The sequence below is a fragment of the Ferrovum sp. genome (assembly GCF_027317285.1).
Classification (GTDB): domain Bacteria; phylum Pseudomonadota; class Gammaproteobacteria; order Burkholderiales; family Ferrovaceae; genus Ferrovum.
Genome location: NZ_DAHVHV010000002.1, coordinates 55908 through 112398, shown reverse-complemented (window position 1 = coordinate 112398; position 56491 = coordinate 55908). Strand labels below are relative to the sequence as shown.

Annotated in this window: 54 protein-coding genes and 1 pseudogene (2 of these 55 only partly in view); 38 read left to right on the top strand and 17 right to left on the bottom strand. The window is 58.7% G+C overall.

The window, feature by feature from the left end:
* Positions 1 to 126 carry the beginning of a BolA family protein gene (locus M6F29_RS01460; protein ID WP_297454528.1) on the bottom strand. Its footprint begins 132 nt before the window's first position, so only the first 126 of its 258 coding nucleotides appear in the window; it begins with the start codon at positions 124 to 126; the stop codon falls past the left edge of the window.
* Positions 123 to 680, bottom strand: a complete 558-nt coding sequence (locus M6F29_RS01455) for a septation protein A (RefSeq protein ID WP_297497915.1) — start codon at positions 678 to 680, stop codon at positions 123 to 125. The genes M6F29_RS01460 and M6F29_RS01455 overlap by 4 nt, the downstream gene beginning before the upstream one ends.
* A 144-nt stretch (positions 681 to 824) precedes the next feature.
* Between M6F29_RS01455 and M6F29_RS01450 the strand changes: the two genes are divergently transcribed.
* The 5 genes and pseudogenes from M6F29_RS01450 (at position 825) to M6F29_RS01430 (ending at position 5131) form a co-directional block, all read left to right on the top strand.
* A complete protein-coding gene (locus M6F29_RS01450) occupies positions 825 to 1694 on the top strand; it encodes a 3',5'-nucleoside bisphosphate phosphatase (RefSeq protein WP_298156818.1) in 870 nt (289 codons plus the stop codon).
* Positions 1695 to 1697: 3 nt separating this feature from the next.
* Entirely contained in the window at positions 1698 to 2900 is a 1203-nt protein-coding gene (locus tag M6F29_RS01445; protein WP_297454520.1) for a tryptophan--tRNA ligase, read from the top strand.
* Positions 2897 to 3727: a segregation and condensation protein A gene (locus tag M6F29_RS01440; protein WP_298156816.1), complete on the top strand. Its 831-nt coding sequence runs from the start codon at positions 2897 to 2899 to the stop codon at positions 3725 to 3727. Before M6F29_RS01445 ends, M6F29_RS01440 begins: the two co-directional genes overlap by 4 nt.
* A pseudogene (gene scpB / locus M6F29_RS01435) lies at positions 3724 to 4242 on the top strand (SMC-Scp complex subunit ScpB); the annotation flags it as partial. The gene M6F29_RS01440 and the pseudogene scpB, both read left to right, overlap by 4 nt.
* A gap of 22 nt (positions 4243 to 4264) precedes the next feature.
* Positions 4265 to 5131 (top strand): pseudouridine synthase, encoded by an 867-nt coding sequence (locus M6F29_RS01430; RefSeq protein WP_298156812.1) that lies wholly within the window; start codon positions 4265 to 4267, stop codon positions 5129 to 5131.
* On the opposite strand, the gene prmB is transcribed toward M6F29_RS01430, so the two are convergent.
* From prmB to queF, 5 genes are read right to left on the bottom strand one after another with little or no spacing between them, the layout of a single operon-like run.
* Positions 5052 to 5972 carry a 50S ribosomal protein L3 N(5)-glutamine methyltransferase gene (gene prmB, locus M6F29_RS01425; protein WP_298156809.1) on the bottom strand — a complete coding sequence of 307 codons (921 nt, stop codon included), beginning with the start codon at positions 5970 to 5972 and terminating at the stop codon, positions 5052 to 5054. The two genes, M6F29_RS01430 and prmB, sit on opposite strands and share 80 nt — an antisense overlap.
* Positions 5969 to 7102, bottom strand: coding sequence for a succinyl-diaminopimelate desuccinylase (gene dapE, locus M6F29_RS01420; protein ID WP_298156807.1), 1134 nt, complete (start codon positions 7100 to 7102; stop codon positions 5969 to 5971). The genes prmB and dapE overlap by 4 nt, the downstream gene beginning before the upstream one ends.
* Entirely contained in the window at positions 7103 to 7927 is an 825-nt protein-coding gene (dapD, locus tag M6F29_RS01415) for a 2,3,4,5-tetrahydropyridine-2,6-dicarboxylate N-succinyltransferase (protein WP_298156804.1), read from the bottom strand. It abuts the gene before it with no gap.
* A gap of 14 nt (positions 7928 to 7941) precedes the next feature.
* Positions 7942 to 9138 carry a succinyldiaminopimelate transaminase gene (dapC, locus tag M6F29_RS01410; protein WP_366525913.1) on the bottom strand — a complete coding sequence of 399 codons (1197 nt, stop codon included), beginning with the start codon at positions 9136 to 9138 and terminating at the stop codon, positions 7942 to 7944.
* Entirely contained in the window at positions 9135 to 9563 is a 429-nt protein-coding gene (gene queF, locus M6F29_RS01405; RefSeq protein ID WP_297454496.1) for a preQ(1) synthase, read from the bottom strand. Before queF ends, dapC begins: the two co-directional genes overlap by 4 nt.
* A gap of 67 nt (positions 9564 to 9630) precedes the next feature.
* On the opposite strand from queF, the gene smc reads away from it, so the two are divergent.
* From smc to M6F29_RS01380, 5 genes are read left to right on the top strand one after another with little or no spacing between them, the layout of a single operon-like run.
* A complete protein-coding gene (gene smc, locus M6F29_RS01400) occupies positions 9631 to 13137 on the top strand; it encodes a chromosome segregation protein SMC (RefSeq protein WP_298156798.1) in 3507 nt (1168 codons plus the stop codon).
* Between the two features lie 10 nt (positions 13138 to 13147).
* Positions 13148 to 14182, top strand: coding sequence for a cell division protein ZipA C-terminal FtsZ-binding domain-containing protein (locus M6F29_RS01395; RefSeq protein WP_298156796.1), 1035 nt, complete (start codon positions 13148 to 13150; stop codon positions 14180 to 14182).
* A gap of 11 nt (positions 14183 to 14193) precedes the next feature.
* On the top strand, positions 14194 to 16215 hold the full coding sequence (gene ligA, locus M6F29_RS01390) for an NAD-dependent DNA ligase LigA (protein WP_298156794.1): 2022 nt from the start codon (positions 14194 to 14196) through the stop codon (positions 16213 to 16215).
* The gene (gene galU, locus M6F29_RS01385; protein ID WP_363320319.1) at positions 16215 to 17081 is read left to right on the top strand and encodes a UTP--glucose-1-phosphate uridylyltransferase GalU; all 867 of its coding nucleotides are present in this window, start codon (positions 16215 to 16217) and stop codon (positions 17079 to 17081) included. Before ligA ends, galU begins: the two co-directional genes overlap by 1 nt.
* On the top strand, positions 17082 to 17621 hold the full coding sequence (locus M6F29_RS01380) for a peptide deformylase (RefSeq protein WP_298156792.1): 540 nt from the start codon (positions 17082 to 17084) through the stop codon (positions 17619 to 17621). It begins immediately after the preceding gene.
* Here the strand turns inward: M6F29_RS01380 and M6F29_RS01375 are convergent.
* Both M6F29_RS01375 and map read right to left on the bottom strand, forming a co-directional pair.
* Positions 17601 to 20195, bottom strand: a complete 2595-nt coding sequence (locus M6F29_RS01375; protein ID WP_298156789.1) for a [protein-PII] uridylyltransferase — start codon at positions 20193 to 20195, stop codon at positions 17601 to 17603. The genes M6F29_RS01380 and M6F29_RS01375 overlap by 21 nt on opposite strands.
* A gap of 1 nt (position 20196) precedes the next feature.
* Entirely contained in the window at positions 20197 to 20994 is a 798-nt protein-coding gene (map, locus tag M6F29_RS01370; protein WP_298156786.1) for a type I methionyl aminopeptidase, read from the bottom strand.
* 152 nt (positions 20995 to 21146) lie between these two features.
* Between map and rpsB the strand changes: the two genes are divergently transcribed.
* The 20 genes from rpsB to M6F29_RS01270 all read left to right on the top strand — a co-directional run bounded on the left by rpsB (position 21147) and on the right by M6F29_RS01270 (position 40790).
* On the top strand, positions 21147 to 21890 hold the full coding sequence (gene rpsB, locus M6F29_RS01365) for a 30S ribosomal protein S2 (RefSeq protein WP_298156783.1): 744 nt from the start codon (positions 21147 to 21149) through the stop codon (positions 21888 to 21890).
* A gap of 61 nt (positions 21891 to 21951) precedes the next feature.
* Positions 21952 to 22836: a translation elongation factor Ts gene (gene tsf / locus M6F29_RS01360; protein ID WP_297497868.1), complete on the top strand. Its 885-nt coding sequence runs from the start codon at positions 21952 to 21954 to the stop codon at positions 22834 to 22836.
* 13 nt (positions 22837 to 22849) lie between these two features.
* Positions 22850 to 23563 carry a UMP kinase gene (gene pyrH / locus M6F29_RS01355; protein ID WP_297455972.1) on the top strand — a complete coding sequence of 238 codons (714 nt, stop codon included), beginning with the start codon at positions 22850 to 22852 and terminating at the stop codon, positions 23561 to 23563.
* A 14-nt stretch (positions 23564 to 23577) separates the two neighbouring features.
* A complete protein-coding gene (frr, locus tag M6F29_RS01350) occupies positions 23578 to 24135 on the top strand; it encodes a ribosome recycling factor (protein ID WP_298156779.1) in 558 nt (185 codons plus the stop codon).
* 20 nt (positions 24136 to 24155) lie between these two features.
* Positions 24156 to 24914, top strand: a complete 759-nt coding sequence (gene uppS, locus M6F29_RS01345; protein WP_298156778.1) for a polyprenyl diphosphate synthase — start codon at positions 24156 to 24158, stop codon at positions 24912 to 24914.
* Entirely contained in the window at positions 24893 to 25702 is an 810-nt protein-coding gene (locus M6F29_RS01340; RefSeq protein ID WP_298156775.1) for a phosphatidate cytidylyltransferase, read from the top strand. Before uppS ends, M6F29_RS01340 begins: the two co-directional genes overlap by 22 nt.
* Positions 25699 to 26883, top strand: a complete 1185-nt coding sequence (gene dxr, locus M6F29_RS01335) for a 1-deoxy-D-xylulose-5-phosphate reductoisomerase (RefSeq protein WP_298156772.1) — start codon at positions 25699 to 25701, stop codon at positions 26881 to 26883. The genes M6F29_RS01340 and dxr overlap by 4 nt, the downstream gene beginning before the upstream one ends.
* Entirely contained in the window at positions 26877 to 28241 is a 1365-nt protein-coding gene (gene rseP, locus M6F29_RS01330) for an RIP metalloprotease RseP (protein WP_298156771.1), read from the top strand. Before dxr ends, rseP begins: the two co-directional genes overlap by 7 nt.
* Before the next feature lie 9 nt (positions 28242 to 28250).
* The gene (gene bamA / locus M6F29_RS01325; protein WP_298156768.1) at positions 28251 to 30548 is read left to right on the top strand and encodes an outer membrane protein assembly factor BamA; all 2298 of its coding nucleotides are present in this window, start codon (positions 28251 to 28253) and stop codon (positions 30546 to 30548) included.
* 19 nt (positions 30549 to 30567) lie between these two features.
* The gene (locus M6F29_RS01320) at positions 30568 to 31077 is read left to right on the top strand and encodes an OmpH/Skp family outer membrane protein (RefSeq protein ID WP_297455986.1); all 510 of its coding nucleotides are present in this window, start codon (positions 30568 to 30570) and stop codon (positions 31075 to 31077) included.
* An 8-nt stretch (positions 31078 to 31085) separates the two neighbouring features.
* Positions 31086 to 32141 carry a UDP-3-O-(3-hydroxymyristoyl)glucosamine N-acyltransferase gene (lpxD, locus tag M6F29_RS01315; protein ID WP_298156766.1) on the top strand — a complete coding sequence of 352 codons (1056 nt, stop codon included), beginning with the start codon at positions 31086 to 31088 and terminating at the stop codon, positions 32139 to 32141.
* Between the two features lie 3 nt (positions 32142 to 32144).
* On the top strand, positions 32145 to 32600 hold the full coding sequence (fabZ, locus tag M6F29_RS01310; protein WP_297455990.1) for a 3-hydroxyacyl-ACP dehydratase FabZ: 456 nt from the start codon (positions 32145 to 32147) through the stop codon (positions 32598 to 32600).
* A gap of 36 nt (positions 32601 to 32636) precedes the next feature.
* On the top strand, positions 32637 to 33407 hold the full coding sequence (gene lpxA / locus M6F29_RS01305) for an acyl-ACP--UDP-N-acetylglucosamine O-acyltransferase (RefSeq protein WP_366525912.1): 771 nt from the start codon (positions 32637 to 32639) through the stop codon (positions 33405 to 33407).
* 2 nt (positions 33408 to 33409) lie between these two features.
* On the top strand, positions 33410 to 34549 hold the full coding sequence (gene lpxB / locus M6F29_RS01300) for a lipid-A-disaccharide synthase (protein ID WP_298156761.1): 1140 nt from the start codon (positions 33410 to 33412) through the stop codon (positions 34547 to 34549).
* On the top strand, positions 34539 to 35150 hold the full coding sequence (gene rnhB, locus M6F29_RS01295) for a ribonuclease HII (RefSeq protein ID WP_298156760.1): 612 nt from the start codon (positions 34539 to 34541) through the stop codon (positions 35148 to 35150). The genes lpxB and rnhB overlap by 11 nt, the downstream gene beginning before the upstream one ends.
* Positions 35147 to 35947, top strand: a complete 801-nt coding sequence (locus M6F29_RS01290) for a TrmH family RNA methyltransferase (protein ID WP_298156756.1) — start codon at positions 35147 to 35149, stop codon at positions 35945 to 35947. The genes rnhB and M6F29_RS01290 overlap by 4 nt, the downstream gene beginning before the upstream one ends.
* The gene (locus M6F29_RS01285) at positions 35944 to 36810 is read left to right on the top strand and encodes an NAD(P)-dependent oxidoreductase (protein ID WP_298156753.1); all 867 of its coding nucleotides are present in this window, start codon (positions 35944 to 35946) and stop codon (positions 36808 to 36810) included. Before M6F29_RS01290 ends, M6F29_RS01285 begins: the two co-directional genes overlap by 4 nt.
* A 104-nt stretch (positions 36811 to 36914) precedes the next feature.
* Positions 36915 to 38600: a thiamine pyrophosphate-binding protein gene (locus M6F29_RS01280; protein WP_298156752.1), complete on the top strand. Its 1686-nt coding sequence runs from the start codon at positions 36915 to 36917 to the stop codon at positions 38598 to 38600.
* A 19-nt stretch (positions 38601 to 38619) separates the two neighbouring features.
* Positions 38620 to 39861 (top strand): formyl-CoA transferase, encoded by a 1242-nt coding sequence (frc, locus tag M6F29_RS01275; protein WP_297478561.1) that lies wholly within the window; start codon positions 38620 to 38622, stop codon positions 39859 to 39861.
* Positions 39858 to 40790 carry a methionyl-tRNA formyltransferase gene (locus M6F29_RS01270; RefSeq protein ID WP_298156750.1) on the top strand — a complete coding sequence of 311 codons (933 nt, stop codon included), beginning with the start codon at positions 39858 to 39860 and terminating at the stop codon, positions 40788 to 40790. The genes frc and M6F29_RS01270 overlap by 4 nt, the downstream gene beginning before the upstream one ends.
* On the opposite strand, the gene holA is transcribed toward M6F29_RS01270, so the two are convergent.
* From holA to leuS, 3 genes are read right to left on the bottom strand one after another with little or no spacing between them, the layout of a single operon-like run.
* On the bottom strand, positions 40787 to 41797 hold the full coding sequence (holA, locus tag M6F29_RS01265; protein WP_298156747.1) for a DNA polymerase III subunit delta: 1011 nt from the start codon (positions 41795 to 41797) through the stop codon (positions 40787 to 40789). The two genes, M6F29_RS01270 and holA, sit on opposite strands and share 4 nt — an antisense overlap.
* Before the next feature lie 2 nt (positions 41798 to 41799).
* Positions 41800 to 42342: an LPS-assembly lipoprotein LptE gene (locus M6F29_RS01260; protein WP_298156744.1), complete on the bottom strand. Its 543-nt coding sequence runs from the start codon at positions 42340 to 42342 to the stop codon at positions 41800 to 41802.
* The gene (gene leuS / locus M6F29_RS01255) at positions 42343 to 44763 is read right to left on the bottom strand and encodes a leucine--tRNA ligase (protein ID WP_298156742.1); all 2421 of its coding nucleotides are present in this window, start codon (positions 44761 to 44763) and stop codon (positions 42343 to 42345) included.
* A gap of 102 nt (positions 44764 to 44865) precedes the next feature.
* On the opposite strand from leuS, the gene M6F29_RS01250 reads away from it, so the two are divergent.
* From M6F29_RS01250 to M6F29_RS01235, 4 genes are all read left to right on the top strand, one after another.
* Positions 44866 to 47019 carry a UvrD-helicase domain-containing protein gene (locus M6F29_RS01250; protein ID WP_298156740.1) on the top strand — a complete coding sequence of 718 codons (2154 nt, stop codon included), beginning with the start codon at positions 44866 to 44868 and terminating at the stop codon, positions 47017 to 47019.
* Between the two features lie 106 nt (positions 47020 to 47125).
* A complete protein-coding gene (locus tag M6F29_RS01245) occupies positions 47126 to 47746 on the top strand; it encodes a c-type cytochrome (RefSeq protein WP_297486851.1) in 621 nt (206 codons plus the stop codon).
* 51 nt (positions 47747 to 47797) lie between these two features.
* Positions 47798 to 49270, top strand: coding sequence for a hypothetical protein (locus M6F29_RS01240; RefSeq protein WP_298156737.1), 1473 nt, complete (start codon positions 47798 to 47800; stop codon positions 49268 to 49270).
* The gene (locus tag M6F29_RS01235) at positions 49267 to 49467 is read left to right on the top strand and encodes a hypothetical protein (protein ID WP_297450718.1); all 201 of its coding nucleotides are present in this window, start codon (positions 49267 to 49269) and stop codon (positions 49465 to 49467) included. The genes M6F29_RS01240 and M6F29_RS01235 overlap by 4 nt, the downstream gene beginning before the upstream one ends.
* Positions 49468 to 49503: 36 nt before the next feature.
* Here the strand turns inward: M6F29_RS01235 and M6F29_RS01230 are convergent, their stop codons facing one another.
* The 5 genes from M6F29_RS01230 to M6F29_RS01210 all read right to left on the bottom strand — a co-directional run bounded on the left by M6F29_RS01230 (position 49504) and on the right by M6F29_RS01210 (position 52458).
* On the bottom strand, positions 49504 to 49971 hold the full coding sequence (locus M6F29_RS01230; RefSeq protein ID WP_297450721.1) for a hypothetical protein: 468 nt from the start codon (positions 49969 to 49971) through the stop codon (positions 49504 to 49506).
* 41 nt (positions 49972 to 50012) lie between these two features.
* The gene (locus tag M6F29_RS01225; RefSeq protein ID WP_297456021.1) at positions 50013 to 50525 is read right to left on the bottom strand and encodes a TlpA family protein disulfide reductase; all 513 of its coding nucleotides are present in this window, start codon (positions 50523 to 50525) and stop codon (positions 50013 to 50015) included.
* 6 nt (positions 50526 to 50531) lie between these two features.
* Positions 50532 to 51041: a cbb3-type cytochrome c oxidase subunit I gene (locus tag M6F29_RS01220; RefSeq protein WP_297450729.1), complete on the bottom strand. Its 510-nt coding sequence runs from the start codon at positions 51039 to 51041 to the stop codon at positions 50532 to 50534.
* A 2-nt stretch (positions 51042 to 51043) separates the two neighbouring features.
* Complete coding sequence (locus M6F29_RS01215; protein ID WP_297456025.1) at positions 51044 to 51622, bottom strand: c-type cytochrome; 579 nt, start codon at positions 51620 to 51622, stop codon at positions 51044 to 51046.
* Positions 51623 to 51717: 95 nt separating this feature from the next.
* Entirely contained in the window at positions 51718 to 52458 is a 741-nt protein-coding gene (locus M6F29_RS01210) for a c-type cytochrome (protein ID WP_298156733.1), read from the bottom strand.
* Between the two features lie 425 nt (positions 52459 to 52883).
* Here M6F29_RS01210 and M6F29_RS01205 point away from each other — a divergent pair, with 425 nt between their 5' ends.
* From M6F29_RS01205 to M6F29_RS01190, 4 genes are all read left to right on the top strand, one after another.
* Positions 52884 to 53189 (top strand): hypothetical protein, encoded by a 306-nt coding sequence (locus M6F29_RS01205; RefSeq protein WP_297472838.1) that lies wholly within the window; start codon positions 52884 to 52886, stop codon positions 53187 to 53189.
* 296 nt (positions 53190 to 53485) lie between these two features.
* Positions 53486 to 54100 (top strand): cytochrome c3 family protein, encoded by a 615-nt coding sequence (locus M6F29_RS01200; RefSeq protein WP_082783148.1) that lies wholly within the window; start codon positions 53486 to 53488, stop codon positions 54098 to 54100.
* Between the two features lie 33 nt (positions 54101 to 54133).
* Complete coding sequence (locus M6F29_RS01195; protein ID WP_298156730.1) at positions 54134 to 56335, top strand: molybdopterin-dependent oxidoreductase; 2202 nt, start codon at positions 54134 to 54136, stop codon at positions 56333 to 56335.
* A gap of 1 nt (position 56336) precedes the next feature.
* Positions 56337 to 56491, top strand: the start of a protein-coding gene (locus M6F29_RS01190; protein WP_298156727.1) for a 4Fe-4S dicluster domain-containing protein. The gene runs 694 nt beyond the window's last position; the window shows 155 of its 849 coding nt (coding positions 1–155); its start codon is at positions 56337 to 56339; the stop codon falls past the right edge of the window.

The following is a 56491-nucleotide window of genomic DNA, read 5'->3' as shown; positions in this document are numbered from 1 at the left end:
ATAATGCCCTCCTCCCGCCCGTGCGCCGGGATGCCCGTGGTGCTGGGCACTGTCATCCTGAATTTCCAGGATCAGCGGGGAAAGTGGGGCCAGGCAGGCGCGGATTCGTTCCGCCGTGGAGGTCATGAACGGTCCTCGAGAAATCGGGAGAGGTAAATTCCCTGGGCGACCACAAAGACCACCATCAAGGCCATCAGTCCAAAGACCTTGAATTTGACCCAGACGGCCTCAGGATAGGAGAACGCCACGTAAAGGTTGAGCAGTCCCAGTCCCATGAAAAAGAAACTCCAGGCCAGGTTCAGGCGAGTCCAGATCGGTTCCGGCAGGTGCATCTGGTGGGACAGGACCGCCTTGAGGGGATTGCGTTTGAGTAACAGGGGGCCCAGGGCCAGAATGGCGGCAAAGATCCAGTAGAGGACCGTGGGTTTCCAGCGAATGAATACGGTGGCTTCGAGTCCGGGAATCGGGTGCAGGTGTGTCCAGAGGGTCAGTCCGCCAAAGACCGTGATGACCGAGAAACCGATCCAGGCGGTGAGATCGATGGGTTTGCGGCGCAGGATCAGGCTCCCGATCTGGAGGATGCTGGCTGCAATGGCCACGCCGGTCGCCCAGTAAATCCCCCCCCACTGATAGGCGATGAAGAACAGAACCACCGGAAAAATATCAAACAGGAATTTCATGGGCAGGTCGTATGAGTCGGGAATGGAAGTAATGTACCATAAAAACAGTTTGTTATCTGATTCGATCAAAGCGCGGGATGCGGTCGATTCGCGCGTGATCGAGGAGTTTGATATGATGGTCCTCCTAAAGGTTCACTTGTTTTAATGAAAAACATAGACTTGCATAACCATTCCCGGGTTTCTGACGGACTCCTGACGCCGCGCGCTCTGGTGGAATTGGCCGTGGCCAATGGGGTGACAGGGCTCGCCCTGACCGACCATGACAATCTGGCCGGGTTGGACGAGGCCCAGTCCGTGGCCACTCAGTTGGGTCTGGACTTCATCCCGGGCGTGGAGGTATCCGTGACCTGGAATCGTCATACCATCCATGTGGTGGGACTGGGGGTGGTACGTACGACCCCTGTCCTGCAGGCCGGTTTGGCCACGCTTCGCCAGGGTCGTCAGGATCGGGCGGAACGCATTGCCCATGAGTTGGCGCGCGCGGGCATTTCAGGGGCGCTGGAGGGCGCACGGCGCCATGCGTATAACCCGGAAATTCTGGCCCGTCCCCATTTTGCGCGTTATCTGGTGGAGCAAAAAGTGGCGCGGGATGTGGCTACGGTATTCAAACGCTTTCTGGTCAAGGGAAAGCCGGGTTATGTCAGCCATGTCTGGGCCGAATTGGGGGATGCGATATCGTGGATTCAGGCGGCTCAGGGCGTGGCGATCCTGGCGCATCCCGGTCGTTATCCCTTGTCCGGAAAGGAATTGGCCCGGCTGCTCGATGACTTTGTCGAGGCCGGAGGACGGGGGTTGGAAGTGGTGACTGCCAATCATACCCGCGAGCAAATCGATGAATTTGCGCATCAGGCCAACAAGCGCCAATTACTTGCCTCTCGAGGATCGGATTACCACGGTCCCGGTGAAAGCCGTTTCGAGCCGGGGCGGTTACCCCCCTTGCCCGGGCACTGTCATCCGGTCTGGGAAGATTCGTCCTTGCGCAACTATTTTCATCCTGAACTCCAGGGAGTTTGATGTATGTATCCTGATCGTGTGTTGTCGGGCATGCGCCCTACCGGGGCGCTTCACCTGGGTCATTATCACGGGGTCTTGAAAAACTGGATCAAGATTCAGCATGAATTCGAATGCCTGTTCATGGTGGCCGACTGGCATGCATTGACCACGCATTACGACTCTACCCTGGGGTTGGAGAACCATGTCTGGGAGATGGTGGTGGACTGGCTGGCGGCCGGGGTTGACCCCAACCAGGCCACCCTGTTCATTCAATCCAGAGTTCCGGAGCATGCGGAGTTACACCTGCTCCTGTCCATGGTTACGCCGGTGGGGTGGTTGGAACGGGTGCCTACCTACAAGGAGCAGCAGCAGAAACTGACCGATCGTGACCTGTCGTCTTACGGTTTTCTGGGCTACCCGCTCCTGCAGGCGGCGGACATTTTGTTGTACCGTGCCAATCGGGTGCCGGTGGGCGAAGACCAGGTTCCCCACATCGAGTTTGCACGGGAAGTGGCGCGTCGTTTCAACCATTTTTATGGGCGCGAGAAGGATTTCGAAGCCAACGCTCTGGCAGCGGCACGCAAGATGGGCAACAAGAAGTCACGCCTGTACCTGGAATTGCGCACCCGTTACACGGAACGGGGTGATGCAGAGGCGTTGCTGGCAGCGCGTGACTTGCTTGCCGAGGCTCAAAATCTCTCCCTGGGAGACCGTGAACGCCTCTTTGGCTATCTGGAAGGGAATGCCAAACCCATTCTGGCCGAGCCTCAGGCGCTCCTGACCGAGGCTTCGCGCCTGCCCGGGCTGGATGGGCAGAAAATGGCCAAATCCTACGGAAATACCCTGCCCCTGCGTTCGTCGGAAGAGGATTTGACCCACAAGATCAGCACCATGAAAACCGACGAAGCAAGAAAATTACGCACCGATCCCGGTGAACCCACCCGTTGTCCCGTCTATGCCTTTCACAAACTTTACAGCGATGAAAAAACCCTGTCCTGGGTGGAGGAGGGGTGTCGGACGGCCGGGATTGGGTGCGTTCAGTGCAAGCAACCGGTCATCGAGCAGGTCATTCTCGAATTGCGTCCCTTGCGTGAGCGGGCCCAGTTGTATCAGGAAGATCCCACCCTGGTGCGCAATATCATTGCGGACGGATGCGAGCGAGCCCGTCGCCTGGCCTGTGATACCCTGCGCGATGTTCGTGAAGCCATGGGCCTGGTGTATTCATGATCCAGGAAGGGGTGGCCTTCGAGTATCCGGAGGCCAGAGTCAATGGAGCATCCTTCTCGGCCTGGCCGAAAGACCTTTATATCCCCCCCGAAGCCCTGGAAGTTTTTCTCGATCAGTTCGAGGGGCCTCTGGATTTGCTGCTTTACCTGATTCGCAAGCATCAAATCGATATCCTGGATATTCCGCTGGCCGCCCTGACGGAACAGTACATGGCCTACGTCCGGGCCATGGAGCGTCACCAACTCCACCTGGCGGCGGATTATCTGGTCATGGCGGCATGGCTGATCGAACAGAAGGTTCGATTCCTGCTTCCAGCCCCGGAAACCGTGGGGGACCAGGAAGCGGAGGAAGACCCTCGCTGGATTCTGGCCCAACGTCTGCTGGCCTATGAAAAAATGAAAGCGGCAGCGCTCCGACTTCAGGAACACCCCCAGCAGGAGCGGGATTTTCTGGTGGCTCGGGCAGTTCACGACGGGCTTGCGACTCTCCCGGAGCCGGGGGTCGGGCTGGCCGATCTGCGCCGTGCGTGGCAACAGATAGGGTGGCGTTTGAAGCGTTCGCGTCACCACCGGATCACCCGGGAAGTGCTTTCCGTGCGGGAGACCATGACACGGATCCTGAACGCATTGAAGCAGTGCACGCATCTCACTTTTCAGGACCTGTGCCTGAAGGGGCATGGCCGTTCCCATCTGGTGATCCATTTCGTTGCCGTACTCGAACTGGTGCGCGAATCCCTGGTCGAAGTGACTCAAATCGAGGCGCTGGGCCCCCTGCATTTGCGCGGGGTGGGCCAAACCGAAGAGGCTGTGGGGCGGACGCCGGCATGAACGACGAGGGGGATGCAGACGGCCGATGCCTGCTGGTGCTCGAGGCGGCGCTGTTATGCAGTTCCCAACCCCTGAGCATTAGCCAGTTGCGTCAACTGTTCGAACCTGAACTTCCCGTGCCCAGGATCCACCAGGCATTGAGAGAACTTCAGACGCAGTGGAGCGCGCGTGGGCTGTGCCTGGTCCAGGTGGCCAGCGGTTGGCGCTTTCAGAGTGCCCCCTGGATGCAGTCATGGCTGGAACGTCTCGGGCGTGAACCGGGACCCCGCTATTCCCGGGCGGTCATGGAAACCCTGGCCATCATTGCCTGGCGCCAGCCCGTGACGCGGGGCGACATCGAGGAGATCCGTGGCGTGACGGTTTCCTCTTCGATCCTCAAAACACTGGAAGAACGCGGATGGATCGAAGCCGTGGGCCAGCGTGAAACACCGGGACGCCCTACGCTGTTTGGCACCACCCGAAATTTTCTGGATCACCTCGGACTGCGCACCTTGCGCGATCTGCCTGCACTGGATGGACTCACAGAGGGAAATGAAGATGGAAGCCCAGCGCTTACATAAGGTATTGGCCCAGTCCGGAGTCGGTTCGCGGCGGGAAATGGAAGCCTTGATCGAAGCCGGAGAGGTTCGGGTGAATGGGGGCGTGGCCCAGGTGGGAGCCCAGGTGAGCCCTGGGGATCGGGTTACCGTACGAGGACGACCGGTGCGTCTCAAGTTCGTCGAAGCGCAGGTCCGAATCCTGCTGTACCACAAGCCTGAAGGGGAAATCGTCAGTCGTGACGACCCCGATGGGAGAACCACGGTGTTTGCCACCCTGCCCAAACTCAAGGGGGAGAAATGGGTCAGTGTGGGACGACTGGACTACAATACCAGCGGACTTCTGATTTTCACTACCAGCGGTGCGTTGGCGCATCGTCTGACCCACCCCAGTTTTGAAATTGAACGGGAATATGCCGTGCGTGTCGTGGGCGAATTGAACGACCTGCAAATGCGGCAATCCTGTCATGAAATCTTGCTGGAGGATGGTCCGGCCCGTTTTGAGGCGATTCGGGATCAGGGGGGGGAAGGGACCAATCACTGGTATCAAGTGGTGCTGAAGGAAGGAAGAAACCGTGAAGTACGGCGTATGTTTGCTGCATTGGGGTGCATGGTGGGGCGTCTGATACGCGTTCGCTTCGGGCTCATCGGTTTGCCTCCCCGGCTCAAGCGGGGTCATTTCGAGGAACTGGATGCGCGCGCCGTGCAACAGGTTCTGGACTGGGCGGGGATGACCCCGCCCAGTCCGGAAAAGACGACGGTGCCGGGACGACGAACCCCTGTGCGTTCTAAGACCCCAGGGACTCCAGGGCCGCGTACGGGAGCGCAAAGACAAACCGGTTCCCCGCGGAAAGTTCGAGCCAGATGAAAGGCAGATGCGGAAAGGCGGCTTCCAGTTCATCGGCCTGATGGCCCACTTCCACCACCAGCCAGCCTTCCGGACCGAGATGGCGATGGGCTGTCGCAAGGATTCGCCGCACATGATCCAGCCCGTCGATTCCGCTGGCCAGGGCGGTGACGGGCTCCCGGCGGTACTCGGCGGGGAGGTTTTCCATGGCGGCCCGGTCGACGTAGGGCGGGTTGGAAACGATCAAATCGTAAATTCCTTCCTCCAGCGGTTCGAGCAGGTCTCCTTCAAACAGGTGGATCTGTTTTGAAAGCCCGTATTCGGCGCAGTTGAGACGGGCCACCGCCAGGGCATCCGGAGAAATATCGGTGGCGTCCACACGGGCCTCGGGGCAGTGGAGCGCCAGCAGGATGGCCAGAGATCCCCCCCCCGTACAGACATCTGCCACCCGTTGCAGGGCATGAAAGTCCTCGATCAGGAAAACCAGCGCCTCTTCCAGCGCTTCCGCGATGAATGAACGAGGGATCAGGACCCGTTCATCGCAATAAAAGCGGTGTGGGCCGAGCCAGGCTTCGCGGGTCAGATAGGGCACGGGGATGCGTTCCTCGACGCGGCGTTTGAGAAGGGCCAGAAATTCTTCCCGTTCGTGGGGCAGGATGTGCGCATCGAGCCAAGGGGCGGGGTCCTGATCCCTGGGAAGGGAAAGGCTGAACAGGAGCAGGTGCCTTGCCTCTTCCAGAGGCGTGGGATAACCATGCCCAAAAAACACCCCACTGCGCTGCAGGGTCGTGACCCCCCAACGCCACAGATCGCGCACGGTGTTCAGAGGGAGGATTTCCTGGGAATCGGGGAAGGCGTTCATGGGGTCAGCAGGTTCAGGAGCAAACGTTGGTAGATGGCGGACAGGCGGGCCGGATCGGTGCTGGCGATGCATTCGTTGCGCTGGTGGATGGTGCCGTTGCAGGGCCCCAATTCGACCACCTGGGAACCCAGAGTCACCAGGAAACGACCATCCGAGGTTCCGCCACTGGTGGACAGCGTGGGGCATAACCCCGTGACGTGCCGTACCGCTTCCTGGACTGCCGCCACCAGCGTGCCTTGCGGTGTCAGGAAGGGCTGGGCGCCCAGGGACCATTGCAGGTCGAATTCCAGTCCGTGCCGCTGCAGGATCTGCTGCGTTCGCTCCTGCAGGGAGCTTGCCGAACTGGCGGTCGAAAAACGGAAATTGAACCAGGCCGTCAATTCGCCGGGAATGACATTTCCCGCACCGGTTCCACTCTGCAGATTGGAGATCTGAAACGTCGTGGCAGGAAAATCTTCATTGGCCTGATCCCATACCGTGCCGGCCAGGTCGGCCAGAGCGGGGGCGGCCAGGTGGATGGGATTGCGTGCCAGGTGGGGATAAGCCACGTGGCCCTGTGTGCCCCGCACGGTCAGTATGCCGGACAGGGATCCGCGGCGTCCGTTCTTGACCGTATCGCCCAGTCGATCCACGGAAGTGGGTTCCCCCACCAGACAATAGTCGGGAATCTGCCCCGTTTCCCTGAGCCACTCCACGACTCGTACGGTGCCATCCAGTGCCGGTCCTTCCTCATCCGAGGTGAGGAGCAGGGCGATGGAACCCGGCAGGTCCGGGTGAGTGCTCAAAACGTTTTCGATGGCGGTCACAAAGGCCGCCAGCGAGGCTTTCATGTCGGCTGCACCGCGTCCGTACAGAAATCCGTCCCGTATCGTGGGCAGGAAAGGGAGAGAATGCCAACTGGATTCGGGGCCCGTGGGGACCACGTCCGTATGTCCTGCCAGAACGACCAGAGGAGCCCCGGTTCCCCGTCGTAACCAGAGATTGCGGACATCGCCCCGGTCCAGGGAGGTGGCCTTGAAACCCAGCGGGGCCAGACGCAAGGCAATGAGTTCCTGGCATCCGCCATCCTCGGGGGTCACCGAAGGGCGGCGGATCAGTTCCGCCGTCAGTTCCAGGGTGGGGTCGGTCATTCAGGCGCCCCGCAACAGTTCATTGATGCTGGTTTTGGAACGGGTCCTGGCGTCCACTTTCTTGACGATGACCGCACAGTACAAACTGTAACGACCATCGGCCGAGGGCAGGTTGCCAGACACGACCACGGAACCGGCCGGAACTTGTCCGTAAGTGACGGTGCCCGTTTCGCGATCATAGATTTTTGTGCTCTGTCCGATATAGACACCCATGGAAATGACCGAGCCTTCCCCCACGATGACTCCTTCCACGATTTCCGAGCGGGCGCCGATGAAGCAATGGTCTTCGATGATGGTGGGATTGGCCTGGACCGGTTCCAGAACGCCGCCGATGCCGACCCCTCCAGACAGGTGAACATGTTTGCCGATCTGGGCGCACGAACCCACGGTCGCCCAGGTATCGACCATGGCGGATTCATCCACATAGGCACCGATATTGACGTAGGAAGGCATGAGCACCACGTTGCGCGCGATGAAACTGCCGCGCCGGGCCAGGGCGGGCGGGGCTACCCGAAAGCCGCCCTGAGAGAAGGCCGCATCATCGTAGTGCGCAAACTTGCTGTCCACTTTGTCCCAGTATTGGGTGAATCCTCCATCCATGCGGTGGTTGGCCTGGAGACGGAAAGACAGCAGCACGGCTTTTTTGATCCACTGGTGGGTGATCCAGTTGCCCTCCTTTTTTTCGGCGACTCTCAGAATTCCCTGATCCAGGGCCGTGATGACCCGTTCAATGGCTTCGTGCAGCCCGCCGGGGGGGGCGCTGGGACTCCAGTGCTCCCGTTGTTCAAAGGCGTGTTCAATCAAGGTTTGTGCATCAGACCACATGGGATAAATTCTCCTCAGGAGGGGTAATGGGCAAGAAAGTCGAGCAGCCGTTCGATCGCTTCCCCGGTTTCTTCAAGGGAGCCCACCAAGGCAATACGCACCTGTCCGGTTCCGGGGTTGAAGCCGTGGACGGTTCGTGCCAGATAACTGCCCGGCAGGACTGCAACGTTACGTTTCAGATAGAGGGCGCGCGCAAAGTCCGTGTCGGCACCGGGGACCTGAACCCAGTAGTAGAAACCGGCCTGTGGCCGTACCAGGGGAAGGTGTGGGTGAACACGGTCGTAGAACAGGGTCATCTTTGCCTGGTAGAGCCGACGGTTTTCCTGAACATGCATCTCATCCCGCCAGGCTGCCGCGCTGGCTGCCTGGACCGCCGGGTTCATGGCGCTGCCATGATAGGTGCGGTAGAGCACGAAACGTCTGAGCAATTCCCGATCACCTGCCACGAAGGCCGAGCGCAAGCCCGGAACATTGGAACGCTTGGACAGGCTACCCATGACGAGAAGGCGCGGATAACCCGAACGACCGAGGCGCTGAGCGGCTTCCAGTCCGCCCAGCGGAGGCGCGCTGTCCAGGGGGTAGATTTCCGAATAGCATTCGTCACTCACCAGAGTGAATCCGTGCCGGTCGGAGAGGGCGAATAACCGGGCCCATTCTTCCAGGCTCAGGACTCGTCCGGTCGGGTTGCCGGGAGAGCAGATGAAGACCAGACGGGTATGGGCCCAGACGGCTTCAGGAACCTGGCTGTAATCGATGTGGTGTGCCTGAGCGGGGTCGGCATTGACGAAGTAGGGGAGTCCTCCGGCCAGTAGCGTTGCCCCTTCGTAGATCTGGTAAAAAGGGTTGGGACAGACCACCCTTTCTCCGGCTCCCGGGTCGAGCAGGGTCTGGGTTATCGAAAACAGGGCTTCACGACTGCCCAACGTGGGCAGTACTTCCGTGTCCGGATCCAGGGGGGGAAGGTGAAAACGATGTTCCAGCCAGTTTGCCAGAACTTCACGCAATCCCCGGGAACCCAGGGTTTGTGGGTAGTGGGCCAACTCGTCCAGGTGCGCACAAAGCGCCTCCTGAATGAAACTTGGGGTGGGATGACGGGGTTCTCCGATGGACAGCGCAATGGGGGCATGGTCGGGACAGGGAGACTGGGTTCCGATCAGGCTTCGCCAGCGTTCAAAAGGATAGGGCTGAAGGGCGTCGAGACGGGGATTCATGCCAGAGGGGGCGCCCATGGTGTCGCTCCGGCAAAGTGAACCGGCGGCAAGGTGCAACGAGGTTGCCATCCTTCCTGGCGGTGTTCGCTCAGTACATGGGTAAAGATCCCCCCCCGCACGTTCCAGCGACTCAAGAGACGCAGGAAACGGGGTTGTGTCGCGGCAACCAGGTCATCGAGAATGCGTTGCGTCACGGCTTCATGAAAAGCCCCTTCATTCCGGAACGACCACAGATACAGTTTGAGGCTTTTCAATTCGACGTTGGTCTGGTCCGGGACATAGTCGAGACTCAACCAGGCAAAATCGGGTTGCCCTGTCTTGGGACAGAGACAGGTAAATTCGGGCAACTCCATATGAACCAGGTAATCCCGTTCCGGGTTTGGATTCGGGAAGGTTTCCAGGGTGCGACTGGGTTGTGCGGGCATTGGGGAGATCCTGTCGGATGGAGTAGAATCCCCTTATTCTAACTTCTTTGTGGACAGCAGCGCATTAGTGCATCTCAAACACATTAAACTGGCGGGTTTCAAATCCTTTGCCGATGCGGTTCATATCCCGATCCCCGGGCAACGGGTGGGCATCGTGGGACCCAATGGGTGTGGCAAGTCCAACGTGATCGATGCGGTGCGCTGGGTGCTGGGGGAATCCCAGGCCCGACAGTTGCGCGGGGAATCCCTGCAGGATGTCATTTTTGGGGGAAGCGCCCAACGCAAACCCCAGGGGCGAGCCAGTGTCGAACTGGTTTTTGACAATTCTTCGGGGCGGGCTCCGGGTCTCTGGTCTTCTTATGCGGAGATTTCCGTCAAACGGGTGATGACCCGCAACGGGGTGTCCCGTTACACGATCAATGAGACTGCGGTGCGTCGGCGTGATGTCCAGGACGTTTTTCTGGGGACGGGGCTGGGGCCTCGAGCCTATGCCATCATCGAGCAGGGCATGATCACGCGCATCATCGAGGCTCGACCCGAGGAGATTCGGGTTTTTCTGGAAGAAGTGGCCGGCATTTCCCGTTACCGTGAGCGCCGTCGCGAAACCCTGCAGCGCCTGACCGAGGCCCGTCCCAATCTGGAACGGGTTCGGGACATGTTGCAGGAGTTGAACCGCCAGATCGAAAAGGTGCAGAAACAGGCCGAGCGGGCCGAGCACTGGAAAAGGTTGCGTGCCCGGCACCGGGAGGCTGAAGCGCGTTGGTACTATGGTCGATGGAAAACGGCACAGACGGAGCAGGATCGTGGGGAACGGGAATGCGCCCAATTGACCGGGGAACTGGGACAGATGCGTCTGACCCAGGAAGGGCACGAATCCCTGGTCGAAGCGACGCGCCTTCACTGGCGTGCCCAGCAGGAAATGGTGCGCCAGGCCCAAGGTGCCCTCTATCAGGCCAATCATGCGCTGCTCGAGGCCGAGTCGGCGGTGCGCGGCCAGAGCCAGGAGCGCCAACGGATGGAACGGGACAGTCAGCGCCTGCGCGCACAGTGGGAGACCGAGCACCAACAATGGGAAAAAGATCGGCGTACATTGAAAGAGATGGAAGAACAACAGGAAGCCTTGCACCAGGAGGCCCGGGTTCGAGAGGAACAAAGTCGGGCAGGGCAGGACGCGTACGAGCAGGCCCGCCGGGCTTTGACGGGGTCGCGCCAGAGGCTGGAACAGGCGCGACAGGCCGAACACGAGATGGAACGCCAGTGGAACCGGCAGCATGCGGAACAGGAATCCAGGGACCGTGCCCTGGAACAGTTGCGGGCGCGTCGTCGGCGACTGGCGGAAGAACGGTCGGGCCTGTGTCTGCCCGATGCCGAGGTGGTCGTCGAAGCAGAAGCCCGTGCCCGCGCTCACGCCGTCTCCCTGAGTATTCTGGAGGCCTCCGAAGGGTCGGCGCGCCTCCGTCTGGTCTGGTGTCGTGCGCAGGTGGAGAACCGGCGGGAATTCCTGGCCGAATGTACGGCCCGGCGCCGGGTGATGGAAAACACCTTGCTGGGTTTGCAGAACCAGAGTGAGGAGAGCGAGCGGGGCGTTTTCGTTCCGGAGGACACGGGAGTCGAGCGCTTCTGGCAACGTTGTCAGGTGGAACCGCGCTGGGAGAAGGTGGTGGAGTTCCTGCTGGGCGCGCGCCTGCAGGCGCTGTACTGCGCTCATCTGCCGACCTGGGCTGAAATGGCGGCTCAGCCGCGGCAAGCCTGCACCTTCTATTACGAGATTCCTTCCGCGGGATTTGTGGAAAGGAACGTACCGGATTTGATCCCGTTGTCCCATCAGGTGCACAGCGAGGATCCGGCCGTTCTCGAGGTCGTGAAGCACTGGTTGCACGGCTGGTATGCCTGCACGGATCTGGAACGTATGCTTGCCTGGGCTGGGGAATGGGGGCCAGACCTGCGTCTGGTGACGTCGGAGGGGCACCAGCGGGACGCCCGTTCCCTCACCTTGTGGGGGATGGAGGAAGGGCACTCCGGGACTTTGGCCCGTGCGCGCGAAATCAGGCGGCTATCGGCAGAATTGCCCGCAGCTCGAAAAGCGGAGGAAGAGGCTCGCCGGCACCTGGCGGTTCAGGAGGCGGGGCGGGAGGAGGTGGCTGCCCATGCTCTGGAACAGGAAAGACACCTTCAGCAATTGCGCAGGCAACAGCATCAGGATGCCCTGGCTTTGACACGGATGCGCGCCGAGCAGGAACGGATTCGACAGGAATGGCTGCGCCTGGAAAAGGAGGCTGAGGCACTGGCCTCGGCGGAAGCGTTGGAAATCCAGGGCAGGTCGGAGAGCATGGCCCACCTCGAGTTGCTCGGTGTGGCACGGGAGAATGCCTGCGCCGTGACGGAGGCGGCACGCGTCCAATGCCTCCGAGAGGAAGAGTCATGGGAGCAGGGCCAGAAGGAATGGCAAATTCTGGAATCAGCGTGCCAGGAGGCCCGTTTTGTCCAGCGCAGCGCTGCAGAAAAATTGAGTCACCTCCGCGTGGCGCAGAACGAACGACAGCAACGCATGGCGTGTCACCGTGCCGATCTGGAAAATCTGCAAACACAATTACAGGGGCTGGACGAGGCGACTGCGGCAGCGAATCTGGAACAGGCGCTGCAGGGGCAACGGATCTGTGCGGCCCAACTGGAACAGCAGCAGGGTGAAATGGATCTTCTGGAGGAACGATTGCATCAGCAGGAGGCGCGGCTTCTGCAAGGGGTGCAAGCCCAGGAACCCGTGCGCCAGGCCCTGGAAAATCTCCGTCTCAAAACCCAGGAGGCGCGCCTGCGTGGGGAGCAAGCCCGGGACTCCCTGGCGGAAGAGGATCCTCTGGTGCTGGAAAGTCTCGATCATTGGTGGACATCGACCGGGCACGCCGAAGGGCAGGACCAGATCATGAACCAGCTGGCGGCGGCGATGGATGCTCTGGGGGCGGTCAATCTGGCTGCTCTGGAAGAACTGGAGGCACTGCGACAGCGCCACGCATGGCTGGCGGACCAGTTGGCCGATCTGGAAGAAGCCGTACGGACCCTGGAGCAGGCGTTGAATGCCATAGACCGGGAAATACGAACCCAGCTCGGCGCAACGGTACATCAGGTGGACGAGAAGTTTTCTATTTTGTTTCAGGAACTTTTTGAAGGGGGTCGGGCTTCTCTCCAGTGGTTGGGAGAGGATCTCCTGGAAGCTGGCGTGCAACTCATGGCCCAGCCCCCAGGCAAAAAAAATTCCAGCCTGTACCTTCTGTCCGGCGGAGAAAAGGCATTGACGGCCATGGCGCTGATCTTTGCGCTGTTTCAACTCAATCCGGCGCCCTTCTGCCTGCTGGACGAGGTGGATGCGCCGCTGGATGACACGAATACCGAGCGGTTTGCGCGCATGGTGCTGAGAATGTCCGAGCACACCCAGTTTCTCTTTATTACCCACAACAAGGTGGCAATGGAAATGGCACAACAGTTGATTGGCATTACTATGGCAGAATCCGGGGTATCGCGTATGGTGGCAGTGGATGTGGAAGAAGCCCTGCGTTTGACGGAACAAGTGATCCTTTGAGGAAGGCATGATGAGTGAATTGCGAATAGTGGCTGGGGTATCGGCTTTGGCCTTGGTGGTTGGGGTGGTATTGTGGGGGCGCTGGCAGGAGCAGCGCCAGCAGCGGCTGGCCCGGGACCTGATTCCGACCTCGGTCCATGATCCCTTGCTGGACGGGGTATCCGAAGTCACTGTTCGCGAGGAACCAAAATTGGGCGGGAACCCTGCTTCGTCGGACCAGGGTTCCGTGATTCCTGCACAGGCTCCCGACCTTCGTTTTGAATACGACGTGGTTTTGCGGGGGAACTTTACCGGAAATGACGTGCGCCAGGCCATTCATCAATCCCGCTTGATGACCCAGGGATTGCGTTGGATCGGGCAGCATCAGGGACAATGGGTGGATGTGACGACTCAGGGGGCCATGAGTTTTGAGCAATGCCATGCGTTGTTGCCGCTGGTCAGCCGGGCAGGGCGAATCAGCGAGGCGAGACTCACGCTTTTTGCGGACGAAATGCGTGCCCTCGCCAGCCATCTGGGGGCAACCATCGAGCCGGGAGAAATGGCGCAAGCGGTTGAACGTGCCCAACAACTGGACCGATTCTGTGAACAGGTCGATATCATCGTGGGGATCAACGTGCATTTTTCCTCGGTCAAAAGCCCCTTGGGGTCGCGGCTCCTGAAATATCTGACGCAGGAAGGAATGATTCTGGGGGAGGATGGGGGATGTCATGCCCGAGCGGCGGATGGACAGGATCGTTTTACCCTGATTCGTCAGGATGGTGCTCCTTTCCTGCCCCTGAATCTGGATCATGAACCCATCAACGCCGTGACCCTGTTACTGGAGGTGGTGCGCGTGCCAGACCCCGTGACGGTTTTCAGGGAGATGTTTGCGGTGGCCGAACGGCTTGCCCTGGTGCTGGAAGGAGACGTGGTGGATGATCAGGGAGAACGTCTGGGGGTGCGTCAATGCGCCACCATCGAGAAGCAACTGGCTCAGGTGATGGGGACTTTGGAAGTTCAGGGCATTCCGCCTGGCAGTGCGCTGGCACGGCGTTTCTTTTCCTGAACGGGGGGCGCATGGACGAAGTCGCTCGTCTGCATTTCCTGCAGGATAAATTGAGGCGCTACAATCAGGAATACCACGAACTCGATGCCCCCACGATTCCCGATGCGGAATACGATGCGCTGTATCGGGAACTGGTGGCATTGGAAGCGCGCTATCCTGATCAGGTCGGGACGGATTCCCCGACCCAGCGGGTGGGATCGCTGGCGTTGCGTCGCAACGTGCGTCTGGTCCGCCATCGCGAACCCATGCTGAGTCTGAACAATGGATTTGGTTTTCAGGACCTCCAGGAATTCGATCGGCGCGTCCGAACAGGACTGGGTGTGGACGAGGTGGCCTATTGCTGCGAGCCAAAATTCGATGGACTGGCCATCAACCTGTTGTATCGCGAGGGGGTTCTGGTACAGGGGGCCACGCGCGGTGATGGCGAGAAGGGTGAAGAGGTCACCGCCAACCTGATGACAGTGAAAAGTATTCCCCGGCGTATGCGGGGTTCTGAACCCTGGCCCGAGTGGTTGGAAGTGCGCGGAGAAGTCCTGATGCTCAAGAAAGACTTCGAACGACTCAATTGGCGCCAGACCCGTGCGGGAGAACGCACCTTCGTCAATCCGCGCAATGCCGCCGCCGGTGCGCTGCGTCAACTGGACCCGGCGGAAACCGCGCGTCGTCCGCTGGTCTTTCTGGCTTATGGCGTGGGAGGGGGCTCTCCGGAGTTTGAATTGCCGGATCATCAGGATGGATTGTTACGTTGGCTGGGCACGTTGGGGTTTCCCGTGGCGGAGGAAGTACGGGTCGTTCAGGGCGAAAGTGGGCTCCGGGCGTTTTTCGAGAATTTGAGCGCGCGCCGAGCCTCTCTGCCTTATGAAGTGGATGGGGTGGTCTACAAGGTCAACGCGCGCATCGATCAGCAGAAACTGGGGTTCGTCACCCGTGCGCCGCGTTTTGCTCTGGCGCATAAGTTTCCTGCCGAAGAGGCACTGAGCACGGTGGAAGCCATCGAGGTGCAGGTGGGGCGTACCGGGACGCTGACCCCCGTGGCGCATTTGAAGCCCGTGTTTGTGGGGGGGGTAACGGTGACGCGCGCAACGCTGCACAATGATGAGGAAATTCGTCGCAAGGACATCCGGGTGGGAGATCAGGTCTGGGTCCGTCGTGCAGGCGATGTCATTCCGGAAGTGGTGCGGGTTGTTCGGGAACTCCGCCCTGCCGGGACGACGGCATTTGAGATGCCCCTCACCTGTCCGGTGTGCGGCAGTCCGGCACGGCGACTGCCGGAAGAAGTTTCCTGGCGCTGCAGTGGAGGCCTTCACTGTCCGGCCCAGCGCAAGCAGGCATTGCTGCATTTTGCCGGACGGCGTGCCATGAACGTGGACGGATTGGGCGAGAAACTGGTGGATGCCCTGGTCGAACGCGCCTGGGTGAGGGAACCGGCCGATCTCTACCGCCTGACCCTGGAACAGTGGGCTTCATTGCCGCGCATGGCACGGAAATCGGCAGAAAATCTGGTTCAATCCCTGGAGCGCAGCAAGGAAACCACCCTGGCGCGGTTTTTATTCGCCCTGGGAATCCGTCAGGTCGGCGAACGCACAGCCCACGATCTGGCCCTTCACTTCGTGACGCTGGAAGCCGTGATGGAGGCCGACGAGACCCATTTGCAGGCGGTGGCGGATGTTGGCCCCGTGGTGGCCCAATCCCTGCGGGATTTTTTTTCTGCGGAACGCAATCGGCAGATCATCGCGCATCTGCGTGCCCAGGGCGTGCACTGGCACGAAAATGTCCAGGAAAGTCAGGCGGTGCAGATTCTGGCCGGTTTGACCTTCGTCCTGACCGGAACCCTGGCCCACTACTCCCGGGAGGAAGCCAGAAATCGTATTGAGCAGGCCGGAGGAAAGGTGGTGGGCAGCGTGACGCGTTCGACCCACTATCTGGTGGTGGGGCGAGATCCGGGCAGCAAGGTTGCACAAGCACGAAAACTGGACATTCCGGCGCTTGATGAAGATCAGTGGGACCAACTTTTCAAGGAAATCAAGGCATGATCAAAAAAATTCGCAAGGCGGTATTTCCGGTGGCGGGAATGGGGAGCCGATTTTTACCCGCGACCAAGGCCAGTCCCAAGGAAATGTTGCCGGTGGTGGACAAGCCATTGATTCAATACGCTGTGGAAGAAGCCGTGGCGGCGGGTATCACGGAAATGATTTTTGTGACGGGTCGAGGCAAGCGAGCGATAGAAGATCACTTCGACAAGGCCTATGAATTGGAGGCTGAACTGGCTCAACGGGGGAAGGACCGAATGTTGGAAATCGTCCGTAATCTGCCGCCCCCGGGCGTGAGTTGTGCCTATATCCGGCAGCCGGAAGCCCTGGGTTTGGGGCATGCCATCCTGTGTGCTGCCCCTCTGGTGGGGGATGAACCCTTTGCCGTGGTTCTGGCCGATGATCTGATCGATTCGAAGGTTCCCGTATTGCGTCAGATGATGGAATGGTACGAAAAAAGTGGCTCCTCCGTGCTGGGGGTACAGCAGGTGCCCCGTGCACAGACCGGGCAATACGGGATCGTCCAGACGGAACATGGGATGGGTGACTACCTGAGGGTTACGGGAATCGTGGAGAAACCGGCGCCGGATCTGGCTCCTTCCACTCTGGCGGTGGTTGGGCGTTATATTCTGACCCCGACGATTTTTGGCACCCTGCGCGAGGTGGCTCCAGGGGCGGGCGGGGAAATTCAGTTGACCGACGGGATTGCCCGTCTGCTGGAACGCGAAATGGTTCTGGGCTGCCCCTTTGAGGGGGTACGCTATGATTGCGGAAGCAAATTGGGTTATCTCAAGGCAACGGTGACCTACGGTTTGCGCCATGAAGAAACCGGGGCTGCCTTTGCCCACTGGCTGGCAGAGAGAACCTGAATGGCCGTGCGTCCCATCCTGCGCATGGGCCATCCAACCCTGCGCACGCCCGCCGAACCGGTATCGGAGGCGGAATGGCCCTGCCTGCCCGAGTTGGTCCGGGATCTGGAAGATACCTTGCTCAGCGCGGATGGGGTGGGGCTGGCTGCGCCACAGATTGGCGTGGGCTGGAGGGTCGTCCTGTTCGGGTTCGAAGCCAGTGCACGCTATCCCGAGGCGGAGCCGATCCCGCGCACCCTCCTCATCAATCCGGTCTGGCGCCCGCTGGGGGAGGACCTCGAAGAAGGATGGGAGGGATGTCTGTCTCTTCCCGGTATGCGTGGCTGGGTTCCCCGTGCCCAGCACCTTTACTACGCAGGCTGGAATCTGCAGCGGGAATGGATCGAACGAACCGTCAGCGGTTTTCATGCGCGCGTGGTACAGCATGAATGCGACCATCTGGACGGAATTCTCTATCCCGCCCGGATTCGGGATTTCAGCCGTTTTGGTTTCATCGAGGAATTATTCCCCGACCCCGAACTACGCCCTGCCAGCGACTGACCCTGTTGGGGTGGGGAACAGTTCCTGAGAAACCTCGTGAAGCAGGTCATCATGCAGACACTGGCGTTCCGCCGGGTCATCCAGGCGTGGAGAAGAAATCAGGAAAACATCTTCCACCCGTTCGCCCAGCGTGTTGATTCGGGCCCCATGCAGATCGATGTCGTGGCGCAGAAAAACGCAGGCCAGCCGGTACAGTAATCCGGGGCGGTCGCCGGTGACCACGGTCAGCGGGACCTGACCGTCACGTTCCGGATCCCCCAGCAGGATGCGCGCGGGATAGGGGAAATGGCGGAGTTGGCGAGGTAGGCGCGACTTGCGTGGGGTGGGAAGGGGGATGGGGTGGTCCAGTTGTTCCTGTAACTCGTTTTCCATTCGTATGAGTTGGGTCCGATAATGTTCGGCCGAACTGTGACGGGGCAGCACCTGAAAGGTGTCAAGGGCATGATGATCCAGGGTGGTGTGGATACGGGCGGCGACGATGGTTTGCCCGGAACGCTCGAAGTATTCGCAAAGTTGGGCAAACAGACCGGTTCGATCCGGGCTGTAGATCAGGACCTGGAATCCTTCCCCTACCGGGGAGAGACGGGCACGAACCCGGGGTTTCGAAGATCCGGTACAGCCTTGCAAGCTGCGGGCGTGCCATGCGATGTCCTGGATTTCATGGCGCCGGAAATAACTGTCTTCCAGGGTTTTCCACAGGGTGACTTCGGAAACCTCCTGCAAGCCGTAGTGTTTCAGAATCTTCAGGGCCTGAATCTGGCGATTTGCGCTCGGTTCGTCGTGGGTCGTTTGCGCGCCCTCCAGAACCTGTGCGGTCAGGCGATACAGATCCTCCAGCAGTTTTCCTTTCCAGGCATTCCACACCTTGGGACTGGTGCCCCGGATATCGGCCACGGTGAGCAGGTAGAGGGCGGTCAGCCGGCGCAGGTTTCCCGTGTGCGCCGCAAAACGGCGGATTACCGCAGGGTCTGACAGGTCCTGTTTCTGGGCCACCGCGGAAAAATCGAGATGTTGTTCCACCAGCCAGGCCACCAACTGTGTGTCGGTTCGGGGCAAATGGTGTTGGCGACAAAAATAGAGCGCATCCGAACGGCCGAGTTGGGCATGATTTCCGCCCCGGCCTTTGGCGATGTCATGAAAGAGCGCCGCCAGGATCAGGAGATCGGGACGGTCGAATTGCTGCATCAGGGTGGAGCAGAGCGGGAACTCATGATCAAAACGGGGCAGGGCAAAGCGACGCAGGTTACGGATGACTCTCAGGGTATGCTCATCCACGGTATAGGCATGGTACAGGTCATGCTGCATTTGTCCCACGATGCGTCCGAAGGCAGGCAGGTAGCGTCCCAGCACCCCCAGATAATTCATGCGCCTCAGGACATCGGCGGTGCGTGCCGGTTGTCTCAGGATTTCGAGAAACTGCTGCTGGTGGACCGGGTTGGCACGAAAAGCCGCATTGATGTGACGTTTCCCCCGCCAGACGGCACGCAGGACATCGGGCGTAAAACCGCGCAGGTCAGGGTATTGCTGGAGCAGAAGGAAGGCATTGAAGAGGAGTTCCGGTTTCTGGTCCAGAAGGGTACCGGGGCTGGTGCCCAGCAAATCTCCCTGCCGTACGAAGGGTTCCTGCAGGAGAACAGGCGGGGTGTGCACGGGGCGGGCACGCGCTTCGATTTGTTCCACCAGGATGGCATTCATCAGGAGAACGGATTTGGCGGTTTTGTAGTAGGCCTGCATCAACCCTTCGCTGGCACGCTGTTGAACCGTGTCCTGCCAGCCGAGTTGAAGGGCGAGCGGGGTCTGGTAATCGAAGAGGAGGCGGTCTTCGCGGCGTTGCGCAAGGCCCTGCAGGCGAATGCGCAAGTCCTGCAAAAAACCCCAGAGGGTACGGACCTGCCGCGCTTCTGAAGCGCTGATCAGTCCCGCCTGCGTGAAAGAGGCCCAGCCGGGATTCAATCCCGCGCCCCACGCGATCCAGGAAATCGTGTGCAGGTCGCGCAGTCCTCCGGGGCTTTCCTTGAGGTTGGGCTCCAGGTTGAAGGCAGTATCGTGGTGTTTGCGATGGCGCTGGCGCTGTTCCTGGATCTTGCCAGCTCTGAAGGCGTTCAGGTCCAGGGCGGCGGGAAGTTTTTGACAGAGTTCCTGTTGGGCCCGCCGTTTCCCGCAGAGAAATCGTTGTTCGGCCAGATTGGTTGCGATGGTCAGATCCTGAGCGGCTTCTTTCAGGCATTCTGCCTCGGTGCGGACGCTATGACCGACTTCCAGTCCAATATCCCAGAGGGCTCCGATGAAGGATTCGATGCGTTGGGCGAGGGAATCGTTTTCCTGGCCGGGCAACAGGATGAGCAGGTCGATGTCGGAATAGGGATACAACTCGCCGCGTCCATACCCGCCCACGGCCACCAGGGTGGCATCCTGCCCGAAGTCGTGCGTGGTCCAGAGTTGGCGCAGGGTTTCATCCGCAACGGTGCGCCATTGCTCGAGCAGCCGTCGTGGGGAGGGTTGGTGCAGGTAGGCTTCAAAAAGTTCGGTTCTTTTTTTTTGAAGTTGGGATTTGAGTGTGGCAGCGGCGCGCATGTCAGGGGGCGGGAGGTGTCCCGGAAGAAACGGTCAGAACCTCGAAACCGTCCGGCGTCACCAGGATCGTATGCTCCCACTGGGCAGACAGGCTATGATCGGCGGTGACGATGGTCCAGCCATCACCCAACGGACGGATATCCCGCCGCCCGGCGTTGATCATGGGTTCGATGGTGAAAATCATGCCGGCCTCGAGGCGCAGGCCGCTCCCTTTTTTGCCGTAATGCAGGACCTGGGGTTCTTCGTGAAAGTGGCGCCCGATGCCATGACCGCAAAATTCCCGGACCACGCTGTAGCCCGCTTTTTCGGCAAAGGTCTGAATGGCATGGCCAATGTCTCCCAGATGGCGGCCTGGAGCGACGGCACGGATGCCGTGCCAGAGCGACTCGTAGGTCAGGTCGCACAGACGGTGGGCCTGTTTGCTGACCTCTCCCACAAGGAACATGCGGCTGGTATCTCCGTGAAATCCCTCCTTGATGACGGTGATGTCGAGATTGACGATGTCTCCATTCCGGAGGATGCGCTCGCCGGGGATGCCATGACAGACCTGATGGTTGACCGAAGTGCAAATCGAACGCGGGTAGGGCCGATGGCCCTTGGGTGCATAATTCAGGGGGGCCGGGATGGTCTGCTGGACCTCGATCATGTAGTCATGGCACAGACGATCCAGATGGTCGGTGGTGACGCCCGGGACCACGTGGGGCGTGATGTAGTCCAGAACTTCGGCGGCGAGGCGGCAGGCGGTCCGCATTTTTTGAATTTCTTCGGGGTTTTTCAGGGTAACGGCAGAAGGAGGCATGAGCTGGGAATCTGGATTGGTTGATTATTGTGAAGTCGGGATGGTATCATAAAGGGCTTTATCGCAATTTCACACGCCGGTTAAAACACAGGGTGCCTTGAGAAAGGTGAAATGGACCGGCGGCGGCTCAACCCTCGATCAGGAGTTTTACCATGTCAGTCACCATGCGACAAATGCTGGAAGCCGGAGTTCATTTTGGACACCAGACCCGTTACTGGAATCCCAAGATGGCCCCTTACATTTTCGGTCACCGCAACAAGATTCATATCATCAATCTGGAAAAGACCCTTCCCCTCTACCAGGAAGCCATGACCTTTGTGCGCCGCCTGTCCGCCAATAACCAGACGATCCTGTTTGTCGGGACCAAGCGTCAGGCTCGGGATATCGTGCGCGAAGAGGCGTTGCGGGCCGGTTCCCCCTTCGTGGACCACCGTTGGTTGGGCGGAATGCTCACGAATTTCAAGACGGTCAAGCAATCGATCAAGCGTCTCAATGAACTTTCCCTGATGATCGAAGATGGCTCCATGGATCGTTTGTCCAAGAAGGAAGCGCTCAACTTTCAGCGTGAGAAAGAAAAACTGGCGCGCAGTCTGGGCGGGATCGTGTCCATGAATGGCGTGCCGGATGCATTGTTCGTGATCGATGTGGGTTACCAGAAAAATGCCGTGGTGGAAGCGCGCAAACTGGGTATTCCCATCATCGGCGTCGTGGATACCAACAACTCCACGGAAGGCGTCGATTATGTCATTCCGGGGAACGATGATTCGACACGCGCCATTCGACTCTATGCGCGCGGCGTGGCAGATGCCATTCTGGAAGGGCGCGCCCAAAGCCTCAACGAGGCCGTTGCGGGAGAAGAGTTTGTCGAAGAGGAAAGCGACGTTTCCGAGGCCTGAAGAGTCGGGAACTGACGCCTCCGCCAAGCGGAGGGTTCTGGATTAATTGAAGGAGTGGGCTATGGCGGAAATTACCGCATCGATGGTGAAGGAACTGCGCGAACGCACAGGCTTGGGGATGATGGAGTGCAAGAAGGCATTGGCCGAGGCTCAGGGGGATATGAAGGCGGCAGAAGATCTGTTGCGCATCCGGAGCGGGGCCAAAGCCAGCAAAGCTGCGACCAGGGTGGCCGCAGAGGGTGTGGTGGCGGTGGCCATCCAGGCCGATACCCGGGTCGGCGCGCTGGTGGAAGTCAATTGCGAAACCGACTTTGTGGCCAAGAATGAAGAGTTCATGGCTTTTGCGCGCACGGCAGCCGAGTGTGTGGTGCGCGACAATCCGGCGACAGTGGACGCGCTGGCCCAGTGTGCCCTGCCTGCAGGCGGGACTCTGGAAGACGTGCGGCAGGCCCTGGTCATGAAGTTGGGTGAAAACATGACCTTGCGCCGTTTTACCCGTTACGAGACCACCGGGCATCTGGCTCAGTACATGCACGGGCAGAAAATTGGTGTGTTGGTGGACATGATCGGCGGGGATGCGGCGCTGGGGCGTGACATTGCCATGCATATTGCGGCCAGCAAGCCGGTTTGTGTTTCCAGGACGGAAGTTCCTGCCGCGCTGCTTCAGCACGAGCGCGAAATTTATACCGCGCAGGCGGCAGAGTCGGGGAAACCGGCAGAGATCATTGCCAAGATGGTGGAAGGGCGGGTTCAGAAATATTTGGCCGAGGTGACCCTGGTTGGGCAACCCTTTGTCAAGAACCCGGACCAGACCGTCGAAGTCCTGCTCAAGAGTCGGGGGGCCAGCGTGCAACGCTTCTCCATGCTGGTGGTGGGCGAGGGGATCGAGAAAAAAGTCGAGAACTTTGCCGCAGAAGTCGCTGCAGCAGCAGGTACCATGGCTTGATCAAGGGAAGACCATGAAACTTGCTTACCAACGCATCCTCCTGAAACTGTCGGGCGAAGCACTGATGGGGGAGGATGCTTACGGCATCAATCGGGCCACGATCGACCGTATCGTGGCCGAGATTGCCGAGGTCGTGCGACAGGGTGTGCAGGTTGCCGTGGTGATTGGAGGAGGGAATATCTTCCGTGGGGTGGCGCCTGGCGCCGTAGGAATGGACCGCGCCACCGCCGACTACATGGGAATGCTGGCCACGGTCATGAATGCCCTGGCGTTGCAGGATGCCATGCGCCGGGTGGATGTGGTCAGTCGGGTTCAGTCGGCCCTGAATCTGGAACAGGTGGCAGAGCCCTACATTCGCGGTAAGGCGCTGCGCTATCTGGAAGAAGGCAAGGTAGTGATTTTTGCGGCGGGGACGGGCAATCCGTTTTTTACGACGGACACGGCAGCGGCATTGCGCGGGGCAGAGATCAGCGCAGAGGTAGTGCTCAAGGCGACCAAGGTGGACGGTATTTACACGGACGACCCCAACAAGAACCCGGATGCTCGCCGTTATGTACGCCTCACTTTTGAAGAGGCCATCGTCAATAACCTGAAAGTAATGGATGCAACGGCGCTGACTTTGTGCCGTGATCAGAACCTGCCCATTGGAGTATTCAGCATTTTCAAACCGGGTGCTTTGATGCGTGTCGTTCGGGGTGAACCCGAAGGCACCTTTGTGACGAATTGAAAGGGTAACGTCAGATGATTTCCGATATCAAGAAGACTACCGAACAGAAAATGGCCAAATCCGTGGAAACCCTCAAGGCGGAGTTGGCCAAGGTGCGAACGGGACGAGCCCATGCGGGGTTGTTGGATCACGTTCGAGTGGACTATTACGGAACCCCCACGCCGCTCAACCAGGTGGCGAGTGTCAATCTGGTGGATGCCCGGACCATTGGGGTCAATCCTTACGAGAAAAAAATGGGCGCGGTGATCGAAAAGGCCATCCGGGAGTCTGACCTCGGTCTCAATCCTTCCTCGCAAGGGGATCTGATCCGGGTTCCCATGCCTTCCCTGACCGAAGAACGGCGACGCGACCTGACCAAGGTGGTCAAGGCCGAATCCGAAGGCGGACGGGTGGCGGTGCGCAATATTCGACGCGATGCCCTGGCGCAGTTCAAGGAGATGGTCAAAGCCAAAACCATCTCGGAAGACGAGGAGCGACGCGCACAGGAGGACATCCAGAAAATGACCGATCGCTTCATTCAGGAAATCGACAAGATGCTGGCCGTCAAGGAAGCCGAGTTGATGGCAGTTTGACGGTTCGGCGCGAACCTGTCATGGTCAGGGCAAAAAGTTCCACCCAGACGATTCCAGACGTTGCCACGATTCCCCGTCACATCGCCATCATCATGGACGGCAATGGGCGTTGGGCTCGTCAGCGGCTTTTGCCGCGGATCGCTGGTCATCGCAAAGGAAGTGAGGCCGTGCGTACCCTGGTGGAATCCGGGCTGCAATGTGGCATTCCCTACCTGACCCTGTTTGCCTTCAGCAGTGAAAACTGGCGCCGTCCGGCGGATGAGGTCAGTTTGCTCATGCAACTTTTCATGCACATGCTGGAAAAAGAAATTCAGCAACTGCATGGGGCTGGGGTGCGTTTGCGGGTGATCGGAGACCGGTCTCCGCTGGGTCACGGGTTGCAGGCGCTGATCGAGGAAGCGGAACGACTGACCCTGGACAACCAGGCGCTGACCTTGACGCTTGCGGTGAATTATGGGGGACGCTGGGATATTCTGCAGGCAGTCAATGCCTGGCGTGCTGCAAATCCTGCTCAGACGCATCCATTGACCGAAGCGGATCTGCAGGCGCACCTCTGCCTGAGCGATCTGCCGGAACCCGACCTGTTCATTCGTACCGGCGGCGAACAACGGATCAGTAATTTTCTGCTCTGGCAGTTGGCATATACCGAGTTATATTTTACCGAAACCCTCTGGCCGGACTTTGACCGTGTTGCCCTGGATCTGGCCATTCTTTCCTATCAGGGCCGTGAACGACGTTTTGGCCGGACCAGTGAACAATGCTCCGCACTCGGCTCCTGACTGCGTCTGTGCTTTTGGTGGTGGTGGGCCTGAGTTTGTTCTGGGCACCTCCTCAAGTCTGGGAGGGCCTGGTGACCGGGGTCATGATTTGGGCGGGATGGGAGTGGGCGGGGCTGGCGAAGGCAGTCTTCTGGCAACGTTGCCTGTATGCCTTGTTGATCCCTCTGCTTTATCGGATCGGACGGGAGACTTCCTGGCAGGATCTGGGGATGGAAGGATCCCTGGTCTTCTGGGTTGTCCTGGTTCCTCTGTGGATGAAACAGCAATGGCGGATCAGCGGTCTCCCTCTTCTCGCCGTTGGTCTTCTGGTCCTGCTTCCCACGGGCTGGTCCCTCACGCGTCTTCAACATCAGGGCAATCTCGTGCTCCTGGCCCTGATGGCCGTACTCTGGATATCGGACAGTGCGGCCTATTTTACGGGTCGTCTCTGGGGAAAGCACCGACTGGCTCCTGCCATCAGCCCGGGGAAAACCTGGGAGGGCGTGGCGGGCGCGGGACTGGCCGCCACGGTTTATGGGGCCATCTGGTGGTGGCTGGCACGGACGGGATCTTCCTCGATGACCCCGCTGGTCAACCACCTTGGATGGGGTTGGTTCCTGCTCGTTTGGGGGCTGGTGGGGTTAGGCATTCTGGGGGATCTGTTTGAGTCCTGGATCAAACGTTGTGCCGGCGTCAAGGACAGCGGCAATGGATTGCCGGGGCATGGCGGAGTTCTGGACCGAATCGATGCGCTGACGGCAACGCTTCCTCTGGCCGCATTGAGCATTCATCTGCTGGGGGGCGCATGAAGCAACACCTGACCATTCTGGGGGCCACCGGCAGCATCGGCATGAGTACCCTGGAGGTCGTTCGACGTCACCCGGAATGCTACGAAATTCACGCCCTGACTGCGCATCGCAACCTGCAGGGCCTGGCGCGTCAGTGTGTGGACTTTCGTCCCCGTCTGGCCGTGGTGCCTGAGGCCGCGCAACTGGATGAACTGGCACGGCTCCTGCGCATGCTGGATCCCCACTGTCCTACGGCACTGAGGGCTGGGGAAGGGGCGCTCGAAGAAGTTGCCTCGGCGCCGGAAGTCACCACGGTGATGGCGGCCATTGTAGGCGCTGCTGGTCTGGCATCCACCTTGGCGGCGGCCCGTTCGGGCAAAAAAATACTTCTGGCCAACAAGGAATCCCTGGTCATGTCGGGTCCCCTGATGATGCAGGCCGTGGCGCAGGGCGGCGCATGCCTGCTTCCCGTGGACAGCGAGCATAACGCCATCTTCCAGTGCTGGCCGAATGGCGAGGGAGGGCGTTCTGGCGTGGAAAAAATTCTATTGACGGCTTCCGGTGGACCTTTCCTGAACACGCCGTTGCAGGACCTGGAAAAAGTCACCCCGGAACAAGCGTGTCAGCATCCGAAATGGCGCATGGGCAAGAAGATTTCGGTGGATTCGGCGACCATGATGAACAAGGGACTCGAGTTGATCGAAGCCTGCTGGTTGTTTGGTTTGCCGCCGGAAAAAGTTGAAATCGTGATTCATCCCCAGAGTCTGGTTCATTCATTGGTCGGGTTCATCGATGGTTCGTTGTTGGCCCAATTGGGACATACGGACATGAGGATTCCCATCGCCCACGCCCTGGCCTATCCCGAACGTCAATCTTCCGGGGTGCCCCTGCTCGATCTGACTGCGGCGGGTCCCTTGACTTTCCTGCCCCTGGAGCGGCAACGTTTTCCCGCTGTGGCACTGGCAGAACAGGCCATGCAGGCCGGGGGAACGGGACCCACCCTGCTGAATGCCGCCAATGAGATGGCGGTGGCGGCATTCCTGGCGGGAGGTCTGAGTTTTCGGGCGATCACCGATACCATTGCGCAGGTGCTCGACCAACTCCCCTCTCAAGCATGTACCACCCTGGAGGAAGTCAACGAGGCGGATCGACGGGCACGCCACCTCACCGGGCAGATCCTGGCCAGGAGAAATGCGTGTTGAATGGGAGCGTGGGGACGTTAGGGGCTTTCTTGCTGGCGCTCAGCTGCCTGATTTTCATCCATGAACTGGGGCATTTCGTGGTAGCCCGTTGGGTGGGAGTCAAAGTCCTGCGTTTTTCCATCGGACTGGGGCGTCCGATATGGCGTCGACAGGCAAAAAACGGGACCGAGTGGGTGGTGGCGCTCCTTCCCCTGGGGGGATATGTACGCATGCTGGACGAACGGGAGGGCCCGGTGTCCCCTCGGGAAGTTCATCAGGCCTTCAACCGGAAATCCCTGGCGCAAAGAAGTGCGATCGTGGTGGCGGGACCGTTGGCAAATTTTTTGCTGGCCTGGTCATTATTCAGCCTGCTTTATGTTCTGGGGATTCCTGGACAACGACCCTGTCTGGATGCACCGGAGACAGGCACCCTGGCATGGCATGCCGGGATTCGGGCGGGGGAATGCGTGTTACGCCTGGAAGGAAAGGCGATCCGAACCTGGCAGGACTTTGAGTTGGAATGGCCTCGAGTGGTTCGGCGCGAAGGAGCGGTGAGGTTGGTGACACGGAATGACCGAGGTCAGGAAGAAGTTCATCGGCTGGTCACGGCACAAGTCAACGCGGCGGCAGAAGAGGGCGTGGAAGGGAGCGGTTTTCATCTGTGGACACCGCCGTTGCCTCCGGTGGTTGGGCAAGTCATCCCGGACAGTGTGGCGGACAAGGCCGGACTGAAACCTCTGGACCGTTTGTTGCGCGTGGCGGGGCAGCCGGTGGAAACCTGGGCGCAAGTGGTTCGGGTCGTTGAAGCCCATCCCCAGGCTGTCGTGGAGATCGAACTGGCGCGTGCCGGTCAGACCCGAGCAGTGCAACTCATTCCTCGGGCGGTGGATTTGCCCAATGGTCGCCGGATCGGGCGGATCGGCATCAGCCCGCAGGTCACCGAGGCCATGCGCCGAGAATGGACGGTTCTGGATCAGGATCCCCCTTTGATGGCGCTTTGGCACGGTGCCGTGAAAACCTGGTCACTCACCCTGTTGACCCTGAATTCCTTTGGACAGTTGCTCACCGGCCAGGCATCCCTGGACAATCTGGGCGGACCGGTTCGGATCGCATCGCTGGCGGGAGACAGTGCTCGCCTGGGGCTGCTGCCTTATCTGCAATTCATGGCGTTGATCAGTATTAGCCTGGGCGTTCTCAATTTATTGCCGATTCCCTTATTGGATGGGGGGCATTTGTTGTATCATGCCGTGGAGTGGGTGAGGGGGCGGCCCTTGTCCGCGGAAATCTTGAGTCTCACCCAGCGTTGGGGGTTCTTTTTGCTGGCGGGGCTCATGGTTTTTTCCTTCCTGAATGATTTGCGCCATTTTTTCAATCACTGATTTTATTTCATGTTTCTTCGTTCACTGTTATTCCTGTTCTGGATATGTTGGAGTTCTCTGGCGTTGGCCTTGGCGCCGATCACGATCCAGGATATCCGGGTGGAAGGCGCACAGCGGATCGAGCCCGGGACGATTTTCAGTTATCTGCCCCTTAAAGTGGGTGACACCATTACCACGGAAAAAGCTTCCGCTGCCCTGAAGGCGCTTTACGATACCGGTTTCTTTTCCGATGTGCGCCTCGAATCCGAGGGCAATGTTCTGGTGGTCTATGTTCAGGAACGTCCCTCCATCGCCCGCCTTGAAATCAACGGTGCAAAATCCTTCACCAAGGATCAACTCAAGGATGCCCTGAAAACCATCGGGATCGCGGAATCGCGGATCTATGACAAATCCTTGCTGGACAAGGCAGAGAAAGAACTCAAGCGACAGTATCTGGGAAAGGGGAAATATTCGACGCAAGTGTCCACCACCGTGACGCCGCTTCCCCGCAACCGGGTTGCGCTGGCCTTCAACATCGTGGAAGGGGAAGCAGCGCATATTCGTGAAATCAATATCGTCGGGGCCCATGCTTTTTCTGCCAAGGAACTGCAGGATCAATTGCAGTTGAATACGCCCAACTGGCTGTCCTGGTATACCAAGAATGATCAGTATTCCAAGCAGAAATTGTCCGGCGATCTGGAAGCCCTGCGTTCCTTCTATCAGGATCGGGGTTACCTGGAGTTTGCCGTGGATTCGACCCAGGTGTCCATTTCTCCAGACAAACAGGACGTCTATATCAGCGTCAACATCACCGAAGGACAACCGTACAGGGTGTCGGATGTGAAACTGGCGGGCCAATTTCTGGTACCCGAGGCAGAGTTGCGAAAACTGCTCACGCTCAAACCGGGTGATCTGTTCTCCCGCGAGAAAGTCACGAGTTCCACCAAGGCCATTGCGGATCGGTTGGCCCAGGATGGCTATTCCTTTGCCAATATCAATGCCAATCCGGAAATCGACAAGGAGCATCATACCGCCGCCTTTACCTTTGTCATCGACCCCGGAAGGCGGGTGTACGTGCGCCGGGTCAATATTTATGGGAACACCACGACCCGGGATGAAGTGATCCGGCGCGAAATCCGTCAGATGGAAGGGGCCTGGTATTCCGTGGAAAAGGTCAACCGCTCCAAGGAACGGATCGACCGTCTGGGTTTCTTCTCCGAAGTCACGGTGGACAGTCCGCCTGTGCCCGGTACCACCGATCAGGTGGACGTCAACTTTACGGTCGCAGAACGTCAAACCGGTTCCATCCAGTTGGGGGCCGGGTACTCCAATGCCGAAGGGATCATTCTGAGCGCGGGGATTACCCAGAGCAATCTGTTCGGGAGTGGAAACTCGCTTTCCTTCGGGGTCAGTACCGGGCTGGTGACCCGTACTTATTCTGTCGCCTATACCAATCCCTATTGGACCGAAGAGGGGGTCGCGCGCACCATCAGCCTGTATGACCGTTCCATCGATACTTCCTATCTGATCGGGGTCAGCCCCTATTCGACCCGGACTTTGGGGGCCGATGTGACCTATACGATCCCGGTCTCGGAAGTGAATGCCTATTCTCTAGGGTATGGATTCGAAGCCACCAGCGTGGGGGTATTCAATACCAGTCCCGCCGAGTATGTGGATTTCGTCAATCAGTTCGGTTCACAGGCCAAGGCCATCAAGGTAAGTATGGGGTATACCCACGATACCCGGGACAGCATCATCTATCCGATGAAGGGATGGAGTCAGAAGTATGGGTTGGAGGTGGGGGTGCCTGGAGAAAACCTGACCTACTACCGCGCGACAGCCAGTGAGCAAGTACTTACCCCCGTCAGTCTGAATACGACGCTTTCCCTGTCCGGTCAGTTGGGTTATGCCAACGGTTATGGAGGCGTACCCTTGCCCTTCTACAAAAACTTTTTTGCCGGTGGGGTGGGATCGGTGCGAGGCTATTTCCCGGGCAGTCTGGGTCCCCAGGTTTATGACAATTATGGTAACCTCCTGAACCTTGGGGGGAACAAGATGATTACCGGGAGTGCCGAATACTTCTTTCCCTTGCCGGGCTCGAAAGGCACGGACAAGTCCTTCCGCCTGAGCACGTTTGTGGATACCGGGAACGTCTATGGCTACAATCAGGGATTTTCCATCCCCCAACTGCGCTATTCGGCGGGGGTTGCCCTATCCTGGTATTCGCCCATGGGGCCTCTTGAATTCAGTTACGCCGCCCCCTTTCACTATAACTCAGTCACTGATAACATTGAGCGACTACAATTTCAGTTAGGTAATACGTTCTAAACTTGAAGAGAGATGCCCCATGCATAAGATCGCTAAATCCGTTTCCCTGCTGTTTGCCTTCTTCTTATTGAGTACGTCGGTCATGGCCACCGAACTGAAGGTGGGCTGGATCAATATCGAGCGAATTTTCCGCGAGGCGGCGCCAGCCCAGGCGGCCACCAAGAAACTGGAGAAAGAGTTCGATAAACGGCAGGCAGAGTTGCAAAAAATGGGCAAGCAGATCCAGGATCAGCAGGCCGAGCTGGACAAGAACGGAATGACCATGGGCGAGGGGGAACGCGCCCACAAGGAACGTGATCTGGCCAACCTGAACCGTGATTTCCAGCGCATGCAACGGGAATTCCGGGAGGATCTCAATACGCGTCGCAACGAGGAATTTGCTTCCATTCAGGAGCGGGCCAACAAGGCCATCAAGGAAATTGCCACGACGGAGAATTATGACCTGATTCTGACCGATGCCATTTACGCCGGCCCCCGCATCGACATCACCGACAAGGTCATCCGGATCATTGACAGCGGCAGTAAATAACCTCCTTCATGCGTGGACAGTGCACTTACACCCTGGGCGAACTGGCCCGGTTCTGTGGCGTCGAGGTAGAGGGAGATCCGCATACCCCGATCGGGGGGGTGGGGACTTTGGAGGGAGCGGAGCCTGGCGAGATCACCTTTTTGACCAATCCGCTGTATCGGGCGTATCTGGGTCATACCCGAGCTGCTGCCGTGATTCTCAGGAAACAGGATCGGGAAGCCACGGATTTGCCCTGCCTGATCACGGACAATCCGCACGGGTGTTATGCCCAGGTGGCCCGGAAACTTTTTCCTGAAGTCAGGCCCCGACCCGGTATTCACAGGACGGCGGAGGTTCATCCCGAGGCACGGGTCTCACCCCTCGCCAGTATCGGCCCGCAGGCAGTGATCGAGGCGGGTGTCCTGATCGACGATGGGGTCGTGGTGGGGGCCGGTGGATACGTCGGCGAAAGGGTCCATCTGGCTCAGGACGTATTCCTGTACCCGCGCGTCACGTTGTACGCAGGTGTCACTCTGGGGCCGCGCACTCTGGTGCATTCCGGCGCCGTGATCGGGGCGGATGGCTTCGGCATGGCCTGGCAGGAAGGACAATGGTTGAAGGTCCCCCAGGTGGGGAGCGTGCGGATTGGGGCTGACGTGGAAGTCGGGGCCAATACCACCATCGATCGCGGGGCTATCGAGGATACGGTGATCGAGGAAGGGGTCAAGCTGGATAACCTGATCCAGATTGCCCATAACTGCCGAATCGGCGCCCATACCGTGATTGCGGGTTGCACGGGTATTTCGGGGAGTTCGCGGATTGGGGCGCGCTGTCGGATTGGTGGGGGCGTGGGCATCGTGGGACACGTGGAGATCTGTGACGGCGTCACGGTGTCCGGATTTTCTTTGATCACCAAGTCCATCACGCAGCCGGGCGTATATACTTCGGCCATTCCTAGTCAACCCCATCGCGCGTGGTTACATACCCTGGCGCATTTGAGGGGACTTCCGGAATGGGCAGAGCGGGTTCGCCGGCTTGAAATGGCGCAGGTGCAGCATGATCACTCAATAGAGAATGGAGAATGAACGATGAGTAGCATGGACATCAATGAAATCATGGAATATCTTCCTCATCGCTATCCTTTTCTCATGGTTGATCGGGTTCTGGAGGTCACGCCGGGCAAATCCATCGTGGCGATCAAAAATGTCAGCCGTAATGAAGAGTATTTTCAGGGGCATTTCCCTCACCATCCGGTCATGCCGGGTGTATTGATCATTGAATCCCTGGCTCAGGCGGCTGCTCTGCTCAGTTTCAAGACAGAAGGCATCAAACCGGATGGAAAAATCGTGACCTATTTCGTCGGCATCGATCAGACCCGTTTTCGTAATCCGGTTTTTCCCGGTGATCAGTTGCGCCTCGAGGTCTCATTGTTGCGGCATTCCTATAAAATCTGGAAGTTTTCTGCCAAGGCCTGGGTGGAGGATCGCGTAGCGGCCGAGGCCCAGTTGATGTGCGCAGAAAAAAATCTGGCCGAATCCGCATAACGCCGATTCATGAATTCCTGGAATTCTGCAGACCCGCTGCGCCATCCGACGGCTCTGATTCATCCTGACGCTGTATTGGCGCCTGATGTACGGGTCGGCGCTTACAGTTTGATCGGCTCCGGCGTCACGGTAGGCGCAGGAACGGTCATTCATGACCACGTGCGCATTGCGGGTCGGACCACCATCGGCCAGCGTAACCGGATCTACTCGTTTTGTTCGTTGGGGGGCGAGCCCCAGGACAAAAAATACCGGGGAGAAGAGTCGGCGCTGGAGATTGGCGACGACAATACCATTCGCGAGTTTTGTACCTTCAACCTGGGGACCGAAGAGGATGCGGGGGTGACCCGTCTGGGCAACCATAACTGGATCATGGCCTATGTCCATCTGGCCCATGACTGTCAGGTGGGGAACCATACCACCTTTGCCAACCATGCCACGCTGGCCGGGCATGTTCATGTGGGAGACTGGGTGACGCTGGGGGGGTTTGTCGGGGTGCACCAGTTCGTACGGATAGGTGCCCATAGTTTCATTGGCATTTCTGCAGTCATTACCCAGGATGTCCCGCCCTATCTCCTGGTGGCCGGGATTCCTGCAGCACCCCATGGCATCAATGCGGAAGGGTTGAAGCGCCGGGGCTTCACGACGGAAGAACTGAGCGCGCTCAAACAGGCCTACCGCAAGTTGTATCGTTCGGGATTGTCCCTGGAACAGGCTCAGCAGGAACTGACCCTGCTGGCACAGAACGCTCCCTGTGTGCTTCCCTTGCGGGAGTTTCTGGCCCAGTCCACCCGCGGCATCCTGCGCTGATCATGCGCATCGGCGTGGTGGCAGGGGAGGCGTCCGGAGACATGCTGGGGGAGGCCTTGATGAACGCCGTGCGCCAGCGTTACCCTGAGGCAATTTTTGAGGGGATTGCAGGTCCGCGCATGCAAGCCCTGGGGGCACGCTCTTTGTTTCCCATGGAGTCCTTGTCGGTGCGGGGTTACTGGGAAGTCTTGCGTGCCCTCCCGCGCCTGCTGTGGATCCGCTGGCAGTTGCGGCGCCATTTTCTCCGTCATCCGCCGGATCTTTTTGTGGGCATCGATGCGCCTGACTTCAATCTGGGCCTGGAGAAAGCACTCAAGGATGAATGCATTCCCACCTTGCAGATGGTGGCGCCTACGGTCTGGGCCTGGCGTGCAGGGCGGTTGCCTGGAATTCGTGCGGCAGTCTCCGGCATTCTCTCCATTTTTCCTTTTGAAGCACCGATTTTCGAGCAGGCGGGCATTCCGCTGACCTACATTGGCCATCCCCTGGTGCACCGTCTGCTTCCGCCGAACCGGGCTCAGGCTCGCGCGGCATTGGACCCCGGCTGGTCTGGACCCTGGATCGCCTTATTGCCGGGCAGTCGAATTTCGGAACTGGACTATCACGGACGCCTGTTTCTGGAGACGGCATTGCGTCTCCGGCAGGATTTTCCGCAACACCGTTTTGCCGTTCCGTTGATCAACGCGGGAACCCGGGCTTGCTTTCAACGATTGTTGCGCGAACCCGCCTACGCTTCCCTGCCGGTAACGGTATTTGAAGAAGATGCCCCCCGCATTCTCGCCGGCGCCGAGGTGGCTCTGGTGGCCTCCGGTACCGCAACGCTGGAAGCCGCCTTGCTGGAATGTCCTCAGATTCTGACCTATCGACTGTCCGGACTGACGGCTTGGCTGGTGCGCCGCAAGGGTGTGAAGGGATTCGTGGGACTCCCCAATATCATTCTGGGCCGCGCCGTGGTTCCCGAGATCTTGCAGGAGCAGGCGACTCCTGATCGTTTGGCCGAGGAACTGGGCAATTTGCTGCGGGACGCCGAGCGTCGTGCAGACATGCGCCGCTCCTTTCAGGAGGTGCGCCAAAGGTTGCAGGCAGATACCGTGAACGCCCTGCTGCGGGGGGTAGAGGGGGTATTGACGCATGCGCCCTGATTTTTGTTACCGTGTCCGGGATGTTCTGCCCGAATTTCCTGCTGGCGCCTGTGGTGTGGATGAGGCCGGACGAGGCCCTCTGGCGGGTCCGGTGCTGGCGGCCGCCCTCATTCTGCCCGCTGGCGTGGAACTGGAGGGGCTGAGGGATTCAAAATTGTTGAGCGCTTCCCAGCGCACCCGTCTGGCCGCGGAAATCAAGGCGGTGGCTTTGAGTTGGGCCATCGGCGAGGCTTCTGCGCCAGAAATCGATGCCCTGAATATTTTGCAGGCCACGCTATTGGCGATGCAACGGGCCTTGGCAGGGTTGGCTCAGGTCCCAACGGAAGTCTGGGTGGACGGGCTTCATGCGCCCTCCTTTTTCAGGCCCAGTCGGGCAGTGGTCAAGGGGGATCAACGGGTCGTCAGCATCTCTGCCGCTTCCATTCTGGCCAAAACAGCGCGGGACGCGCACATGATTCGCCTGGCCGACCATTATCCGGGCTATGGTTTCGAGCAGCACAAGGGCTATGCCAGTGCGGCACATCGTGCCGCGCTCCAGCACCAGGGGCCCTGTCCCGAGCACCGGCGCAGTTTTGCTCCGGTGCGGGCGCTGCTGCCATGAAGGCTGTTCGTTCCCCTGCCTTGCGCCTGTGGGGGCGCCTGGCAGAGTCCACCCATGTTCGACGCAGGGAGCGGCAAACGGTACTGGAAGGGGTGCATTTGCTGCAGGGTTACCAGGCCAAGGGGGGGATTCCCCTGCATTGGTTCATCCGCGCGAGCGTCGCGGCAGATCCGGAAGTCTCCGCCCTGAGAAGGCATTCCCTGTGGCCGGAAGCCGCAGTGCTTGCCGATGATCTATTCGACGAATATTCTTCTCTTCAGTCGCCCGGTGGGGTGGCGGCGCTGATTTCCTGGCCTGCTGCGCCCGCCTCCTTCCCCACGGAAGAATCCTGTCTGGTGCTGGATGGGTTGCAGGATCCCGGCAACGTGGGAACGCTGCTGCGCTCTGCGGCAGCGGCAGGCATGCCGACCGTGGTCTGCGCCTCAGGGACCGTGCAGGTATGGTCTCCCAAAGTGTTGCGTGCGGGAATGGGCGCGCATTTTCAACTGACCCTGCACGAAGGCGCAGACCTGCGAGACTGGTTCCCCTGCTACGCCGGGACCATTCTGGGGGCAGAGCGCGAGGCTTCCCGCGCCTACGATGATTTTGATCTCACGGGGACGGTAGCGTTGGTGATCGGGAATGAGGGGGCCGGATTGACGCCCGACGCCCGGAAGTTGCTTCATGACCGAATTCATATTCCCATGGCTACCGGGGTGGAATCCCTCAATGCGGGGGTGGCGGGATCCATTCTGCTGTTTGAACGACAACGTCAGATACGTGCCGGCAAGAAGGGAAGACAGGAGCAGCAGGAATGAAACGGATCACATTGCTGGGCTGTGGGTTGATGGGGGTCCCCGTGGGGAGACGTGTGCTGGAGGCAGGGTATGCGCTGACGGTGTGGAATCGCACCCCGGAAAAGGCGGCTCCTCTCTGCGCGGCTGGCGCCCTTTGGGCCCCTACCCCGCAGGCTGCCGTGGGTGAGGCGGAAGCGGTGATCCTGTTGCTGGCCAATGGTCCGGCGGTCACGGAAGTGCTGGTGCAAGTGGAAGACGCATTGCCTGAAAATGCGCTGTGGCTGGACATGAGTTCCATTCCCCCGGAAACCGCCCGGCAGCACGCCCAACGTTTGGAGAAACGTCAGGTATGGGCGCTGGATGCACCGGTTTCAGGCGGAGTTCTGGGGGCTGCCGAGGGGAATCTGGCGATCATGGTGGGTGGGGACCCAAGGGGATTTGAACGAGCCGAAGAACTCCTGGGGCACCTGGGTCGAGCGACCCGGGTCGGCCCGGCGGGGACCGGCGCGCTGGCAAAGTTGGCCAATCAGATGATCGTGGGCGTGACCATTGGGGTCGTTGCTGAAGCATTGCTTCTGGTTGAGGCGGGGGGCGCGAATCCTGCTGCCGTCCGGCAGGCCATCCGGGGGGGATTTGCCGAAAGTCGGGTGCTGGAGGTTCATGGGGACCGGATGATTCGCCAGGATTTTACGCCGGGGGCCCATGGTCGGACCCAACTCAAGGATCTCGCCAGTGCGCTGGACAGCGCGCATGCGCTGGGGGTGTCTCTTCCCCTGACCCAATGTGTGACCCAACTTTACCGAACTTTTGTCGAGGAGGGGGAGGGCGGCGAACTGGATCACAGTGCGTTGTGGTTGGCCCTGCGTGCCTTGCGTCCCGCTTGAAGGCCGGATTCGGACAAAACCCCTGGGCTTGGCTATAATCGAAACTTTGAAAACGATTTTTTGCTTAACCCCCCGGTGGGGGTTTGACCCAGACGGAGAAATTGATGGAGACGACTGCAACCCCAACCCCTGACCAAGCCCAAACCCTGAGTGGTGGGCAGATTGTCGCAAAAATGCTCAAGCAGGAGGGGGTCAGGCATATCTTTACCATCTCCGGCGGTCACATCATCGATATCTATAATGGCTGTCTGGACGAGGGCATCCGCATCGTGGACGTTCGCCACGAGCAGGTGGCCGCCCATGCTGCCGATGCGGCGGCACGGATCACGGGTACGGTGGGGTGTGCCGTGGTGACGGCAGGACCTGGAACCACCGACGCCGTGACGGGGGTAGCCAACGCTTTTCGTGCGGAAAGCCCCATGTTGCTGATTGGCGGTGGCGGGCCCCTCAAACAATACCGCATGGGTGCGTTGCAGGACTTGCCCCATGTGGCCATGATGACACCCATTTCAAAATTTTCTTCCACGGTCATGACCACGGAACGCTGCGCGGAAATGATGGGGCAATCGATTCGCGAGATGTTTCATGGCGCACCGGGGCCGGGATATCTGGAGATTCCCCATGATGTCCTGGATGCGCGAGTGGAGGTGTCGAAGGTCAGGATTCCGGTCAATTACCGGGTCAAGGGGGAGTTCATCGGAGATCCCAACGAAATTGCCCGGGCTGCCGAGGCCCTGGCCCGCGCCGAGCGCCCGGTCGCCCTGTTCGGCACGCAGGCACGTACCTGTCGTGCCCATGAGGCCATCGACCGCTTCGCCCGGCACTTCAACATGCCCATTTATGTGAATGGTGCGGCACGCGGGACTTTGCCACGCACTCACCCCTATGGTTTGATGTCTTCCCGCAAGACCGCTTTTGATCAGGCCGATGTCATTCTGCTGGCGGGGACGCCCCTGGATTTCCGTATGGGATACGGGCGTCGACTCAATCCCAAGGCGACCATCATCATTCTCGACATGGATTATCGCAATGTGGGGTATAACCGGGACTTTGACATCGGTCTGGTCGGGAACATTCGTGCGGTGGTGAATGCCCTGTGTGACGCCTCTGCCGGGGATACGGCCCGCCGTCATGACCCTTTTCTCGATCTGTTGCGGGCGGAAGAGGCCAAATCCCAAGGCAAGAACCAGGCCATTATCGACGCCAATGCCACTCCCATTCATCCCATTCGTCTGGTTCACGAAATCAATGAATTTTTGCTGGAGGACACGGTGTACATCGGTGATGGCGGAGACATTGTGACTTTTTCCGGATCGGTGGTGCGACCCCATAAACCCGGTGGGTGGATGGACCCGGGTCCTCTGGGAACCCTGGGGGTGGGGACAGGGTTTGCATTGGCTTCCCGATTGTTGCAGCCCGAACGTGACGTGGTGGTGTTGTTTGGAGACGGGTCCTTTGGTTTGACCGGTTTTGACTTCGAGACCATGGTGCGTAATAAATTGCCCTTTGTCGGCGTGATCGGCAACAACGCCTCCTGGAACCAGATTCGTTATGGACAGGCCCGGAAGTATGGGGCAGAGCGGGGCGACGTGGGCAATATCCTCGAAGATGTGCGCTTCGATCGCTTTGCCGAGTCCATGGGAGGGTTCGGGATTCGGGTGACCGATCCGGCAGACATTCGACCGGCCCTGGAAAAAGCCAGGGATTCCGGAAAACCGGCCCTGGTGGACGTGGTGATCGACCGCGAAAAGTATTCCAGCGGAACGATGAACCAGACCATGTACAAATAATCGCGGGAGACAGGGATTCATGGACAAAGCATTGGCAGGTGTACGTATCCTTGACATGACCCATGTTCAGGCTGGGCCCACGGCGTCCCAACTGTTGGCCTGGCTGGGGGCGGATGTGATCAAATTTGAACCGCCGAGCGGTGATATCACCCGGGGACAGTTGCGCGATATTCCAGGGGCGGACAGTCTGTATTTCACCATGCTCAACTGCAACAAGCGGTCGATCACAGTGAACATGAAAAATCCGGCTGGCAAGGAGGTTTTTGAGGCCCTCCTGCAGGAATGCGATGTCATCATGGAGAACTTTGGCCCCGGCGTACTCGATCGGTTGGGCTATAACTGGGAGGCCATCCATGCGAAGAACCCGCGCATCGTCATGGCTTCCATCAAGGGATTCGGTTCTACCGGTCCCTATGCCGAATTCAAGGCCTACGAGAACGTGGCTCAGGCCATGGGGGGGTCCATGAGTACCACGGGATTCAATGACGGACCGCCTCTGGTCACGGGAGCGCAGATCGGGGATTCGGGGACCGGATTGCATCTGGCCATCGGGATCCTGGCCGCACTCAATGCGCGCCACCGGACCGGGCGCGGTCAGTTTGTGGAAGTGGCCATGATGGATGCGGTCATGAACCTGTGTCGGGTCAAGTTTCGCGACCACCAGCGTTTGACGCGCGGGGCGCTGCCCGAGTACTCGGTGCCCACGGAAGGAAACGAGGCAACGCCCCGCAGCGGCAATGATTCGGGGGGAGGACAACTGGGGAATGCCATTCGCTGCAAACCCGGAGGCCCCAACGACTTCATCTACGTGGTGGTTCAGGAAGTGGTTTGGGATGCTCTGGCACGCCGGATCGGTGGGGAGGCGTTGGTCACGGACCCGCGTTTTGCAACGTTGACCGAACGGCGTAAAAACCAGTCACAGATGTGGCAGATTCTGGAAAATTTTGCGCTGGGTCATACCAAACGGGAATTGATGGCTTTGTTCAATGAACTGGATGTGCCCTGTGGTCCCATCATGAGTACCCAGGATCTGGCTGAGGACGAGCATGTCCGGTTGCGTGAGATGTACGTTCCGCTCGATCATCCGGAACGGGGGCCCTGGCATAACGTCGGAATGCCCATCAAGTTGTCCAACAACAAGGTGGACATCACCCGTTCTCCCCTGCTGGGGGAGCATACCGATGAACTGTTGCAGGAAATCCTGCAATGGTCGCCCGAGACCATCGAACGTCATCGTCAGAATGGAGCCTTCAACAAATGAAAGTGGTGATCATTGGACAGCAGGATTTCGGCAAGGCTGTACTGGAAGCCTTTCTGGCCCGTCAAGACGAAGTGGTGGGCGTGTTTTGCGCGCCGGAGAAGGAAGGAGCCAGGCCCGATCCTTTGCGGCAGGCCGCACAGGAAAAAGGGCTCCGGGTCATTCAACTGCCCAGTCTGAAAGCCCCGGAAGCCATCCAGATCCTGCGTGAACTGGCCCCGGAAATCGGGATCATGGCTTATGTGCTGCAATTTGCCCCCCAGGAATTTGTTTCCGTTCCTACCCACGGGATGATTCAGTACCATCCTTCCCTGTTGCCCCGTTATCGAGGCCCCAGTTCCATCAACTGGCCCATCCTGCGCGGAGAGAGGGAAACCGGTCTGACCATTTTCCGTCCCACCGACGGGCTGGACGAGGGGCCCATCATCCTGCAAAAAAAGGTCCCCATCGGCCCGGAAGATACCCTGGGTTCGGTGTATTTCGACCATCTTTTCCCCTTGGGCGTACAGGCGTTGCTGGAAGCTGCCGATCAGGTGGTGGCGGGGACGCATCAGGAAGTGGTGCAGGATGAGGCGCAGGCCAGTTACGAAGGCTGGTGTCGGAGTGCTGAGGCCGAGATTCATTGGGCGCAGCATGTGACGGTCATCCACGACCTGATTCGGGGGTGTAACCCGGCTCCGGGCGCCTGGACCTTGCTGGGCGGAAAGAAACTTCAGATCTTTGAGGTCCGCAAGCATCTGTTCCGGACTTTTGGCGCGGTGCGGGGTAAGGTCGGGGAAATCTCCGGAATGACCGATCAGGGATTTCTGGTGACTGTTCAGGGGGGGCAGATTGAAGTTCTGCGCGTAAAACTCGAAGGGGGCAAGAAAGTGGACGCGCGGCCCTTTGCGGAAGAGCAGGAACTGCAGGTCGGAACGCGCTTGGGGGGCTAGTTGAGGAGGGGGGAGAACAAATCCAGAATGACCTGGCCCAGGGTTTCCCAGGGGTCTCCGTGGCCCAGTCCCTTGATCAGTTGATCTACCTCGGCAGCACCCTGAAGGGCTCGAGCGCAGGCGCGACTGCTGGTTTTCTGGGAAAAACGTTCGAGCAATGGCCGGCGTTCCCCCCATAGACGGGCTTCCTTGAAGGTTGACGGAGACGGGGTTCGTCCCTCTTCACGAGTGCGGCACAACAGGTACGCCGCGCGCCAGTCTTCGCTCAGGGACCAGAGTACCAGAGGCAGGGCTTCGCCTTCCTGATTCAGGGAACGCAGGAGCAAAAGCATCTGGGCTCCGTTGCCCTGGCTCAGGGCGCGGGTCAGATCCGTCAGGGTATGACGGCTCATGACCATGACGGCGGACTGCACTTGTTCCAGGGTCAGGGGGCCGGTGGGATAGAGCAGGGAAAGTTTGGCGATTTCCTGGGCAGTGGCCAGAAGATTTCCCTCCGTGCAGTCTGCCAGAAACTCCAGGGCTTCGGCGCTGGCCTGGCAGGGGCCCAGGCGCTGGGCAATCCATTGGGTGAGTGCGCTCCGGGGTACGGGTTGGGTTTCCGTCCAGAGGGCTTTGGTTTGCAATTGGCTCAGCCAGGCGGCTTGGCGCGTCCGGTAATCCAGTTCGGACAGGAGGATCAGGAGACGTTTGTCCGCCTGCGGCGCGTTCGCCAGTTTCTCCAGTTGCCGGATCCCCTCGGGGCCCGGTTTGCCACTGGGGATATGGATCTCCACGGCACTTCGTGAACCAAACAGGGAACCGCTGTTCCAGTGCAGGTCTACTTCGGCCCAGGAAAAGCGCGCTTCCACGGTCCAGACTTTGCGTTCCTCGTAGTTCTGGGCGCGGCAGGCCCGTCGCCAATGGTCCTGACATTCCAGGGAAAGAAAGGGTTCGGAACTGATCAACAGCGTGAGCGGCGGAACCTGACGGCTCAAATGGGTGGGCCACTGCTCGGGGGAGAGACGCATGCTCAGTGGGCAGCAGTGCCCAGGGCGGGATGCAGGGCAAGAACGCGGTGCAGCAACTGATGGACCAGATCGATCTGCATGTCGTGGGTGAGTAATTGCTGTTCGGCGGGTTTGCCCAGAATCTGGATGACGTTGTAATTGTACAGACGGGTGACCGTCAGGGTAGAGGGTGGTATCAACTCATTCCCGAGATTGTCCGACGCGCGATAGGATAAACGGGCGTAAAGGGTATATTGGGAAACGGTGCCCTCTGCATTGAGGGTCAGGATCTGCTGGGTGTTCTGGATTGGAGAGAGAGTCAAAACGACGTCGGCTTTGTCCGACTGCTTGACCAGGGTAATATGGGTCTGGTGCAGAATCTCTAGCTTGAGTTCCTGGTCAGCCACGTCCCCCATTTTGCCGTCCACATACAGGGTGTGGAATTGTGCCTCGGGGAGACCGCGCAAATGAAAACCGCAGGCACCCAGCGTGAGGGGAAAAAGGACGAAAAAAATGGTCTTCCACAGTCCTGAAAAATGGGGTGTGAGGGGGGCAAGTAAGCGCATTCAGAGCACGATATTGATCAGTCGTTGAGGGACCAGAATGATCTTGCGCGGGCTGTTGCCCGCCAGGAATTTTTCAACGACTGGGTGGTTCAGGGCCATTTTTTCGATCTCTTCCGCGGCCAGGTGGGTAGGGACAGAAAGCGTGCCGCGCAATTTCCCGTTGATTTGCAGAACGAGTTCCACGGATTCGCGTTCGAGTGCCCGTGGGTCGGGGGTGGGCCAGGGTTCGTCCAGGATGGATTCGCCAAAGCCGAGTTGTTGCCAGAGGGCATCGCTGATATGCGGCGTGATGGGGGCCAGGATGCGTAACAGAAAAGACAGGCCTTCCTGAGCCAGAGAGTCGTTGACTCCGGCAATTTTTTCCAGGGCGTTGAGCATTTTCATGGCCGCCGAGGTGACGGTATTGAACTGCTGACGTTCCATGTCGTGGGTTGCCTGTTGCAGCAGGCGATGGACCTCATGGCGGACATGGGGCGTTTCGAGGGTTTGTCCGGCATGGGCCACCTGTCGTCGGGCCTGATATTGGGCGGCAAAATTCCACAGGCGCTTGAGAAAACGGTGAGCCCCCTGAACCCCGCTGTCCGACCATTCCAGGGACTGCTCCGGCGGGCTGGTAAAGATGATGAAGAAACGGGCCGTATCGGCACCGAAGGTATCGATCAGGGCCTGGGGATCCACGGTATTGCCCAGGGACTTGGACATCTTGCTGCCCTCCTTGAGGACCATGCCCTGGGTCAACAGCCGGGTGAACGGTTCATCGGTCCGGATCAATCCTTCATCGCGGAGTAACTTGTTGAAGAATCGGGCGTACAACAGGTGCAGGATGGCATGTTCCACGCCCCCCACATACTGGTCGACGGGCAACCAGTAATCGACCCGTTCATCCAGCATGGTCAGCGCATCGGGGCAGGCGTAGCGGGCATAGTACCAGGAGGATTCAAAGAATGTGTCCAGGGTATCGGTTTCACGCTCGGCAGGTTTTCCGCAGGTCGGACAGGTCGTGGCGCGAAAGGAGGAACTTTGTTTGAGCGGGGAACCCGTGCCGGAAAGGGAAACTTCTTCGGGAAGGACGACCGGAAGTTGATCTTCCGGGACCGGGACGGTTCCACAGGAAGGGCAGTGAATCAGTGGGATGGGACATCCCCAGTAGCGTTGGCGCGAAATTCCCCAGTCGCGCAGACGAAATTTGGTCTGGCGTCGTCCACTGTTCAGGGCTTCCAGAACCAGGGCCATTTTTTCCCGGGCATCGGCAGAGGTGCGCCCATCAAAATCCTCGGAGTGACAGAGAACGCCATCCTCCGTAAAGGCAGCGTCAGAGGGGGCTTCTCCCGTGACTGGGCGGATCACGGTTTTTGAGGGCAGTCCGTGGTCGCGCGCAAATTCATAATCCCGCTGATCGTGGGCGGGAACCGCCATGACCGCTCCTTCGCCATAACTCATCAGGACGTAATTGGCCACCCAGATGGGGAGGTGCTGCCCGGTCAGGGGGTGAATGGCCTGCAACGAGGTAGGAAAGCCCTTTTTTTCCTGGGTGGCCAGATCGGCCTCGGCCACGCTGCCCTGGCGACATTCCACCAGGAAGGCAGCCAGCCGGGGGTCCTGCAGGGCGCATTCCTGAGCCAGGGGATGTTCGGCGGCAATGGCCAAATAAGTGACGCCGTAGAGGGTATCGGCACGAGTGGTAAAAACCTTCAGATCGGTTGCGCGGTCAGTCAACTTGAAACTGAGGGTGACGCCTTCGGATCGTCCGATCCAGTGACGTTGCATGGTTTTGACCTGTTCAGGCCAGGAGTCGAGGCGCTCCAGATCCTGCAGCAACTCTTCGGCATAGGCCGTGATGCGCAGGTAGTACATGGGGATATCGCGCTTTTCCACCAGGGCTCCCGAGCGCCAGCCGCGTCCCTCGATGACCTGTTCGTTGGCCAGAACGGTTTGATCCACGGGATCCCAGTTGACGGTGCCGGTTTTCTGGTAGATCAATCCTTTTTTGAACAGCCGGGTAAACAGCCATTGTTCCCAACGATAATAATTCGGGCGGCAGGTGGTGATTTCCCGTTCCCAGTCGATGGCCAGTCCCAGGGCCTGCAACTGACTCTTCATGGTTTCGATGTTTTGATAAGTCCACTCCGCAGGGGCCACGCCTTGCTTGAGCGCCGCATTCTCGGCGGGCAGGCCAAAGGCGTCCCACCCCATGGGTTGGAGGACGTTGAATCCCTTCATGCGGTGGTAACGGGCCAGCACATCCCCTAATGTATAGTTGCGCACATGTCCCATGTGCAACTTGCCGGAGGGGTAGGGAAACATGGACAGGCAATAATATTTGGGACGGTTTGGCAACTCGCAGGCGCGGTACCGTTGCATCCGGGTCCATGTCTCCTGACAGCGACGTTCGAGGGTGTGGGGATCGTACAAATCTTCCATGGCAGCACAGGTCAGGCAAAGGGACGATTATACTCGTGCATGGGTAAGGAAGGGGACTCCCGTATAATGCAGGGAATCAAGTAGGCGACGATGGCAATACCCATGGAAAATTTACTGGAAGGACTGAACCCGCAGCAACGGGAGGCCGTGACCTGGGATCAGGGGTCGGCCCTGGTTCTGGCGGGCGCCGGGAGTGGCAAGACCCGGGTTCTGACCACCCGGATGGCGTGGTTGATGGCGACGGGAAAGAATCGTCCCGAGGAGTTGCTGGCGGTCACTTTTACCAATAAGGCGGCGCGCGAGATGACGACGCGCTTGTCATCCATGGGGAACTGGCCCGTCCGCTCTCTTTGGGTGGGGACGTTCCACGGATTATGTCACCGCTTTTTACGTTTGCACGCCCTGGACGCGGGGCTGACGCCTCAATTTCAGATCATCGACAGTCAGGAGCAGTTGGCGGCGCTCAAGCGGGTCATGAAGGCGCTGAATCTTGACGAAGAGCGGGTGAATCCCCGTCAGTTGCAGCACTTTGTCAACGGGCACAAGGAACAGGGGCTACGCGCAGAGAATGCCGTGGTTTCCCATTCTGCACAGCGCCCCTTGCAGGAAGCCTATGCGGCTTATGAGGTGCAGTGCCAACGGGAAGGGACCGTGGACTTTGCCGAACTGTTGTTGCGTTGCGTGGAATTATGGCAACACCATCCCGTGTTGCGCGAACATTACCAGGCTCGCTTCAAAACCTTTCTGGTCGATGAGTTCCAGGACACCAATCCGCTCCAGTACCGCTGGTTACGTCTGTTATGTGGGCCGACCAGTACGGTATTTGCGGTGGGGGATGACGATCAGTCCATCTATTCCTTTCGCGGCGCGGAAATCGAGAATATGCGCCATTTTGAGCGGGATTACGGGGTGACCCGAGTTCTGCGTCTGGAACAGAATTATCGGTCTCTGGGGACCATTCTGGAAGCGGCCAATGCCTTGATTCAAAACAACGCCGGGCGGTTTGGCAAGACGCTCTGGACGGAGGGCGCGCAGGGAGAGCCGATCCGGGTCTACGAGGGAGAAACGGATGGAGATGAAGCCCGTTTCATTGCGCATACCGTAATACAGTTGCGCGAGCAGGGGACTCGTCTGTCGGACATGGTCCTGCTGTACAGGTCCAATGCCCAGTCCCGTGCGCTCGAGCAGGCCCTGTTTTCTCTCAACTTGCCCTATCGGGTGCACGGCGGGTTGCGTTTCTTCGAGCGCCAGGAAATCCGTCATGCCCTGGCCTATCTGAGACTGGCGGTTTCGGCGGATGACGACGCGGCTTTTCTGCGCGTGATCAATTTCCCCCCCCGAGGCATCGGGGCCCGCTCCCTGGAAAATCTGCAGGTCGAGGCACAGACGCTCCGCTCCAGCCTGTTCCAGGCGACGCGTGCCAGTTCCTTGACCGGCAAGGCGGGACAGGGCGTGCAACGCTTTGTGCAGGGAATCGACCAATTGGCGGAACGGATTCATCAGGGGCTGGACTTGCCCGGCGTGATCCAGGCCGTACTGGAGGTCAGCGGCCTCCTGGCGCATTACCGTCAAGACAAGGAGGGCACCGACCGGGTCGCCAATCTGGAGGAACTGGTGGCTGCTGCCGTGGCGTTCACCCAGGAAGAAGGGTCAGGGGACGTCCTGTCATTTTTGGCGCATGCCTCTCTGGAGGCTGGAGAACACGAAGCTGCGCCAGGGAGCGAAGCGATCCAGATGATGACGGTGCATGCGGCCAAGGGGCTGGAGTTTGAAGTGGTGTTTGTGGCAGGACTGGAGGATGGTTTGTTTCCCCATGAGAACGCCTTGCAGGAGGCTCGGGGCCTGGAAGAAGAACGTCGTCTGGCCTATGTCGCCCTCACCCGGGCCCGGCGTCAGTTGTATCTGACCCATGCCCAGAGCCGCGTGCTCCACGGACAGATGCGTTATGGCGTGCGTTCCCGTTTTCTTGAAGAAATTCCCGAATCCCTCTGTCATATTTTGAATCCACGCGCCAGAAGACCTGAACTTTCCTTTGGGTCACGGGCTCCCAGTTCTGTGCGTCCCCCGACTTTCTCCACAGAATCCACCCGAACCGGAAAGTTCCACATCGGACAGCGGGTTCGGCACGACAAATTTGGAGAGGGCGTGGTTCTGGCGCGGGAAGGTCAGGGAGATGAGGGGCGGGTTCAGGTAAATTTCAGGGATGTCGGCACGAAATGGTTGGCGCTGGCTTTTGCCCGACTGATTTCTCTTTGAGCCGCGGATTTGATCGTGTGCTTAATTTTTGGTGGGGGGGCATGATAGAATGGAGCGATCGGTTTCCGTATCCCTCTCTGGCGAGTGAATTCAAGGAAATGACACCATGAATAAATGGATGACTGGACTCCTGCTTGGTTGGCTGGTTCTTCCCGCCTGGGCACAGCCGGGGGATCCGGAAAAAGGCAAGGTCATTGCGGGTTCCATCTGCTATGCCTGCCATGGTCTGGATGGCGTCAGTCCGATCCCGACCCAGCCTCATTTGGCGGCACAGATTCCGGACTACGTGGTCAAGCAGTTGAATGACATGAAATCGGTCAACGGGGCTCCTCCCGCCCGGGATAATCCCATCATGGCCGGCATCGTGTCCATGCTCAGTGCAGAGGATATGCGCAATGTGGCGGCCTGGTATGCGATCCAGCCCCCCCATTTGACGCGCGCCAACGATCCAAAACTGGTGGCCATCGGACAGAAGATTTGGCGGGGTGGGGATGCGGATCGGGATGTGCCCGCCTGTTCCGGTTGTCACGGTCCCGCTGGCGCGGGGGTTCCTGCGCCTTATCCGCGTCTTTCGGGACAGTATCAGGAATATACCGAACTTCAACTGCAACATTTCAGGGATGGCACGCGCAGCAATGATCCTGACGCCGTGATGCGTTCCATTGCACATCGCCTGACCAATGAGGAAATCAAGGCCCTTTCGGACTACGCTGCGGGCGTGTATTGATCTGGACCTTTTTATTTGACCAAGTGGTTGCTTGATTCAAGGAGTTCACGGATGTTGGGTTTGCGGCAATGGGGTATGTTGGCCCTTCTGGTTTGGGCTGTGGCGACGTTTCTGGTTCTGCATCGGGGACCCTACGGGATAGAGGAAGAAGCCGCCAAGGCATTGCTGCTGGATTGGTCGGTGGCCGACCATGTGGCCAACTCCATCGTGACCCTGGGCGTTCCGGATTTTCGTGATCTTCTCTGGCTGCCTCTGGGATTCCTGTGGCCAGGGCAGGTCATGGCGGCCAAGGGGGTGATGATCGCCCTGGCTGCGCTCACGGCATGGGGGCTATACCGCTGGCAGTCCCTGGAAGGACAGGACGAGGCCGCTTTGCTGGCGACGGGATTATGGCTGCTGACGCCACTGACCCTGTTGCAGATCGATCATCTTTCGCCCGGACTGGGGATACTGGCTGCGTTCATGGGCGGATACTGGCTGGATCGTTCCTACCGGCAACGACCCCACGCATTGGGCGGACTGTATTTCGGGCAGTTGGGGCTGGTCGCCTTTGCCGTCAGCCTGCATCCGGTGGGGCTGGTCTATCCGCTCATCCTGGCTTGGACCTGGCATAAAAACCCGGTGAATTCCCTGCAAAAAAAATCCTTCTTCATTGGACTGACGGTTTTTTCAGGGATTTCGATTCTTCTGCGCTGGGGTTGGAGCGGCGTTCTCTGGTTCCAGAATCCGGTGCGCGACTGGGCCTCCTTTTGGCGTCATTTTCCCGGTTTTGAGCCCGAAGTCACGGCGACTGATTGGGGGGTAGGGGTTCTGATCCTGGCTCTGGTGCTTTGGGTCTGGTGGCACAAGCGGCAGATGCTCTGGAAAACATTGCTGGGCCAGTGTCTCTGGTGGGGGGTTCTGGTTTCATCCCTCAATGGGGATGCCACCTTTGCTCTGCTGGGCATGATCACGTTACTTTATGCAGGGATTCCGGCGTTGCTCGAATGGGGGGCCGGAAAAATCGGTTTTCTGGCTCAACGGGGCTGGGTCCTTCTGGGCGTTTTTCTGATCTCTACCCTCAGCATGCAGGATGACCGTGCCTGGTTCGAGTTGGGACAGGCACGTCAATTGACCGAACAGGATCAGTTGATCCTGACGCTCACCCAGACGGTGGAACACTATCGCACCGATGCAGAAACCCGTCATTTGCCGGATCCGCGTTTGCGGGTGGCGAGCCAGTGGCCGGCACGGACCATGCTGGCCTGTCGGTGCGATGCCTTGCCCCTACCCCCAGCCGCCAAGGATCCCGCTGCCCAACTGGTCATGATGAAAGGATTGACCCATTTGATCATGGCCCCCAAAACCCCGGCCAATCTGGGGTTGGCTCAGAACCTGTCCCTGCTGGGGAACGAAGTGGAAACCATTTCCCTGCAAGCCGGGGGGGTCGTTCTGCAGATCCGTACGCCCAACCTGGCACCTGCGGCACCGGCCCCGGTACTGGATGAGCCGCCGCCTCCTGCTCCTGGAGATCCCGTCAAATGAAAATCAGCCCTCGCGAAGCCCTGGTTTATGTGGTGGTGACTCTCAGTTCGCTGTTTCTGACTGCCTATACCGTGCATATGCTGGTGGGTGGCCTGATTCCGGCGGACAGGGAATACCACTACATGGGGCTGGCCTGTTCGGGGGTGGCGGTGGTGATCGGATTCATGGCCTGGGATGTGGTGCGTCGTCGGCGTTAGAAACGCCGGCGGGTTTCCCTCAGGTTCGAACGGCGTCTAGGGAAGAGGCGCCTTCTTTTTGGCAAAGAAATCCTGAAGGGACTGGTAATCCCGTTCAAGAGAAAACTGCCCTTTATGAAAAACGAATTGCAGGCGCTTGCCTGCTGCATCCAGTCCGGTCAATCCGATGGAACGGCCGGAATAATCACGATACACGTGGATATCCTTGAGTAGTTCGAGGCTCGTCCCGTTTTTCAGGTGGACACGCACGCAGGGCGCCTGGGGGTCGGCTTCCAGTCGAACAGGCGCCGTGGGAAGGCATAGAAGACGAGTCTTCAGCACCCGATTGGCCCCTGCAAACAGGAAAAAACAGGCCATGAACAGGAGCAGATAGGTAAGATTCGGGTTCGACGCGTACCAGGCATTGGCGGCAAAGGCACCCAGAGCGGAAACCGTGGGAACATAAAGCAACAGATCCCAGGTCATGCCTCGGGGATCTTTTTTCAATTCATAGGAGCGCAACATAGGGATCTCAGGGGGGCTGACAAATGGGTCGGCAGACCTCTTTACGGAAGGGAAGCCTGATGAGGGGCGGGTAGAACGGCTCGAATGGCTGCATCCATTTCCTGGTAAAGCATTGGGCCCGCCTGTTGATACCGGACGATTCCATGCGTGTCGATCACAAAGGTCCAGGGATCGCCCATCACGCGATAGGTTTTGAATGCTTCGGGGTTTTCATACTGGTCCATATGCAGAAACAGGACATTGGGCTGATATTTGTCAAGCATGGCCTTGGTGATTTGCAGTTGCCGATCGCAGACGGAACAATGACCGGGGGTGGCAAATTCGAGCAGGATGGGTTTTCCTGTGGCCAACGCCTGATCCAGCGAATACTGGTACATGCGCGGGTCAGGCTGGCGATAGGTGGTCATGCGACTGAGGTCCCCGCCGACATCGGCCAAGGTCTTGGTGGCCAGTCGAGGGGCCTGGGTCCCCAGGGCCAGCCCCAGGTCCTGCCGGTTGCAGCCTCCCAGGGCGACGACCAGGACGATCAGGGAATACCTCAATTTGGATTTCATGGGACGTCAGGCTCCGTGCTTGCCAGTCTTGAAGATATTATAGCCCCAGATGATGTTGGCCAGCAGAACCAACGTCCCGAAGAAGCCCACCCCACCCATCAGATGGGTGACGGTTTTTTCTATTTCCGGACCGGGGTCATAGCCTCCAATGCTGCCTGCAATGGAGAACAGGACCACCATGCCCATCAGACCGATGTTGTGCATCCAGAAATGGATTTTGACCAGTTTGAGGCTGTAAATCGGGCGATTGACCAGGCGCGGGACAAAGTAGTAGATGGCGCCGAAAATGGCCATTTCCACCCAGCCAAGCAAATTGATATGCCCGTGCGCCAGCAGGATGAGGTGACCGTGGGGGGCCGAATCCACGAACATGCGAAAGGCGGGAATCCCCCCCATCAGAGCTCCCCAGGAAAAACCGATGATGGCGTAGGTAATACAGGCATACACGAATAACAGGGTGAAGGTCGTGTATTCCGGGTCATCGATGCGTTGGTCAAAAGAGGCGGGTGAAGACATGCTCAGGGTTTCTCCTTCTGATTTTGACCTGCATCCTCGCGCAGATCGTGATATTCGGTTTTCCAGGAACTGGGAGCCCAGACCTTGACCATTTCATCCACGAATCCGGAGCGTTCCGGCATGGGCAGACGGGCATCCGCGGATCCTTGCGTGGCTTTCAACTCTGACAGAAACACGGCGATGGAATGGATTTCGTTAGCTGGCAAGGCGGCCACATAGGCTGCTGCTTTGTTCAGACCGTGGTCGACGGTTTTGGTTTCATAGGTGGACTCGGGTTTTTTCAGGAATGATTCGATGTAGTCCAGGGTATGTCGAGAGCCGATACCGTCCAGGCCAACGCCGTGATTGGTCCCGTTACGTACCGCTCGATGGCAGTCAGTACAGCCCCTTTCACGAAACAGACGGGAACCTACCTTCCCTTCCGCAGTGAAGTCAAACTGGGTGGTATTGGGGTACATGGGGTGGTTGAGGTGAGAGCGGTAGATTTCCAGCATCACAAAACTGGACACGGCAAAAACGACCAGCAGTCCAAAGATGCCGAACAATATCTTTTCGCCCAGTTTCAAGGAGTTGAATTTCATTAGTCAGTTTCCTGTCAGGTAAATAGAAAACCCGCGCGCTAAGCACGCGGGTTTCAAGCATACTTCCCCGCTTCGCTGACTTAAGCCGACGATGTTTACCGGGTAGTATTCGGGACGCGCGTGTTCCCTTCCGTGGTGCGAGGCGCCGTGGCCAGATAGGTTGCGGCATCGAGAATATCCTCGTCGCTCAACTTCTTGGCAATGGCACGCATCATGCCGTAAGGATCGTTGGCGCGGCTCTCATCCCGCCAGTTGTGCAACTGGTTGACCAGATAAGTGAACTTTTGTTCCCCGATGACCGGAAAAACTGGAGCTGCACCGCGACCGTTGTACCCGTGGCAAGACATGCAGGCCGAAACCTTGCCGCTGACGCCGTATTTGACCAGGATTTCACCCTTGTAACGGGTTCCGATGGGTTGGCCCCCATCCTTGATGGCCTGCATATCCGACAATTCCTTGGGGTCAAGAGGAAGAGAATTGACGTAAGCCGAAACATCCCGCCGATCCTGGGGGGTGAGTTGCTGTGCGAACAAAGGCATGACTGCCCCTGCCCCAGATGGGGTTCTCCGGCCTTCGGCCAGGTCCGTCAATTGCTTGACGATATAAGGAAAACCGAGATTGTTGAGACGGGGTGCCCCCATGGCTTCCGTTCCCCATCCTGTGGCTCCATGGCAGGTCATGCACGCCGGAGCGGCGCCTTTCCCTTCCGTGAAGATCTTTTTGCCGTTGGCTGGGTCGCCGTTCATGACCCCTTCTTCTTCAGCCAGAGCCGTCATGCTCACCAGAGCCGCGGCCACAGCCAGCCCGGATGTGATCTTAGTGAATGACTTACGCATTTACCCCCCTCCAGAATGACATTGAATGACAGGACAGTAGACAGGACCTACCGTTCCATGAACCCGTACTGCTTTTTTTAATTGAACGGGCTGCAAAGATTCCCAAACGCGGCACGGTTCGCTGATTTTACCGCAGAATTTTGCGATGTCAGCGTTTCCATGTCGCATCGTAGCGGACTATATCATGGGCAAAACCGGCTTCGCAACAGATTTTTGAGGCATGCTTGTCGAAGCCGCTGACGGGACCGAAATAAGGGGAAAGATTAGACCCACTTGACAGTCTGTTTCAGGGGCGCTACGCTAGGCATATGGTCAGTCGGAGAAGGTGTTTGTCTTCCGGCCATGAGCGTCGTATCACAATAATAAAATATGTTTTTTGTTGGTTTTAACCTAAAACTATTTAATCGATCTGGAGGGGTTACAACATGGAAAAAGGTATCAAACAATCGCGCCGTCAGTTGCTCAAGATGGGCTCCATCGCTATCGTGGCAGCGCCGATGGCAGGCTTTACCACTTCGGCCTTCGCCAAGAAGAACACCGCCGTGCGGACAGCCTTGCATTTTCAGGACCATCCCAATGGGGAAAAGCAGTGCAATCGTTGCATGAACTTCATTCCCAACAAGGACAAGCCGACCGATCCAGGTGCCGTGCACGGGTGTAAACTCTACCCCGGGGACGATGAAATTTGCCCGACCTGCTATTGCAACGGCTTCGTCGCAAAACCCAAATAACTCAATAGTTCCAAGTCGTATTCGAAAAGGTGCCAAGGGCACCTTTTCGTTTCTGTTTCCGATCCGAATTTGGGGATGAAGCGCATGTTTTCTCAGCCCTTCCATTCCGGCTCGGGATGCGTGTGCGTACCGACTTTTTGACAGTGCTGGCCATTCCTCCACGGTCCGTGACAGTGGAGGGGCGGTCATGTTCGGGTCTTGGGTGGATACGTGGATGTCAATAAGGGATTGACCGTCAAGACCTTCGTCAGTTGGGGCGAAGTCGCGGGTGAGTTTTTTCTGGGCAGGATTATTGAATGAATTACGGAAAAAGAATTTTTCTCTGGATCGTGCTGTTCTGGATCGGGAGTGCGCAGGTCTTTGCGGAGCCCTTCGTTCAGGGTGGCCCCATTGGTTCGCAAACCAGTGATGGGTACGATGCGCTGGGCCCGGTGGTGGAGCAACCCATCGAGTTTCCACATAACACCCACGCCGGACGCATGCAGATCAACTGCATGTACTGTCATACCTACGCGCGACGCAGCAATGTGTCTGGAATTCCTCGTCTCGACAAATGTATGGGGTGTCACAATTTGATCGAAGGCGTCAAGGATCGTCCGCGGATCAAGAAATTGTTTGAATATTGGGAAAATAAACAGCCGATTCCCTGGAAAAAAGTGCATGACTTGCCTGATTTCGTTCGTTTCAACCACGAGCGCCATATCCAGCGTTTTTATTTCCAGGAAAAACGACCCGTTCGTGAAGTCTGTGGGTACTGTCATGGCGATATTGCTTCCATGACGACGGCGCGGCGTGTCAAAGCCTTGTCCATGGGTTGGTGTGTCAGTTGTCACCAAAAGGATCATCTGGAGAAGGCGGGGAGCACGGTGACCAGTCACGGTCCCAACGATTGCTGGCTCTGTCATAAATAAAACGGCGACCAAACAGGAGACGATGAAATGACAATGAGTAATTTGGATCGCCGAGATTTCCTCAAGGTATTGGGGATCAGTGGGGCTGCTGCCACACTGGCAGGATGTGGTCATACTTCCATCGAGTCAGGGGTGGAAGAGGTCATGTCTTACGTCCATCCTCAGGACTTCGTGGTGCCCGGCATCGGAGTTTTTTATGCCTCGACCTGCGCCCAGTGTGGTTCCGGCTGTGGAATCATGGGCAAGGTGCGCGAAGGGCGGGTTCTTAAACTGGAGGGAAATCCCGAGTCCGGAATCAGCGGCGGAAAGATTTGCGGGCTGGGACAGGCGGGCGTGCAAGCCCACTACAACCCGGATCGGTTGCGTACACCCATGTATAAGGGTGAAGGGGGATTGACCCCCGTATCCTGGGAGACGGCCCATCAGATCCTGGAACAACGTCTGGGACCAAACAGTCCGCTGAAAGGCGAACAGATCGCTTTTCTGACCGGTGGGGTCAGTGGACACCAGCGGGTACTTCTGGAAAATTTCCTGGAAACCTTTGATTCCACCCATCATGTGACCTACGATGCGCTCTCCACCGCTACGGGGAGAGCCGCCAGCAAGGCCATTCTGGGCGCGGAGCAGCCCCTCTGGAATATCCACAAGGCACGCCTGATCCTGTCCTTTGGTAACGATTTCCTGGGCAGCGGCGTCTCGCCGGTTTACATGGCACGCCAGTATGCGCTGTTTCGAAAGGCACCACGCGGTACCTTGATCCAGATCGAGCCGCGCATGACCCTGACGGGAGGAAATGCGGATCGCTGGTATCCCATCAAGCCCGGGACCGAAGGAATACTGGCCTTGGGCATCGCGCATGACCTGCTGCAACACGAAGAGTTCTCCAGGGGCGTTCCGCAGGAAATTCTCGATCTGGTCAAAAATTACGATCGGGATGCCGTGAGCGATATCACAGGGATCGGTTCCGATGCGGTACGCCTGATTGCGGCTCAACTGTGGAACAATACGCCTTCTCTGGTGATTGCCGGACCTTCGGTAGAAGGACACCCCTATGGGTTCAGCAATGCAGCGGCCGTACAACTGCTCAACGTGATTCTGGGGAATCGGGGACAGACGATGGAGGGACAGGCCGAACATCCCTTCCCTCAACTGACGCCTACCTTGGGAAGTTACCATGCACTGGCGGACCTGAACCAGAAAATGGCCGCTGGAAAGACCCAGGCCCTACTGGTTTATGGTACCAATCCGGTGTTCACGGCGCCGTCCCATCTGCCCTTCGCAGAATCCATGAGCAATGTTCCTTTCAAGGTGGCTTTTGTCACGCACATGGATGAAACGGCGGGACATTGTGATCTGGTTCTACCCCTGTTGTCCGCGCTGGAAGACTTTGGCACCCATGTGGCCGAATACCAGCCGGATGGCGTGGAGGTGATGCTGCAGCAACCCCTGATGGAAAAACTCTATCCCGAGTCCAAGGGGTACGGCGACATCCTTCTGGAAATATTGAAAAAACGCAAGCCAGAGGCCTACGCCGCATTTCCTGACTATTACAGTTATCTCAAAACCGCGATGGTCAAGGCCAAGCCGGTTTTCAAGGTCAGCGACAGCGATGATCATTTCTGGGAAGACGCCCTGCGCAATGGTCTCGTCAAGTGGGACGGAAAACCGACCTCTCTGGAGGCCCGGCTACCGGCCCTGACCATGCCGAAGCCCGCAGAACTGACGACGGACTACCCCTTCTACTTCGTCCCCTCCATCCGACCGGACATGCGCGACGGGCGTCATGCCTACCTGCCCTGGCTGCAGGAATCGCCTGAAACCATGACCACGGTGGTCTGGGACAGTTGGGTCGAGATCCATCCCAAAACGGCAGAGGCGATGCAGATCAAGGAAGGGGACATTCTGCAAATCCAGTCTGCCACCGGATCCGTGCGCGCCAAGGCCTATCTGTTTCCCGGCATTCAACCCGATACGGTATCCATGCCGCTGGGGCAAGGGCATACCCAGCTCGGACGGTTTGCCACGGGGGTTGGGGTGAATCCCTACAAGATTCTCGACCCGATTTTTGATGATCGTACCGGGGAACTGGCCATGCATGCCACCCGTGTGGCCTTGAGAAAAACAGGCGAACATCAGGTGATCGTGAAGGATGAGGGCCCCACCACCTTCCAGAACGGGCAAAAACTTGTCGCCACCTTGTCCGCTGACCAAGCCAAATTGTCCAAGGAGATCTAGCATGTCACTGAGCAATCTGATTCAGAACTGGAACTCGTTTCGGACGCGTCGTCCCTATGAGGGGCAGTACGACGATGCCCCCTACAAGTGGGCCATGGTCATCGACCTGGACTCCTGTATCGGCTGTAACGCGTGCACCGTTGCCTGTTATGCGGA

What these genes read in the sequence shown, in the direction of transcription:
- M6F29_RS01455 (WP_297497915.1), bottom strand. Translation starts at nt 680, where the DNA reads ATGAAATTCCTGTTTGATATTTTTCCGGTGGTTCTGTTCTTCATCGCC.
- M6F29_RS01450 (WP_298156818.1), top strand. Translation starts at nt 825, where the DNA reads ATGAAAAACATAGACTTGCATAACCATTCCCGGGTTTCTGACGGACTC.
- M6F29_RS01445 (WP_297454520.1), top strand. Translation starts at nt 1,698, where the DNA reads ATGTATCCTGATCGTGTGTTGTCGGGCATGCGCCCTACCGGGGCGCTT.
- M6F29_RS01440 (WP_298156816.1), top strand. Translation starts at nt 2,897, where the DNA reads ATGATCCAGGAAGGGGTGGCCTTCGAGTATCCGGAGGCCAGAGTCAAT.
- M6F29_RS01430 (WP_298156812.1), top strand. Translation starts at nt 4,265, where the DNA reads ATGGAAGCCCAGCGCTTACATAAGGTATTGGCCCAGTCCGGAGTCGGT.
- prmB (WP_298156809.1), bottom strand. Translation starts at nt 5,972, where the DNA reads ATGAACGCCTTCCCCGATTCCCAGGAAATCCTCCCTCTGAACACCGTG.
- dapE (WP_298156807.1), bottom strand. Translation starts at nt 7,102, where the DNA reads ATGACCGACCCCACCCTGGAACTGACGGCGGAACTGATCCGCCGCCCT.
- dapD (WP_298156804.1), bottom strand. Translation starts at nt 7,927, where the DNA reads ATGTGGTCTGATGCACAAACCTTGATTGAACACGCCTTTGAACAACGG.
- dapC (WP_366525913.1), bottom strand. Translation starts at nt 9,138, where the DNA reads ATGAATCCCCGTCTCGACGCCCTTCAGCCCTATCCTTTTGAACGCTGG.
- queF (WP_297454496.1), bottom strand. Translation starts at nt 9,563, where the DNA reads ATGCCCGCACAACCCAGTCGCACCCTGGAAACCTTCCCGAATCCAAAC.
- M6F29_RS01395 (WP_298156796.1), top strand. Translation starts at nt 13,148, where the DNA reads ATGAGTGAATTGCGAATAGTGGCTGGGGTATCGGCTTTGGCCTTGGTG.
- ligA (WP_298156794.1), top strand. Translation starts at nt 14,194, where the DNA reads ATGGACGAAGTCGCTCGTCTGCATTTCCTGCAGGATAAATTGAGGCGC.
- M6F29_RS01380 (WP_298156792.1), top strand. Translation starts at nt 17,082, where the DNA reads ATGGCCGTGCGTCCCATCCTGCGCATGGGCCATCCAACCCTGCGCACG.
- M6F29_RS01375 (WP_298156789.1), bottom strand. Translation starts at nt 20,195, where the DNA reads ATGCGCGCCGCTGCCACACTCAAATCCCAACTTCAAAAAAAAAGAACC.
- map (WP_298156786.1), bottom strand. Translation starts at nt 20,994, where the DNA reads ATGCCTCCTTCTGCCGTTACCCTGAAAAACCCCGAAGAAATTCAAAAA.
- rpsB (WP_298156783.1), top strand. Translation starts at nt 21,147, where the DNA reads ATGTCAGTCACCATGCGACAAATGCTGGAAGCCGGAGTTCATTTTGGA.
- tsf (WP_297497868.1), top strand. Translation starts at nt 21,952, where the DNA reads ATGGCGGAAATTACCGCATCGATGGTGAAGGAACTGCGCGAACGCACA.
- pyrH (WP_297455972.1), top strand. Translation starts at nt 22,850, where the DNA reads ATGAAACTTGCTTACCAACGCATCCTCCTGAAACTGTCGGGCGAAGCA.
- frr (WP_298156779.1), top strand. Translation starts at nt 23,578, where the DNA reads ATGATTTCCGATATCAAGAAGACTACCGAACAGAAAATGGCCAAATCC.
- uppS (WP_298156778.1), top strand. Translation starts at nt 24,156, where the DNA reads ATGGTCAGGGCAAAAAGTTCCACCCAGACGATTCCAGACGTTGCCACG.
- M6F29_RS01340 (WP_298156775.1), top strand. Translation starts at nt 24,893, where the DNA reads ATGCTCCGCACTCGGCTCCTGACTGCGTCTGTGCTTTTGGTGGTGGTG.
- dxr (WP_298156772.1), top strand. Translation starts at nt 25,699, where the DNA reads ATGAAGCAACACCTGACCATTCTGGGGGCCACCGGCAGCATCGGCATG.
- bamA (WP_298156768.1), top strand. Translation starts at nt 28,251, where the DNA reads ATGTTTCTTCGTTCACTGTTATTCCTGTTCTGGATATGTTGGAGTTCT.
- M6F29_RS01320 (WP_297455986.1), top strand. Translation starts at nt 30,568, where the DNA reads ATGCATAAGATCGCTAAATCCGTTTCCCTGCTGTTTGCCTTCTTCTTA.
- lpxD (WP_298156766.1), top strand. Translation starts at nt 31,086, where the DNA reads ATGCGTGGACAGTGCACTTACACCCTGGGCGAACTGGCCCGGTTCTGT.
- fabZ (WP_297455990.1), top strand. Translation starts at nt 32,145, where the DNA reads ATGAGTAGCATGGACATCAATGAAATCATGGAATATCTTCCTCATCGC.
- lpxB (WP_298156761.1), top strand. Translation starts at nt 33,410, where the DNA reads ATGCGCATCGGCGTGGTGGCAGGGGAGGCGTCCGGAGACATGCTGGGG.
- rnhB (WP_298156760.1), top strand. Translation starts at nt 34,539, where the DNA reads ATGCGCCCTGATTTTTGTTACCGTGTCCGGGATGTTCTGCCCGAATTT.
- M6F29_RS01290 (WP_298156756.1), top strand. Translation starts at nt 35,147, where the DNA reads ATGAAGGCTGTTCGTTCCCCTGCCTTGCGCCTGTGGGGGCGCCTGGCA.
- M6F29_RS01285 (WP_298156753.1), top strand. Translation starts at nt 35,944, where the DNA reads ATGAAACGGATCACATTGCTGGGCTGTGGGTTGATGGGGGTCCCCGTG.
- M6F29_RS01280 (WP_298156752.1), top strand. Translation starts at nt 36,915, where the DNA reads ATGGAGACGACTGCAACCCCAACCCCTGACCAAGCCCAAACCCTGAGT.
- frc (WP_297478561.1), top strand. Translation starts at nt 38,620, where the DNA reads ATGGACAAAGCATTGGCAGGTGTACGTATCCTTGACATGACCCATGTT.
- M6F29_RS01270 (WP_298156750.1), top strand. Translation starts at nt 39,858, where the DNA reads ATGAAAGTGGTGATCATTGGACAGCAGGATTTCGGCAAGGCTGTACTG.
- holA (WP_298156747.1), bottom strand. Translation starts at nt 41,797, where the DNA reads ATGCGTCTCTCCCCCGAGCAGTGGCCCACCCATTTGAGCCGTCAGGTT.
- M6F29_RS01260 (WP_298156744.1), bottom strand. Translation starts at nt 42,342, where the DNA reads ATGCGCTTACTTGCCCCCCTCACACCCCATTTTTCAGGACTGTGGAAG.
- leuS (WP_298156742.1), bottom strand. Translation starts at nt 44,763, where the DNA reads ATGGAAGATTTGTACGATCCCCACACCCTCGAACGTCGCTGTCAGGAG.
- M6F29_RS01250 (WP_298156740.1), top strand. Translation starts at nt 44,866, where the DNA reads ATGGAAAATTTACTGGAAGGACTGAACCCGCAGCAACGGGAGGCCGTG.
- M6F29_RS01245 (WP_297486851.1), top strand. Translation starts at nt 47,126, where the DNA reads ATGAATAAATGGATGACTGGACTCCTGCTTGGTTGGCTGGTTCTTCCC.
- M6F29_RS01240 (WP_298156737.1), top strand. Translation starts at nt 47,798, where the DNA reads ATGTTGGGTTTGCGGCAATGGGGTATGTTGGCCCTTCTGGTTTGGGCT.
- M6F29_RS01235 (WP_297450718.1), top strand. Translation starts at nt 49,267, where the DNA reads ATGAAAATCAGCCCTCGCGAAGCCCTGGTTTATGTGGTGGTGACTCTC.
- M6F29_RS01230 (WP_297450721.1), bottom strand. Translation starts at nt 49,971, where the DNA reads ATGTTGCGCTCCTATGAATTGAAAAAAGATCCCCGAGGCATGACCTGG.
- M6F29_RS01225 (WP_297456021.1), bottom strand. Translation starts at nt 50,525, where the DNA reads ATGAAATCCAAATTGAGGTATTCCCTGATCGTCCTGGTCGTCGCCCTG.
- M6F29_RS01220 (WP_297450729.1), bottom strand. Translation starts at nt 51,041, where the DNA reads ATGTCTTCACCCGCCTCTTTTGACCAACGCATCGATGACCCGGAATAC.
- M6F29_RS01215 (WP_297456025.1), bottom strand. Translation starts at nt 51,622, where the DNA reads ATGAAATTCAACTCCTTGAAACTGGGCGAAAAGATATTGTTCGGCATC.
- M6F29_RS01210 (WP_298156733.1), bottom strand. Translation starts at nt 52,458, where the DNA reads ATGCGTAAGTCATTCACTAAGATCACATCCGGGCTGGCTGTGGCCGCG.
- M6F29_RS01205 (WP_297472838.1), top strand. Translation starts at nt 52,884, where the DNA reads ATGGAAAAAGGTATCAAACAATCGCGCCGTCAGTTGCTCAAGATGGGC.
- M6F29_RS01200 (WP_082783148.1), top strand. Translation starts at nt 53,486, where the DNA reads ATGAATTACGGAAAAAGAATTTTTCTCTGGATCGTGCTGTTCTGGATC.
- M6F29_RS01195 (WP_298156730.1), top strand. Translation starts at nt 54,134, where the DNA reads ATGAGTAATTTGGATCGCCGAGATTTCCTCAAGGTATTGGGGATCAGT.